The following is a 57,671-nucleotide window of genomic DNA, read 5'->3' as shown; positions in this document are numbered from 1 at the left end:
AAACCCACACTAGAAGAATATCTATCTAGTTTTAGTGGCACGCATAAAGGGCAATTTGAAATAATCGTTGTCCTGAATGGCTGCCATGATTCTACTAGAGAAGTAGTAGCCTCAATCCAAGGTAGCTCCCAAGAAGTTGTACTTATTGAGTTTGAAAATCCTCTTGGAAAAGGGGGTGCCATCATACAGGGAATGAATAGTGCACAAGGATCTTTGATTGCCTATGTCGATGCCGACAATATGGTGGGTGCCAAAGAAACTCAAAAACTCATAGCAGCGCTCAAAAAATCGGATATTGCCATCGCCGATCGATTCAATGGCAATCAGATAGGGAATACTCAGCCACTCATTAGGCGAGTAATAAGTGTCTGTTCAAGGATATGGATCAAGTCTTTTCTTGGACTGCCCTACTCAGATACACAATGTGGAGCCAAAGCATTCAAAGCGGTAGCTTGGAATAAAATCTCAGCTAAAGTTGCTGAAACAGGATGGGCGTTCGACCTAGAAGTTCTTGCAGTTGCCAAAAAATTCAATTTTTCTGTCGCAGAAATTCCTGTTGAATGGAAGCATGTTGCAGAAGGCTCAAAAGTTCGCGCATGGAAAGATGTTCCTTCGACTCTCTGGGCGACCTTAAGGATTAAAAAAAACATGCGCACTATCTAGCTGAGCGCAGGTTCGATTTCATTATTTGAAGGCACAATTTTACAAAAGCTAACACTTCACTCAAATTGGCTTTTGAGTTCCCTGATTTTCGTTCATGAAATGTAACTGCCCATTCATAGGTTTTCAAGTTTTTTTGAGTAGCTAACAACTCTAGCAGCCATTTAAAGCCAGAGGCAGAATAACGAGTAGGCATTTGAGTAATTTCCCTACGCCGGCACACTGCAAATCCTGTTAATAAATCTCGATAAGGTAATCGGAGTAATAAACGTGCACTCAAATTAAATATTTTACTAATTTGAATCCTCATCCATGGCTGATTTATAAAGGCAGATCCCTCAGTAAAACGCGAGCCAATAATTACATCAAACCCGCCCATTGCCTTGTTAATCATCCCTGGGATTTCATATGGATCATGTGAGAAATCAGAATCCATAATAACGACCCATTCTGCAACGGAAGCATCACAGCCTTCAAATACTGCACTAGATAGTCCATTTTTACCAGGGCGCTTAATAAGTTTTAAGAACGGATATGAGGGTTGCAAGCTTTCAACAATTTCTGCGGTACCATCTGGGCTAGCATCATCCACTACTATTACATCGCAGGAATATTCCTTAAGCACAGCGAAAATCAATGGAATCAAATCCTTGAGGTTCTCTCGCTCATTAAAGGTCGGTAAAATCACCGAAACTAAAGGATTTGCATTACTAGTCATTACTAAAATTTCTGCGACGAAACTGTAATTTCTCTAAAACTTGAGTCAAAGAGCTGCTATGCCAATCAAATGTAGAGGATGAAAGAAGACGTTTTGCTCCAGGAATCGACAATAGTCGATGTAATTGCTCGATCACTATATCAGGCAGTTGCTCAATCAACTCTCGCAACTTAACTCCTTGATTCAGCTCATGCTCGAGTACTGCATGCCATTGCTCTTGATAAGGCATCAAAGCTTGCGCTGAGAAATCTCCCTGAATTAGCGCATCACTGATAGTAGTACTAGCTAAATCAGCAGCCATCATTCCATAGTGAATCCCTCCACCACTAGTTGGCTTGGCTTGTGACACAATATCCCCCACAGCTAGTATTCCATCTATCACAGATTTGCGAGGGATTCCGACAGGAATAGCTCTCGTTCTATAGGTCTTGAGAATAGAACCTATTCTTCCTTGATCTTGCAATTTATTTATTAGTGCATGCATATACGAAACCGTGTGTTCTCTTGTTAGCAAACCAACCAATGCCTTATTTTCACGCCAAGGGACTATCCAGCCAAAACCACCTTTGCCTAATGAAGAACCGGTAAAAACTTCAACTTCATCTATTCCTTTTGCATCTACAATAACCTGAGATCCACTTACGTACGAATCAAATTGACTTAACCCAAGTTTTCTAGATAAAGGTGATCCGTAGCCAGTCGCAACAACCGCTATTTTTGACTGAATTTGGTACTCTTTTGATCCAATTTTGCAAGAGATTTGTGCTTTGCCATCTTCCCAAGAAACATCACGAACATCCATTTCGGTATATAGGCTTACACCTGAACGAACTGCGCGATTGACGAGCTCTTGATCCAACTCTACTCGATCGAGTACATACGCTTGCGTTTGCTTTCTTTTAATTTGAACGGCTCGGCCACTAGGAGAGCGAAGTACAAAGGAGTTAATTTTTCGAAGAATTAACTCTTCTGGTAGCTCGTAACGCTCGAAGCATTCGGTTGAAACAACTCCGGTGCAATGCACTGGCTCACCAATCACTTTTTCACGCTCTAATAGCAAAGCCTGATAGCCCATAGACGCCAAGCGTTCTGCAGTGCGAGCTCCTGCGGGACCAGCACCTATAACAACTACATCAGAACTAACAGGGATATCCATCATTCTCCGTCTCACATCTGCTTTAATTGAGTATAAAATGAATCGAGGATTTAGGCAGCAGTCCATAGATATTTACCCGAAGCAAAGTACATCATAGACTCGCATATTATGGTAATGGAAAAACCTACTACAGCATTAATTCTTGCAGGCGGAAAAGGTGAACGATTACGCCCGCTTACGGACAACAGGCCCAAGCCGATGGTTTTGGTCAATGGAAAGCCGATTATTCAGTATCAGCTCGAGTGGCTGCGTGATAACAGTATAAATAAAGCCTTTTTGCTGACTGGGTACCTCCATAATGTCATAAACGATTACTTTGCTTCCCAGCCAGTAAACGGCCTTGATGTACGGTGCATTAAAGAAAAGTCTCCTTTAGGGAGAGGGGGTGCCTTTAAGCATGGCTACTACGAAGCAGGGTTAAATGATTCTTTGGTATATGCAAGTAACGGTGATATTTACACTAATATTTCATTTGATGATCTCTGTGCTGTTCATAGCAACGAACAAGCAATGGCCACTATTGCACTAACTCCTATGGTCAGCCAGTACGGCGTCGTTGATACGAACGAGGATACAGTTACAGGATTTAGAGAAAAACCACTACTTCCTTACTGGATAAATAGTGGTGCCTATTTATTGAATAAAGAAACAATTGAGCTTTTCCCAGATATAGGTGATCACGAAACCAAAGTATTTCCCGATTTGGCACAGGAAGGGAAATTGGCAGCTCTGAAAAGCCATGCATTTTGGCGTTCATTAGAAACTATAAAAGACTTAGACATCATCGGAGAGTTCTTAAATACAAATCAAAATTGACGCAGAGATATTAACTTTAATTTTATGCCCCATACGTATGCTAGAATTCCCTCATTGCGAGTACAAGTACTCGGGGTGTGGCGCAGTCCGGTAGCGCGCTACGTTCGGGACGTAGAGGCCCCGGGTTCGAATCCCGGCACCCCGACCATAGCTCTTTCATCACTCTTATTCACGATATATCCTAGTGCCTACTACTACGGAATTCACAAGAGGGCAATGACCAATTTTGAGTGAATTTATTTACTTAGATAATGCTGCTACTACTCCCATGTCTGCTTTAGCCGTAGCAGCAATGAATCCATATCTTTATGAAGAGTACGGTAATCCTTCTAGCCTGTATTCGTTAGGCCAAAGCGCTAGGCGTGGACTTGATCAAGCAAGGAATAGGTGTGCCAGAGTATTAGGATCTCGTCCGAGTGAAATTGTTTTTACTAGTGGTGGGACTGAATCAGATAACGCAGCCACTATGGGTGTCGCGTTTGCCCAAAAAAAAATTGGCATGCACATTGTCACAACTGCAATAGAACACCATGCCCTCTTACATGCTACAAAGTTACTAGAGCTACTAGGCTATGAAGTCACTTACATAAAACCAGAAGCTAACGGGTTAATCTCACCAGATTCTGTATTAAGCGCAATACGTGAAGACACTGTTTTGGTAAGCGTAATGCTCGCAAATAATGAAATAGGAACTATTCAACCTATTAAGAAAATATCAGATGTAATTCGCCAAAAAGCAGATGAATTGCAGCATTCAATCTACTTCCACACAGATGCTGTGCAGGCACCGGGGGCACTATCCATTAATGTGGATGATCTCGGCGTAGACCTTATGAGCTTATCCGCTCATAAATTCCATGGTCCTAAAGGCGTAGGGCTGCTTTATATACGCCAAGGCACACCATTTGTACCAACACAGGCAGGTGGTGCACAAGAGCGTGAGAGGCGAGCAGGTACTGAAAATGTGGCAGGAATAGTAGCTATGAGCGTTGCACTTGAGGAAGCAGAATACCGCCGCGTGGAGAATTCTAAAAAATGTGTTGCACTGAGAGATAAATTATTTGCTAGTTTATGTGAAAGAATTGAAGGCGTACATATCAACGGTACTCTGGAGCACCGGCTACCCAATAACGTTAATATTTCTTTCGAAGGAATCGAATCAGAGCCTTTGTTAATGGCACTAGACCTTGAAGGTATTTATGCGTCTTCTGGTAGTGCGTGTAGTGCAGGATCACTAGAGCCTTCTCATGTTTTGCGAGCAATGAAAATTACTGATGAGCGTTCGCGAGCAAGTTTGCGACTCAGCCTAAGCCCCAATACTACTGAGGAAGAAATTGACAAAGTAGTAGGCGTATTATCTGATCAAGTAAAGCGCATCCGTAAATTGATGTAATACCTAGGGCCAAAACCTGTACTCTACAACTTAACTATATAGTGGTATGCTCCGCGCGAATTAGATATTCAATGTAGGAGGGTAAATATGCTAACCCAAGACATGAATGATCGTATTGCGCGTGTTGGCCCCGGAACACCCGGGGGGGAACTTTTCAGGCGCTACTGGCTCCCGTTTATGCCATCTGCCAAGCTGGATGAAGACCCTGTGCAACCAGTAAGGCTTCTCGGAGAAGATCTCACGTGCTACAAAGATAAATCAGGGAATGTAGGGCTTATCGGCCAAAGATGTCTACATAGGGCTGTAGATTTACGTTACGGTATTCCCGACGAAAATGGACTTCGGTGCCCTTACCACGGATGGCTTTATGACTCACAAGGTTCATGCATAGAAGCCCCATTAGAAGCACGACCCGATATGTTCAAAGACCGAATAAAGCTTTCAGGATATCCCGTTAAAGAAATGGGCGGCCTGCTATTTGCTTATATGGGGCCAAATCCAGCTCCATTGCTACCGCCTTGGGATTTATTTGTGTGGCCCAATTCTGTAAGACAAATTGGCTACGCCGTCTTAAACGCAAATTGGCTACAATGCCAAGAAAATACAGGTGATCCTGCACATGGGGTTTACTTGCATGGCCATTTATTCGAATACTCACTGCAAAAAATGGGTGATACTGATCGCTTAGAACGCATGAGTAAGAATTTTCACAATGCTGCGCATGGCATTAAAGATCTATACGTACATGAAACTGAGTACGGGATGGAAAAAGGAATACTCTACTCCAAAGAGCTAGGCGCTGCTGAAGATAAAAAAACTCGGCACTCTACGGTCATTTTCCCCTTCTATACTGAGCAAAATGCTGCAGGGGCTCCATGGAGTGAATTTCAAATCCGAGTACCTATTGATGATGAACACACATACCACATAAATTATAACTGCTACGCTGCTCCTCCTGGTGTTGAAGCACCAAAGCAAGATTTTGTTCCTTATTATGAAGTCCCCGTTTGGGATGAAGACGGAAAGCCAATTCTCGATTGTATCCTCAATCAAGATTTTGTTGGATGGTGGTCTCAAGGACCGCTGACTGATCGAACTGCAGAAAATCTTGGGAGGACTGATATCCCCGTAGTCTTTTTACGCAAACAAATTGACGAAAACATTAAGATTGTTGAAGACGGTGGAGATCCTATGAATGTTTTCAGGGATCCTACTCAAATGGGGGATATTTTGTACGGAGGAGGTGCACCAGCTGAAACGTGGACTGATCCCAATTGGGCTAAAAACAGCGTCGAGCTGAATCGCAACACGCGAGCCCAATATCACAAAGGCGGAGCTACGTGGGAATCAGATAGGTATGGACCAGCTATCCCTCTTGTGGGAGAACTCCATCGAAGAATGGAAGAGGCAGTAGAACAAGCTAAATCATAATTAATAAAGAGCCTTCAATATAAATTGAAGGCTCTTTATTAATAGTTATATTTCTGGAAATACTTCTAGCCGTTCAGCAATTTCGTCTAAGTGCATTACGTCCGCATATTTATGATGCATATCAAATAAATTAATTTTGTGTGAAAGCAGTCCTCGATCAAATACACATTCCTCAGCAATCACAACGTGCAAGCCGTTCGAATAAGCATCCGCTACTGAAGCTCTCACGCAACCACTTGTACTCTCACCGCAGACAATCACTGTATCAATGCCAGCTTGGGTTAAGTGAGCCATTAAAGGAGTGCCATAAAATCCGCTTGCTCTTTGCTTATAAATAATTGTGTCTTCTGGTTCAGGACTAAACGAGTCAAAAATTTCAAAAGGGTTTTCACTTGTATTTGTCGATTGCCGATTAGTAGCGCGTACTTTGTTTGGCCTAGATTCCTGGCGATCCTCTCCTGTAGTGTAAAAAACAGGAAGCCCTCGAGATCTCATCATTGAAAAAAGCTGTTTAGTAGGATCTATAGCATTCCAAGCAAAATCCCCGCATGCGCTGGGAAATTTCTCTGCAATTTCATGTATTGCACCCGCCCCTCCTTGATAGGCCATGTTGTAGAGATCTATCGCCAAAAGCGCAGGTCGTTCACCTATATACAAATCTCTCTCATAATGACGATATAAATATAAGTCTTCTGGGCTAATTACATCTTGCCAACAATGATCCTCAAAGCCGTATTTAGTCATTATTCCTCCTACTCAATTATTAAATAATTTCCTCAAAAATATGCTAATGTCTCCATATTCGACCATTTGAGGATGTCATGCTAACTCAAGAACAAAACGAATTACTAACTCAGGTTGGAAAAGGTACTCCAATGGGGGAGTTACTTCGGCGTTATTGGCATCCTATAGCTGCGGCAGCTGAATTGAATGAAAAACCAACTAAACCGGTTAGGCTACTTGGTGAGGACCTTGTTCTGTACAAAGACAAATCTGGGGAAATAGGGCTCATTGATAGGTTTTGTCCTCACCGGCGTGTAGATCTTTCTTATGGAATACCTGAAGAGAATGGCCTCCGATGTATGTATCACGGATGGATGTTAAACAAAGAGGGTCAATGCATTGAACAACCATTCGAAGAAACAGTAAGGCCTGACGGCAGATTTAAAGAAAAAGTCAATGTAGTTGCCTATCCGGTAGAAGAATTAGGTGGATTGCTATTTGCCTATTTAGGGCCTTCCCCAGCACCCCTTGTTCCCCGATGGGATCTTTTTGTTACAGAACATGCATGGCGGGATATAGGATTCACTATACTCCCATGCAATTGGGTTCAATGCCAAGAGAACTCTACCGACCCTGTTCATGCAGAATGGTTGCATGGCGTCTACGGTCTTTATTTAGCTCAAAAAACAGGGGCCGAAGTCCCCCCATGGAGAGTCGCAATGGCTCGTCCTCATCAAAAGATTGGTTTTGAGAAATTTGCCCATGGGGTATTCAAAAAACGTGTTGTTGAAGGCACATCTGAGGAAGATGATATTTGGAAAGTGGGGCATCCTTGGGTTTTTCCAAATATTTTGCGCTCCACTACAGGAACTACCAGCACAGAATTTCAGATTAGAGTTCCGATTGATGATTACAATACCCTCCATGTCGTGTATACACGATATCAATTCCCCTCTGAAGTGGATGTACCTCCCCAAGAAGTAGTTCCTTACTACGAAATTCCTTTATACATCAATGGAGAGCTCAATCTTGAGGTTCCGCTGCCTCAAGACTTCATGGCATGGGTGACACAGGGACCAGTGACAAATAGAACAATTGAAAGGCTGGGTGAATCAGATATAGGAGTAATACAGTTCCGGCAAATGCTATTTGAAGCGATTGACGTAGTAAAAGACGGGGGTGACCCCATGAATGTGTTTCGAATTCCAGAAGAAAACGAATGCATCATGATGACTCAAGAAAGCGTTTATTACACTCCAGATAGAAATCAAGCTAGGATGATTTACCATGGGCATCAAAGGTACAATCCTAAAATTGAAGAAATTATAGGAATGTTCCCTAAATAAAGCTCTCACAATATGCAAACGCATTACCAACAGGTGAGGCGAAAACATCAATATAATCAACGATATTAATAGCACTCCCCTCAGATACTGCAGCAACTGCAATCCATGCACATGTTTCACGGGTTCCAAATGCTGGTCCACCTAAAGAGGGCATACCAGTATTAACGCGAATCTGAGTTGAAATATCCTGACTCAAGTCATCTTCCGGAATAACGTAACTATCAAAATGTTCCGCCATTCCACGGGCGTCTCCTTTGGCTAACAAATCTAGCGTCTTATGATCAAATTCGGTGTTTAGCCAAGCATTGGGCATCCCAGGCGTATGCCATAACCCTCCTGAAGCGACTACTCCAATACGAATGTTTTGATCAAATTCGTCAATGACCTCACGAACAGCCTTGCCGAACAAATAACTCCGCATGCCTGTAACCTGCGGAGCAAAATATAAGTTCATCATTATGGGAACAATTGGCGTCGTAAAATTGGTAAGCTCTTCAGCAGATCTTATTATGCCTCCAGCAAGGCCCTTGTCTGGTTTAGGCATATTCATACTAAAAGCAGGATCAAAACCTCGAGACATTACACCTAATAATAATTCTGTAGCAAGCTTAGGGTGTCCTAAAAACTCGTACCCTGGGGGAGCATGGCGACCAATCAATGGAGATCTTATTATTCGTTGAGATTTACTAAATTTTTCACCAACGTATACAGCAAACGCTGGGTAATTATTAAAATCAAAACACTCAAGTTGGTCATCACTAAAGACGATAAGAACGTCCACTTTGAGCTCTTGTACTTTATCCCTTAGGGTCTGAAAACCCTTATGAACTCGCTCCGATTTTGCCGTATTCTTCGCAAGTGACTCATTGGGCACATCCGACCTTATCGGCCTGTTATTCCGGCGTTCAACCCAAAGCTCCGGGGGTAAAGATGTTGTCCCTCCGTGTGAATGGAAAAAAGTCCCTACAAGCTTCGCCATTTTAAAATCTCAAAATTAATGACAGGATATTTATAACAAGCACAGCTATTGGATTTTCTCCAAATACGGCTTCATTCGCGGGTAGGCTACCTGAACATTCTCTTCAAATAATTTCCGACGATCCGCTTCCGTTAGCCAATCGATGCCATCGATATAAGGTTTTGTATCATCGTACTGCCTTCCAGTATCTGGATCTTCAGCTTGGACTCCGCCAATCATTTCAGAAGCAAACAGCACATTGTCCACACCTACAGTTTTGATTAAAAATTCTGTGGCGGCCTGATTGTAAATTGCCGTATCAAAATACATTTTGCTTAATAGTTCATCGAAAGGCATTCTTTTACTCATTATGCTTAGACCTTTGAAACGGGCATATTGATAAGGGATTGCACCGCCGCCGTGAGGCATAATAAATTTGATCGTAGGAAAATCTTTATATATATCTGAATCCATTATTTGCACAAATCCAGTATTGTCCACATTCATATAATGTGAGCCCGTTGTCGTAAATGCGGGGTTACAAGTACCCGACCCATGGATCATTGCGGGGACATCTAATTCAACTAACTTCTCGTAAAGTGGGTACCAATAACGGTCTCCTAAAGGAGGATCAGACCAAAACCCCCCTGATGGGTCAGGGTTTAGATTGCATCCAACAAAGCCCATCTCGTTAACCACTCGCTCCAGTTCTTGTACGACCCCTTTTTCAGGCGGAACGCCGGGGGATTGAGGTAAGGATGCTACTGGTATAAATCGATCAGGGAATAAATCACAAACTCTCTTAATGATGTCATTATTAATTTCTGTCCAATATCTACTAATTAATTCTCCTCCAAAATGATGACCCATCCAAGACGCTCTTGGAGAAAAAAGCGCAATATCAGTACCTCTTTCATTCTGAAGCTTTAATTGACCCTTCTCGAGTGACGCACGAATTTCATCGTCCGAAACATTAACAGGATGCTTTACAGGGTTGCCCATAAATGTAATCTGTGTAGCTCGAAAAATCTGTACACCTGCAGGGGCCGTTGTGTAATGGCCATGGGAATCGATAATCATAATGCTCCTATATATGTCAGTGGGATCTCACCAAGTTCCGGAGTGTATCTTTGAAACGGCATCTGAAGCAATTTCGTAGATATATTTCGCAGCGCTGGGGGTCCCGTCGTTTTTATCAATAGAATCTGATCGGTATCCTGTTAATAAATAGCTTACATAAATTCTGCCATCCGCCTCAGGTCCCGATTGTCCCCCAATTACGGGAACCTTTATAGCGTTTGCAACCGCAGAGTAAATTTCATGGCTTACGTTAGTCAGGTCAATCATTACCGCACCTGCATCTTGAACTGCATTACACCATTTCATTACGTGGTCAAAATCTTTAGTAGAACCGTGTGATGGCTCCCAAACATCAAATCCAATTTGAGGATACACAGGGAATCCCGTACCTATGACGGCTAAAACATCATCAAAAAGTTCCTCTTCCTGTGTTCGAATATCCACTTTTGTCATATCAGCCAAAGTTTCAGATTTGATTCTTTTTGCAGCCTCCTCAACAGCTTTCGGCCCTGCATTACAAGTAACAGTAGGCATATCAACATTTACTACTGCTCTTTGGGCAACGCGAGCGACAGCTTTACCAAATAAAAGCATCGCATCTAAAGAAAATTCGGAATCATCTTCCATTCCAAGAAAAGTTCGACTGACGCTATCACCAACAGAAAGAAGATCAACGCCAGCACGTTCCCAAATTTTAGTCATTTGTACGTCGTAGCAAACACCAGCTGCTATCTTCTCGCCTTTATTTTTCATTAATTGCAAATCATTAATTGTTAATCGCGACAACTCTTCCTCCCAAGCCCTAATGCTGGCACATTCTAGTGCGCTCCACTTCACTTAATTCTTGATTTTGGTCAACTAACGCTTCTGCAAAACGTACTCTGTATACACTTCCATCATTAACAGCAGGCGGCTTATATCCTTTCGAATAATCCGAGGAAAGCTTCAGAAGCCTCCGCCTCATTGCAATAATTGCGGTGTCACTTGTACCCAAGTGCTCTTCATTCCGATCTACGATGGATCCCATGCTTTCTTGCACTGCCATGTCCTGAGCTTGGATACCCTCAATTCCAGTAAACGTATTCAGTATCTGATCCTCTCGATTAATCTGATAGTCATTATTTATATTCCTTACAGGTTCGAACGATCCTGTAATAACTGGGCCTGCGAAATCATCAGCTGAAGAAATATCTGCATCAGATAGTTCCCTTTGCTCATTCCACGTAATCACAATAGTCCAGCAATTGGTCTTATCAATCGGAATCCAAGCAATACCCTGACTATTCATCCCTGGTGCTTTATCTCCGTTCTTGAAAAGATTGTAAAAAGGCATCATCCAATGGGTGAAGCGCCAATAATATTTACCTTCACCAATATCCCGTCGTGCACCCACCCGCACTCCGTAGTTTGTATCCTCTGCGGTAAAAACAGGAGATCGATCCAATGCGTGATATTTTGCTCGTAAGTCGGATGCTTTTGCAGCTTTTTCTACCCATTCTTTAGTCATGCGAAATGATTCAAGGTTTGAATGCAAAAAATTAGAATGCGAGGAATCTATTCCTCCTTCGAGTCCTTGAATCCAGTTTGTACGTTCTAATCGCTTAGTTATATGAACCTGTTTAGAAGGTAAATTAATCCATGGGAATGCTGGGAATTCAGGCATTGACGTTTTTGAGCCTAAATAAGCCCAGATAAGGCCTCCTTTTTCTTCAGTGGCGAAAGCAGTCTGCTTAATTTTATGCCGAAAATTAGAAGCTACTGGTTCCGATGGCATATCAATACATTCGCCATTAACATCAAACTTCCAGCCGTGGTATGCGCACCTTATTCCCATTTCTTCATTGCGCCCAAAAAATAAACTAGCTCTTCTATGTGGACATTTCTCAAATAACAATCCGACCTTACCGGAGGAATCTCGAAATGCAATCAATTTTTCACCCAACAAAGTAACCCTAATCGGAGCGCAATCGGGTCCGGGTAATTCAGAAGACAGCAATGCTGGAACCCAAAATAGGCGAAGGAAATCGCCCATTGCAGAGCCTCGATCAACTTGAGTCATATAGATATTGTCATCAATACTTAGCACTCGTCCCTCCAGAAAAGGTTCTATTCGCGTTACCTTGAGAACAGGACAATAACTTCAGTGAATATATAGTAATTCGGAATATAATGGCGCGCTAGGTGGGACTCGAACCCACGGCCTCATCCTCCGCAGGGATGCGCTCTATCCACTGAGCTACTAGCGCAGAATATATATTTGGTGCCGAGGGCGAGATTTGAACTCGCACGCCCTAAGGACACTGCGCCCTGAACACAGCGCGTCTGCCGTTCCGCCACCTCGGCTATCTACTGGTGGGCGATACAGGATTCGAACCTGTGACCTCTAGCGTGTGAAGCTAGCGCTCTAACCAACTGAGCTAACCGCCCCGCTCTCCCTCATTCTAATGGAAGAAGCGGAAGCTAATCCATAATCTTTCCAAATTGTACATCAGTACAACACATTACGAATCCATACCCTCATATAGATTTTAATTGGTTCAATATTCAGAGTGTCTTAAAAACTAAATTTGCTAAAATCAATGTACAATTATTGAGCTTTAATCTAAAAAGAATGTGTAGATTTGGATGCATATTTTAGGAATAATCCCCGCCAGAGGCGGTTCAAAAGGAATCCCTCGTAAGAATATAAAACTATTAGCTGGCCTACCTTTGATCGCCCACAGTGTAATAGCGGCTCAAAACTCAAATTTAATTACGAGGCTAGTACTTTCAACCGAAGACACTGAAATCGCAGAATGTGCGGCAACATACAACTGTGAGGTACCTTTTATTCGCCCCGCGCACCTTGCAGATGACTCTTCAAGAGATTTAGAAGTATTTCTACATTGCCTATCTTGGCTAAAAGACAATGAATCTTATTCTCCCGATATTGTGGTTCATTTAAGACCCACTGCACCCCTTCGAACAGCAGCGCATATAGATAAAGCTATCAATTTATTCCTAGAAACCCCGAAAGTCGATTGTGTGCGGACAGTTACATCTTCTCCGCAACATCCTCTAAAAACCTGGAAAATAGAAAACGGATTCCTTGAACCTTTCGTGCCAACTAGTACCACTGGATTCAAGGAGCCTTATAATATGCCAAGGCAAGAATTGGGTGATGCATATATACAGAATGGTTCAGTAGATGTAGTTCGCACGGAAGTAATTACAACTGGCAATTCAATGAGTGGGGCAAACATCAAAGCTATGATTATGAGCGCTGAAGATTCCGTAAATATTGATAACCCTATTGATTGGGCACTTGCAGAGATCTTGATGAATAAACGTACTTAGCAGGGAAATGGCTTTGAGAATAATTGTCGTTGGTTGCGGTTCAATTGGTAAAAGGCACCTCGGAAACCTAAAGGCACTTGGCGTCGAGAATCTCGTGGCCGTAGATACTCGTAAGGATAGGCTTCAAGAAGTAACAGAACGAATAGGAAGTGAGATCCTTTGCTCGGATAATTTATCCGAGCAATTAAAGAGCAAGTGCGATGGGGTTGTAGTTTGTGTGCCTACTTCAATACACCTAGACGTAGCCAAAGAAGCCATCAAATCTGGTGCTAGTGTCCTTATAGAAAAACCCTTATCCAACACGAGCGAAGGCGTCCCTGAACTCTTATCTTTAGCAAAAGAATCCAGCCTAGTAGTTGCCGTAGGCTATACCTATAGATTCTGGCCTGCTCTCCAAAAAATTAAATACTTTTTGGAGAATGATCAAATTGGACAAATTTATTCAGCGAATATCATTTTCTCTGAGTATTTACCTGATTGGCATCCTTGGGAAGACTATCGGTCATGGTTCATGGCTAAAAAAGAACTAGGTGGAGGAGCATTATTAGATGAGAGCCATGCAATAGATATCATGAGGTGGCTTTTTGGCGAAGCTAGGACCATATATGGGGTTAATGGTACTTTCAGTAAGCTCGAAATTGATTCAGATGATCTAGCAGAAATCATAGTGCGCTTCCACTCTGGGGTCATAGGATCTATACATATGGATATATATGGACGGCACCATCGTAAGGAACTGTCCATTCAGGGGGAATTGGGTAATATTTACTGGGATTTTTATAAGAACACGGTCGCTTTATATCAAGCGAATTTAGAAAAATGGGAAGTAATTCAATTTGAGGATGATCGAAATGATATGTTCTTAAATGAGGTTCGACATTGGCTGAATGCAATTCAAGGCGGCCCTAAAGTCCCGGTCGATGGATATGACGCCCTAAAAACTCTATCTTTTGCCCTAGCCGCGATTGAATCTTCAATGAATGATAAAGTTGTAGAACCTTTTGGAGCTATAGATAAATAATGATTTTCCTTGAAGCTGGCAATAATCTGCATTTACGCCCAGCACATTTGCTATTAATGATATACAGATATGCATCTGGCATATATCAAACTGGTGAAATCTCAGCCCTTTCTTACACCAAGGGTTATCTAGATCACCAGGGAGCATCAAATTCTCCATGCCGAGTACTAACCGTCTCAAGCCATGGTATAGGTGAAGCTGAAACATGGATGGTAGAGCGATTAGAAGATGCTATTGTAGAGACAGTGAGCTTTAAGCTCATTAACACTCAATTGTTTCAATTCTTAAGGCATGCTGATAACGAAGACATCGCAGAAATCATAAATAATTTCTGCGAAATAGTTGCCCCTTATCGAATTCTCTCTAATCTTGCAAATGATCCTGGCCTAGTAGCATATTGGCAATTACAGGCATCGAAAATAAAAGAAATATATGGGGAAAAACAACTAACTGTATATAGCAATACTCCTGACAAAATCCCCTTTAGTCGCTCCTACGACGTAATTTATGTCACTCATAGTGAACCTATTCTCCCCAAAGGTACTGTTGAATACCTTAGAAGCTTGTTAGCAGTTGAAGGACTGATGGCGATTTTGGTGCCCGACCGTAGCAAAAGCTCAAACGCTTCTGAACCATTCGCTATCTCCACACCTGTCAAAGCAGCCATTTCTGATTTGCGCGCAACACACGAGCAATATGGGTATCACCATGTATACCAACGTTCCGGAGACGAAAAGCAACTTTCCAAAGGTGCATTCAGGGCAGAATCAATAAGTTTTGTAGTACCTTCATCCACGCGGGTAGCATTAATAGGTGAATTACTTTTGGAGTCTCTATATGACCACATTCCTGATAATGTGAGATTAGCAGCGCTTGAGCACACTGCTTCGCAATTAGAGAATGAGGATGCAATAGTTACCGAGCGACTTAAATTATTCTTCCATGGCAACGCGGAGGTATGGTCATGACTACAAATACTACATTTGATTTTGGGTCAAGCTTGAAGCCGCTTTTCTGCCTTGAAATGGCCAATAATCATTCCGGGAGCACCGAGCATGGAATTAGAATTGTTGAAGCGGCGGCAGCAATAGCGAATCGCACTAATGCACGTGTCTGGTTAAAACTACAATTTCGAGAACTTAGTACTTTTTTACACCCTGCCGACAGAGGGCAGGATTTATCTGATCCAGTAACTAAACAAGCTATTCGATTTAGAGAAACCGAACTACATAACTCTGATTTTGATGTACTTATTAAATCAGCTAGAGATGCAGGGATAGGGATCTACTCAACTCCCTTCGATGAACCTTCTGTAGATAGATGTGTCGCAGCTGGCTTTGAAGCAATAAAAATAGGAAGCCCTTCAGCGTACGATTGGCCGCTATTACGAAAAATTGCTAAAACCGGCCTACCAGTGATTGCCTCTGTTGGAGGTCTTAGTATCAACGAAATTGACGATGTCGTTGATTTATTTAGAAATTCCGGAAATCCCTTAGCGTTAATGCACTGCGTTTCTGTGTACCCTACCGCTACAGAAGATCTCCAAATAGATGTAGTGCGGCAATACACCGAAAGGTATCCTGATATAACAATTGGATACTCAGGGCATGAAGATCCTCAACGTCCAGAGTTTGGAGGACTAGCATTAGCCAAAGGTGCAGTATTATTTGAAAGGCATTTTGGAGTCCCTAGTGATTCGGTCAAGTTAAATGCTTACAGTCTAAGCCCTGAGCAGGCAGAAGAATGGATTGCCACTACGGTGAGAGCGGGTGCTGCGTGTGGAGGTGTTGGGAATGAACGTCGTGCGGTAGAAGGTGAATTTGATGCATTGCAATCATTACGCCGTGGTATTTACGCTAAACATTCGATCCCCGCAGGTAAAACAGTTACAGCTGATGACATCTTCCTATCTGCCCCATGTTTTGAAGGACAATTTCATGCTGGCAAATATTATGAAATAGTGGATACTTTCACCCCAATGGCAGATATTCACCCCAATTTGCCCATTGGATTAGATGTCACTAAAAAACTCCCCAAATCTCTCATCATTTCCAGCATCATAGCGCGGGTGGAAGAGGCTTTACGGAGTGCTCAAATAACAGTGGAGAGCGAAACCGAGCTGGAAATTTCTCACCAATATGGAATTGAGCATTTCTATGAGCAGGGTGCCGTTATTGTAAATATCATTAATAGGGACTATGCCAAGAAAATATTAATTCAATTCCCTGGTCAAAATCATCCAGGGCATCACCATATCCAAAAAGAGGAAACGTTTCAGGTACTTCACGGGGCAGTCGATCTAGTTGTAGATGGTCAAAACAACCACTTAGGGCCCGGACAAACAAAGCTTATAGAGCCGGGACATATCCACAGCTTTTCCTCGCAAACAGGCGTAATTATTGAAGAAGTCTCAACGACTCACGTTCCTGGAGATTCGGTATACGTAGATTCCTCTATCCCTAGCGACCCTACAACAAGAAAGACTGTCTTACTAACTTCGTGAATTCGCTAGAACAAAACAGTCTATGCATTGACTTAGATGGGACGTTAGCTGAAATAACTGATGATTACTCGTCAGCACCTCCAATGCCGGGTGCAGCGGACGCCTTACGTACACTCAGATTTAATGGCTGGAAAATTATAATATTTACGGCTCGGCATTTTAATCATTGGGAAATTACAACTCGCTGGCTAAACGATAACCATTTCGAATATGACCAACTAGTTTTTGGAAAGCCAACCGCGCGTTTTTATATAGACGACCGAGGAATTAATTTCAATGGAGACTGGGATAGTACTGTTACAAAATTGATAAACACCTCCCAATAATTTCCTTTGAAAGTTTGTATTTTCATTAGAGGGGAATTTATCCAGTTGGCTTCCCAATGCCTGCATATTTGAAGCCTGCAGATTCTATTGTCTTCCTGCTCATTAAATTCACTCCGTCCATAATAGAAGGAGCTTTTTTCATTACCTTTGATAATTGAGCAAGATCTAAATCTTTATACTCAGGCCAAGCAGTCAAAAATAGAATTAAATCTGCATCTTTAAAAACAGCTTCCGGGTCTTCTTCATAACGTGCTGATGTAACTATTTCTTTCGCGTCAGGAATCGCCATGGGATCAGAGGCTACGACATGAGCGCCCATTTCCAACAATGAAGTCATTACTCTAAGTGATAAAGAGGATCGTGCATCATTAGTTCCAGGTTTGAATGCTAATCCAAGAACACCGATTCGTTTCCCCATAATTTGGTTATCCAATAGACCTGAAATTTTTCGAATAATTACTCTTATTTGTTCGTCATTACGATCAAGAACAGCCTTCAATAATTGAGGCGTGTGCCCTTCTAAGCCCGAAAAATTAATTAGAGCAACCAAGTCTTTCTCAAGGCAAGGCCCACCAAATCCAATTCCAGCTTGAAGATAACGATGCCCAATACGAGGATCATACCCTAGCCCTTCTGCCACCTTGCCAATATCTGCGCCCACCTGCTCACATATTGCAGCTACTTCATTAATAAATGAAACTCTTGTTGCTAGAAAAGCGTTGGAAGCGTATTTAATCAACTGTGCATCTACCGGGTCTGTCTCAATGTAAGGAACATTTCGAGACATCAAAATATCAGTAGTAATTGATCCGCCATCGGTAAATGGAGCAAAAATTTCTCTAAGTATTTTAGCTCCTCTACTTGATTCAGTGCCCACAACGATTCGCGAAGGGAAAAAGAAATCATTTAATCCATTGCCTTCGCTAAGGAATTCAGGGTTAATAACAAAATCGATTTTATTGGTACCACCAGCTTCAGCGAGTAGTCCTTTGATAACATTTAGTGTCCCAGCAGGCAAAGTAGATTTAATTACTAGGACAGTATCTGGAGTAAGAGCTTTTGCCATAGAAGTCACTGCAGTTCTGAGCTGGTTTAAATCAGTGCTTCCATCGTGCCTAGGAGGTGTCCCAACTGCAAGGAAAACCACGTTCGAGTTTTTAACTGCTAATTCTGTGTCTGTCGTAAAATTCAGAGTTCCTAATGACTGTGTTTCGGCCAAGGCTTCTTCTATACCTGGCTCATGAATTGGTGAAATAGACTTGCGCAACATTTCAATTCGGGCACTGTTGATATCTGTACCAATCACGTTATGCCCTAGCTTAGCTAATCCAACCGCAGTTATTAGCCCGACGTACCCCGCTCCACCAATGACAGCAATATCCAACTTACACCCCTTAACTACTGTTTAGACATTATCACTTGTCAAATAAGATTCTCACAGTTATTTATACAGTAATAGGCAACAATGATTAACAAACATGCATTGATGAGTGATGATCTGCTAGTTACGATTAACAAAGTATATGAAAAATAAACAAAGAAACCATAATAACCTTGGTCCTAAAGCAGGCTCTCTAGAGTGGCTGCTCCTATTTATTGTCCCTGGGATTGGAGTTAAACGCTGGGTAGTACTCGGTTCATTTGGCGTTTTCATTTTTGCATGTGGAATCGCATTCATTTTATCGATAGGTATTAGTCAACCTTTACTTCAATTTGTCAGGTTCATTACATTTGGCAATGTTCTTAGCCCTATTTGGAGAGGCAGTGTTGTAGGTGTAGTAGGGTTAAGTCTGAGTATTTACGCAGGGTGGATGCTATACGAGAGGCTCACATTCGGTGCGCGATACTCCAAAGGTAATAGAGGAATCATAGAAAGCCTCGCTTCACATAGAATACGAAGTTCCGGTCCGCATATTGTAGCCATAGGCGGAGGAACCGGTCTTTCTGCATTACTTCGAGGTCTTAAAAATTATACTGACAATTTGACTGCTCTAGTGACACCAGCCGACGACGGTGGTAGTACTGGCCGACTTCGAGAGCTATTCGGGGTACCATCTTTGGGAGACGCAAGGCAATGCTTAATCGCGCTGTCTGATGCAGAACCGTTGATGGAACGTGTATTTTCTTATCGCTTTGATGAAGGGGAAGGGCTAGAAGGACATAGCCTGGGGAATCTCTTACTTTCAGGCATGATCAAATCAGAAGGGGGATTCTCAAACGGCCTCCACGCAGCACATAACCTACTCGCAGTTCGAGGCCAAGTTTTGCCTTCCTCGGATCAAAATGGAGTTACGCTAGAGGCGCAAACTGTTTCCGGCAAGCACCTTATCGGGGAGTCTTCCATAGGAAAGGCAGGAGAAGAAATAACTTCTATATGGCTAACACCTAAAGAAGTGGAGGCGAATTTAGAGGCAATCAATGCCATTAACAACGCAGATGCCATTGTTATTGGGCCTGGCAGTTTATTTACAAGTATCTTACCTAACCTATTAATCCCGCGTATTACTACCGCCCTAAAAGAAGCTCAATGCCCTAAAATTCTAGTCTGTAATATAGCTACCCAGTACTTAGAAACTGACTCATTTACTGCAGCCGATCATTTAACTGCAATTATCAAACATGGGAATTTCTATCCTTCACATTTTGTAATGAATTCCAGACCAATCAAAATTGAACCGTCCCATCACCAAGAACCAATCATGCCCGAAACTAATTTCTCCAACAGTGATGTTATTGCTGTCCTTAAGGACATTGTTGATGAATCAAGGGTGAGCAGGCATGATCCCGAAAAACTTGCAAAAGCATTACTAGAAATTGTACAAAATTATAAATAGCTATCCCGCACATTCCGGTAACTTCGTCATGTATCCTTAAGTAATAAACTTCCATTCACGGAGCAACAATGACTATTCTTCCCGAACCCCACGGTGGAGCATTAATTAACCTCATGGCCGAAGCAGAACAAGTCGATAGGCTTAAGTCCGATATAAAGGATATGCAATCTTGGGATTTAAGCCCAAGGCAAATTTGCGACCTCGAGCTTCTGCTAATAGGAGGATTCTCACCTTTAAGTGGATTCATGAGTGAATCGGAATATTTGAGTGTGTGTAATGAGATGCGCCTATCAAACGGATTGTTATGGCCAATGCCCATCAATTTAGACGTCAATAGGGAATTCGCTGAAAATTTGTCATCAGGGGAAAAAATCGCTTTACGAAACCCCGAAGGAATCCCACTAGCCATAATGGAAGTAACTGACAAATGGGAACCTGACCGTAACCTAGAGGCACTGAAAATTTTTAATACAAATGACTTAGCTCACCCAGGGGTGAAAACTCTCCTAGATGAATGTAACCCTATTTATCTTGGCGGTGGCATACAGGGACTTCAGTTGCCGCCCCATCATGATTTTGATGAGATACGCCATACTCCATTCACATTACGCCAACGTTTTGAATCCAAGGGATGGACGAAAATAGTAGCCTTCCAAACAAGGAATCCCATGCACCGGGCGCACGTAGAACTAACTAAAAGAGCAAGTGAAGAAACTGGAGCCAAATTACTTATTCATCCGGTTGTCGGATTAACAAAACCAGGTGATGTTGATTATTTCGTAAGAGTTCGCGCTTATCGTGCAATGCTTTCCCATTATGAAAATGATTCTGCAGAACTCAGTCTCTTACCATTAGCGATGCGTATGGGAGGACCACGTGAAGCAATATGGCATGCAATCATCAGAAAAAACTATGGATGCACGCATTTCATCGTAGGGAGGGACCATGCTGGACCGGGAAACGATTCTGAAGGCAATCCTTTTTATGGTGCATATGAAGCCCAAGACTTACTTCGGAAGCATTCTAATGAATTAGGAATAGATGTAGCAGAGTTTAAAGAAATGGTCTACGTCTACGAAGATAATGCTTACCTACCTGTTTCGGAAGTGGATCAGGCAAAAACTACTCTAAATCTTTCCGGTACAGAATTGAGGCAAAAATTGATGGATGGAACGGAAATACCTGAATGGTTCTCCTTTCCGGAAGTGGTAGGTATTCTACGCGACGCATACCCTCCAAAAAATAAACAAGGATTCACAATATTTTTTACCGGCCTGCCTAGCTCCGGGAAATCTACTCTTGCAAACGTACTAATGTCGAGGCTCATGGAGATTACTTCTAGGCCCGTTACTCTACTTGACGGTGATCTAGTGCGAAAAAATTTATCCAGTGAACTAGGGTTTTCCAAAGAGCATAGAGATCTTAATATTAAACGAATAGGGTATGTTGCGAGTGAAATAACAAAGCATCGAGGCATTGCCATCTGTGCGCCGATTGCACCTTATTCCGAAACACGCGAGGAAATACGCTCAATAATAGAGCAATACGGTAAATTCATATTAATTCATGTTGCTACCCCTTTAGAAATTTGTGAATTACGAGACCTAAAAGGGCTTTATGCTAAAGCAAGGGCAGGTCAAATTACCGGTTTCACTGGAATCGATGACCCTTATGAGTCACCCGAATCACCTGAATTACGAATAGACACGAGTATGCTTGATCCAAAAGATGCAATTGAAAATGTCATGAAATACCTAGAAGGACAAGGTCTTTTAGATATTCGAAATGACTGCTAGTCTTAGGCAAGAACCCTCAAAATCAATTCAAGTTGAGTGAAAAAGGGATTATAAATAGTCTTTGAGACCACCGATGCAAGCGTCAGAATTTTTATATACATCGCCTGCCAACCGTCGTATCCAGCGTGCATTTGAAGCTGGGTGGATTCTAGCTGTAGTTCTAGTTCCTTTAGCAAGCTGGCCAGAATCCGAAATGCTAGGTTTCATACAAATACCCAAAGTGTTTCTTATGCGTACAATCGCTATGTATTTCTTAGCGCTATTGGCCTTGGAGTGGGCAATATCCAACAGAAATGATTCGTCCAGCAATAAATTCACTTCTAACAGGATCCGCCATTACCTCCAAGCTCACCCATCACGCCTATTACTTCTAGCTGCAGGGCTAGTTTTCCTTGCAAACATATTCTCTGTTGCAAATTCGCCTATCCCTGCTATTGGAATTTTAGGAATCGATGTTGGATGGGATACCTACGGGATAGCAAACACTACGGGCTTCATAATTTTTTTCTACACAATAGCAACTCATTTGAAAACGACTGCTCAAGTGCAACATTTAATTTGGGCTCTGACTTTAGCGGGGGCAATTGTAGGGCTTGTAGCAATCGGGCAGCATTTCGGTATTGATATTTTCCGCAACGCTCCATTCGTACTCACCAGAGCACACTCCACCTTAGGCAACTCAATCTTTGCTGGGTCATTCCTGATTATGACGATACCTCTAACTTTATTAGTATTTCTTGAGTATCGATCCAAAATGAGTTACTTCGCCCATGTTTCAATGGGAGGCGGTTTAGTTGCACTGCAAATGACAGGGCTTCTTTTTGCACTAAGCCGAGGACCCATGGTTGGCATGATTTCAATAATAGTAACCTTGTTAGCACTTCTACTATGGCTTAAAAAATCTGACCTTGCTGTGCGAGTTATTGCGATGTTTGCCATTGCGCTTCTGTTTGCACTAATTTTGACGACTCTTCCAACACCAGACAGACAAAATTTTGGAGGAAACGATTTAGTAGATCGAGTATCTTCCATCGGACCAGGTATTGGTGGTGGCTTAAGTAACCGCTATACCATTTGGACCACTGCAATTAATGCCTGGGGTAATGTTCCTTGGGTTGATACAGAAGAATTCCCGGAGCTTCCAGACATTGGATTGAGCATCACGAAGCCAATTTTTGGCTACGGTCCAGACATGTTCCAGCATGCTTACCCTCTTGTTGGAGAATCTACATATACGTTCGAGCTAGCAAGCCATGGGCATTCCTTCTTAATTCATGCCCTTTTAGAAATAGGTCTTTTTGGCATGCTTGCCTATATCTCACTTGCACTAAGTGCTGGGTTCATACTACTCAAGATCATTAATAAATCTCGAAAATCAGAAGAATTAAGCTTTACTGCATTAGCCAGTATCGGGCTTTTCGCAATACTAATTGGACGAGTGATAGAGCAAATACCAGGTAAAGCTCAAGTCTCTGACTTACTAATAATGTGGACCCTTTTAGCTGTAATTGCTGCATTACCTTTAATTGAACATTCCCGAACTGAAGCCAGTACACCAATAGATAATAGTTCGTCACAGCGGAAAAGAACTACTCGTCGAAGTAAGCAAACTACTAGCTATCAATATCGATTGGTAGTCCCCGCAATTTTGACGGTCATTCTTATAATAATTTGGTATAACTTTGTACTTGCTCAGCCACTTAGTGCAATGACCGCAAAAGATGCTGAGCAAGCAGCCGAATCAGGTCAAATCCAAAAATCACTAGACCTTTATCGAGATGCCCAATCAGCTAGCCCCAACTCAGCTATTTATTACCTTAAATACGCTGAAATCTTATTCGAGCTATCAAAAGTTGCACCTACAACTGCTGAAAAAAACCGCCTCACGGAACGTGCGATCATTGAAGTATCAGAAATTATTAAGCGGAACCCAATGGACAATAGAGCTTGGTCACGTATAGCTGAAATGGAGAAATCCTTAGCAAAAGATAACCCTGAAAAAAAGAGGGATGCATTTCATTCGAACATGCTAATTAAAGAACTCATGCCCGGATTTTGGCAACCTAGTGCGGCGCTCGCATGGACATATGCTGAGCTAGGAGAATATGAAAGGGCATTAGATGAGGTTGAGAATGCTGCAGCACTTAGTGCTAATGCAAATGCTTCAGCAGCGTCGCAGGCTACTTTTATTCCGTTTGTTGAAGCTTTTGCACTCGATGGGTTGGGGCGAACCGCTGAGGCCATTGATGCAGTAAATAGATCATTGGAAATGCGAAGAACTCAACCAGCAGAAGAGCTACTCAAAAGACTCCTCTCAAAATAAGAATATGTTTTTTTATCGTCAAAATCTTGCTAGATAATGTCATCGTTATTATTGGTAGTAAGCAATAAATTAAATTAGGAAATCATGATTATAGTTACTGGATGCTCAGGGTTCATTGCTTCACGCGTTTGCACAATGTTGTTAGATGCAGGCGAAGAGGTCTATGGCGTTGACAATATGAACGATGCATATGCGCCCGAACTTAAAAAATGGCGGCTCGAGCAATTAATCGATCGACCTCAGTTTAAATTTCTCGAAGCAGATATAAGTAAACCAGAAATACAAGATATTGAATTTAATGAAACGCCAAAAGCTCTACTCAATCTTGCAGCTCGAGCAGGAGTAAGGCAAAGCGTAGAAAACCCGTGGGTTTTCTACGAATCAAATTGTATAGGCACTTTGAATATGCTGGAGCTTTGCCGGAAATTAAGTATTCCTAAATTCGTGCTGTCCTCAACTTCTAGTCTGTATGGTGCACACAAAATAAGTCCATTCTCTGAAGATCTATCAACAGACAAGCCTTTGTCCCCTTATGCAGCGTCAAAAAAAGCTGCTGAATCTTTATCATTCTCATACCATCATCTCTATGACATTGATATAACTATCTTGCGATACTTCACTGTTTATGGGCCGGCAGGCCGGCCTGATATGAGCATTTTTCGATTCGCCCGTTGGATAACTGAAGGCCATTCATTAAGTGTCACTGGAGACGGCAATCAGGAAAGAGATTTTACTTATGTTGATGATGTCGCAGAGGGAACAATATTAGCAATGAAACCTCTGGGCTATGAAATCATTAATCTAGGTTCAGACAATCCAATTTCAATCAATCAGGCGATCTCTAAATTAGAGAATACCATTGGGAAAAAAGCAGATATTGTATTTGAGCCAACTCATCCAGCAGATATTTTTGCAACTTGGGCTGATATAGATAAAGCTAGGAAAATTCTTGGATGGCAACCCTCTACCAGCTTTGATTCTGGGATTGAAAATGTAGTGAATTGGTACAACTCACAGCGTTCTTGGGCTAGCACCATTGAATTAGGAAACTAATGCCGAAACTTTTATACATCGCCCCAAGAGATTTCCCTCGTCGTGTTGCTAACCGAGTTCAAACCATCAAAATGGCAGAAGCCTTTTCTCAATATGCCGAAGTAACCCTTGTAGTCTCAAAATTACATTCATCTATAGACGAGCTTTGGGAATACTACGATGTCAAAACACCATTTAATATTAAGGTTATTGGGGAGCCTATTTGGGGCCCCCAAAGTGTCTACTCTCTGATCCCTTCCATAATTCAAATCTTAAAACTAAAACCTGACATCCTGTATTTTCGCGAAGAATTAATTGGATGGTTAATTAGTTGGTTCAAGCGTGACTACATATATGAAATGTTAGACCTACTCCCTAGGTATCAACGCTACTACCCCCGGCTAGTTCAAAAAAGCAAGCATACTATCGTTATTTCACAAGGTCTTAAAAATACAGCAATCAATGCAGGATTAAATGATGGGAAAATTCAAATTCGACCAGATGCCGTAGATTTAAATGCTTTTGATATAGAACTACGAAGCTCAGATGCTAGATCTTCCTTAGGGTTAGATCCACAAAGTAAGTTAGTCGTTTATTCTGGGCGATTTTCAAGTTGGAAGGGAACTGACACTTTAATTGAATCAGCAAAGCATTTACCAGATGATGTCAATATTCTACTGATTGGTGGGTTCGAAGGAGAGCCAGAGAAAATGAGAACTAAAATATCTGAATGCGGAGTTTCTAACAAAGTTTCAGTAATTGAATTCCAACCCCATTCTGAAATTCCCAAGTATTTGAAAGCAGCTGATGCTCTTGTCATTCCTAATAAAGCAGAGAACCAATTGTCAGTGCTGCACACGTCTCCTTTGAAATTATTTGAATACATGGCTTCCAAACGACCGATTATTGCATCTGATTTACCGTCAATACGCGAAATATTGGACGAATCATCTGCAACTTTTGTACAGCCTGATAGCCCGGAAGATCTAGCAATAGGTATCATAAATACTCTGAAAGCTGACAATACCTTAAAAGTTGAGAATGCTTTTAAAATTGCTCAAGAAAATACATGGGAAGAACGAGCAAGATTGATCATAGAATCGGCTCTAAATAGCTGAAATGCATATTTGTTTTATAGGCCGGCACTCAATGAACCCTCAATTTGAAGAAAATTCATTGGATGCACCCATCTTTAAAGCATTCGCAAAAGAATTTGATCACGTCTCCTTAATATATAGAGCCCCAGATAACAAATCGTCGGTTACTCAATATGGCAACATCTCTCTACATTTAGTTGAAGGGAAAGGTATGTTAGGGTTTTTCGGTTTTGTTCGTAATGCACTAAAGCGTACTAAAGATATTAATGATCAATTACCCATTGATGTCATTAGTACCAGCGATGCGTTAGGAGCAGGAATGACTGGTGTCTTTGCAAAAAAAGCAATAAAAATCCCTTTAATTGTTCAAATCCAAGGGCAAACTTTAAAATTACCTTCTGAAAGTTATGTCTGGATCAGAAGGTATATAACCAGAGGGCTAGCTCGTTACGTGGCAGGTCATGCAGATCGTGTGCGAGTTGTATCAAACGAAATAAAATCCCAAGCAATTGCATCGGGAATCAAAGAACAAAAAATAGCCTTAATCTATAACAGGTGTGATACGCAATTATTTGACCCTGTCAGCAAAGCAATATATGGCAAGCAAATCAGAGCAGAGTTGGGTATTGATAATGAAAGTACTGTAATTTCATTTATCGGTAGGTTGGAATCGCACAAAGGTATATATGAATTGGTAGAAGGCATATCAAATCTCCCTGGGATTAAACCTCATTTGTTATTAATTGGCGATTCTCCAGAGGACGCAAAGATTGAGGCTGCTATCAACAAGGCGGGGTTAATTAAATCTACGCACTTTGTAGGGAAAGTAGCGTTTAACCTAATTCCTAATTATTTAGCTGCAACTGACATTTTTGTTCTACCAAGCAAACATGAAGGAACACCGAGAGTGATTCTCGAAGCTATGGCTATGGAAGTACCTGTAATTGCAACTAAGGTCGGAGGCATACCTGAGGTCATTGAAAATGGCAAAACAGGCATTTTACTTGAAAGTAATAATTCTGAATCAATTACAAACGTGTTAAAACCTTTAATAAAAAAGAACAATGAAAGAAGGCGAATCGGTAAAGCAGCGCGCGATCATATCGTGGTTAATCACAATTTCAATGAGCTAGCAGCGTCTCTGGTAGATTTACATGTATCAGCGGTAACTGAAAAATGAAACTTAAACACATCATTCGAGATAGTGGAATTCGATTATTCGATAAAAGTGGGCTGTCGGCAGGCAGGCGCGCATATTTGCAAAAAATTAATGAAGGACTATCTAGGGTCGTTTGCTTTCATGAAATCACTGATGCAAATTCTTTTGAAAACAAAATCCGGCTATTGATTCAAAATTTTCACATTGTTCCTTTAGATCTGGTAGTCAAAAATATCGGGCTACATAAAAAAATTACCAATGTTGCTATCACTTTTGATGACGGGTTTTCAGAGCAAATCGATATAGCTGCCCCAATATTAAAAAAATACGAAATCCCGGCTACTTTTTTTATTCTCTCAGGGTCTGTGGGGCTAACAGGGGAGGAGGCTTCAAATTATTATCGCAACCAAGTAGGGATTAATTATGCGGTTGGCCCAACGGCAACACAAATTTCTGATCTAGCTAATGAACCACTATTTCAAGTTGGCTGTCATACCCATAATCATTTAGATTTAGGGGAAATATCTGATCCCCAAAAAATTCACACTGAGCTAATTCTTTCAAAACAAAAATTAGAAGAAATCACAAAAACTGAAATCCTCCATTTGGCTTATCCTTTTGGAGCGATAGGCAATTTTTCAGAGATTGCAGAGGCTGAAGTTTTAAAGGCAGGCTTTGAAAGCGCATCGACCATCATTCCTGGGTATAACCTGAAAAATACACCTAGGACCAGCCTCCATCGGGATAGTCTCTCACCTGAAATGGAAGATTCTCTATTTCTGGCATGGCTGAGGGGGTCATACGATACAATCAAAATGATCTCTGATCGCATAAAAACTATAAGGTAAAGATTGTTGTTTTAATGAAACGAATGGAACGAGATCTCCCAGATTTTTGCATAGAACGAAATAGTATCGTAAAAACGAAGATTCTCTCGCGCCTGTGGAATTTGGGTCAATCGAGTACTATCAACGTTCTTGATGTAGGTTGTGGTAATGCTGATTGGCTACGTCCTCTTTTAAATAACATGCCCTCTATAAATTATTTTGGAATTGAACCTAGCAATTCTTTAGTATTAAACGCTCAAGCAAATTTACCAAAACATGCCCATCAGATTTTTCAAGGTCGTGGAGAGGATCTAAGCTCCATGTTCGATTTTCAATTTGATGTCGTAGTAACACGTGCGGTTTTCGAACATGTATATAAGAGGGCCAAATTCATCCATTCGTTATCAAAAGTTCTTCTACCACAAGGCACCTTATTATTTTCTTATGGTACAAATCATTTCAAAGAAGGTTCAATTACAGACGCTAGGAATTTTATGTCAAAAATCTTAGCAATCCTTGGTTATGATCGCTACTACGCATTTCCTGTAAACAAGTCTCAATTAAAAAACTCATTGGTAGCTAATGGTTTTAATATTCTTGATGAGAAAAATTACTCTTTGGACGACATAAAAATGGCCCATAAGCTTATTTCAGATGACCAAATAAGCAAGGACTTACTACTTAATTGGTTAAGTTTAGAAGACGAAATCAATATAAATTCCTCAGATAGTCAAATGCTAGAGAAACTAACTAATGAAATGTTTTTTGAAGCCCAGAAATTGGAGTATTAGGCGAAGTGAATTCAAATTACAAAGTCGCTGTTGTAGGGGGAGGAATTTTTGGAGCTGCTGCAGCGATTGAAATTGCTACCTTAAATGTTGACGTCACTATCTTTGAACGAGAACACGATTTATTACAAGCAGCTTCAGGTATTAACCAATACAGATTACATCGCGGTTATCACTACCCAAGAAGCACGGAAACCGCACTTTCATCTAAAGAAGCAGAACCTGAATTTGCATCTCGATTCTCGCCCGCAATTGTCCAAGGTGCAGAGCATTACTACTCCATAGCGGCTGAAAACAGCAAAGTATCGCCCGAGCAGTACATTAAATTCTGCCAAGAAACCAACCTCTATCACCAAGAAGTTGAGCTTCCGCTTGTATCTCCCAAAGTCGCGGTCACCTTAAGGGCTGAAGAATATCTATTCGATCCTGGCACGCTTCGTCAGCTTGTCCATAAGGAATTGGATAACGCAGGGGTAAAAATAAAACTACAGACAAATGCAACGAAGTCTATATTAAATAAATTTGACTTCGTCGTTATTGCTACTTATGCATCCAGTAATGAATTAGTATCTCAGCTCGAACTTCCCGTGCAGGAATATCAATATGAAGTATGTGAAAAACCTATTGTAAGAATGCCAAAATCATTCGGGAGAGTAAGCATTGTTGTAATGGATGGACCCTTCATGTGTATTGACCCTTATGGCCACTCTGATCTCTTTGTTCTAGGTAACGTGGTACACGCCATACATTCAGTAAATGATGGGCATGAACCTCAGGTCAGTCCCACCATAGCGCCCATGTTAAATCGTGGAATCATCACAAATCCGTCCGTATCAAACTTCAATCACTTTATCGAATCTGGCCAAGCATTCATCCCTGCTCTATCTGAGGCCGAATTTGTAGGTTCAATGTTTACAGTGAGAACCGTTCTCCCAAGAAGGGACCTAACCGATGAACGACCTACTGAAGTTGCTCAATTATCACCTAGTGTTATAAGGCTTTTTTCTGGGAAAATAGGGACAAGTATCCATGCAGCTAAATCTGCAGCGGCAATCGTGAGGCAACAGATTGCATAATCGACTTCTTCAAACGAGCTCTTCTCTCAATGCGTATTTGTAGAATAACTAAACGCTACCCTCCTCTTATAGGCGGATTAGAGAATCACGTCCGTTCATTGAGCATACAACAGGCAAAAAACGACAATCATGTGGATGTTTTCATTATGTTTGGAAAAGCAGAGCAAGCAGACCATCCAAATTTAAGGGTCATCCAAGTTCCAGGTAGTCGCCTCGCTAAGTTATTCAAAAGTGAAAGCGCCATATCGATTTTCAGCGCAATATGTTTCTTTTGGAAAGTTAGTCGTTTTCACAAAGTGCATCACTACGACATTATTCATATACATGGCGATTGGGTAGAGGCGAATTTGGCTCGGGTGCTCTCTTGGATCCTAAAGGTTCCTGCAGTTATTCATGTTCATTCGGGATTAAATCAAAGTAAGCTGTATAAATTCTTTGCAAGAAGGTCATTCCCTCATGCTGGAGGCGTAATTGTTCAATCCTCTGATTTGCTCAAGGAAATGGGTTCATTTGGAGTTCCTAATTCAAAAATTCAGCAATTACACAGCGGAATTTGGTACGAGCAGTTTAAGCTCAGTAAAAATCCGACCAATGAGCTACCATTACGATTAATTGCAATTGGTCGCTTACATAAAATGAAAGGTTTCGGTTACCTAATTACTGCTGTATCTCAATTTGCTAATACTGACGTAACTCTTGATATAGCCGGCGAAGGCCCCGAACGAGCTAATCTCCAAAAAGCAGCTGATGAGTCAAATACAACTATTACTTTTTTAGGCGTCGTAAAGCACGATCAAATTCCAAATCTCTTGTCTAGGTACGATGCAATAGTTGTTCCATCTGTTGTACTAACCGGGCAGACAGAAACTACGCCCACAGTAATATTAGAAGCAATGGCAACGGGGCTACCCGTAATCGGAAGTGAAATAGCTGGGATAAAAGACATAATCAAGCAAAATATAAATGGCTATCTAGTACCAGAACGGGACTCAGATAAATTAGCGCAGGCGATCAACACGATGATATCTAGCCCTGATTTAACAAAAAAGATTCGGCAAAATAATAGGAAAATTTCCAGGAATTTTGATTGGTCTATCATCGCAAAAAAGGTAGATATGGCTTACATTTCTTCTGGTGCCAATCATAACTAATATATGAATATTCTTTTTGTGACACCTCATATGATTACAGGCGGAACAGAAAGGATGATTGCTGACCTTGGGAAAGGCCTGCTAAGCAATGGTCACAACGTAGGAATTGCCACGTCAGGCGGGCATCTGCTTAACGAAATGGCTGCAGCTGGAGCAAAAGTGCATGTCAAACCTTCATTGGCAAAAAGAAAACCTCACAATCTATTCATAAACGGGCTTTGGCTATCCAAAGTTGTAAGAGAAAACCAATACAATTTAATCAATTCTCATTCATTATTAACTACTTGGGTATCAAAAATTGGAGCCGCTGTAAGCATGCGATCTCCACGCAAAATTTACACAATGCATTTGATTGAGAATCCCAAAGCATTCAAATACATACGAATTATGACAAATCTAACAAGCGACTCAATTATTACTGTCTCAGAAAGTAATAAATCCAGGTTGATTGAAACAGGTATTAAAGCAAGTAAAATTAATGTTATCCACAATGGGATTAATCTCGATAAATTCCCATATTTCCAACGAAAACCTACCAACGAGCCAACTATTGGGATAGTTGCAAGAATGATTCCAAGAAAAGGACATGAAATCCTTCTGCGCGCAATTTCCAATCTTAGTCGCAAATTCAATGGGGACTGGGCGAAGCTAATGATTATTGGCTGGGGCCCGTTAGAGGAACAATTAAAGTCGCTTTGCTATGAATTGAAAATCGAGCATATCGTTCAATTTTTAGGTGACAGGCATGACGTGCCTGAACTTTTACAAAAAATGGATATCCTCGTTTTACCATCCTTTTACGAAGGTTTTCCGATATCAATCATCGAAGGTATGGCTACAGGCCTTCCTGTAATAGCTACAAATATCGATGGGATTCCCGAAATTATAAACCCGGGAGCTAATGGTCTCCTTGTAGCACCGGGAGAGGTTGAGGACCTAGAAATAGCCTTAGCAAATATGCTTGGGAATTACGATTTAAGGGTTGAATTAGGCAACGAAGCATCAACTATCGCTCGAAAACATTTCTCAATAAGCAGGATGACTGAAGAAACCGAGCGTGTCTTCATGGCGGCTTTGAAATGAATAGATAATTTAGTAGATTCCCAATGCCAAGCAATGGAAGCATGAAAGATCCAATGAATGAGTAAAGTCTTAATTTTAATTAGATATGGGATGACTGCAAGAACGTTTCTACGAACAAGGTTCTTGGAGTCACTCCTTGAAGCCAATATCAAAGTAGTAGTGGCTTGTCCCGCATATGATGATCCAAAATTCCTCAAGGAAATGACTGAAAAAGGAGTGGAATTACATCCAGAGCCTATTCTTAAAAAGAGATTTCCGGAGCGAGTGTACAGCTCATTAGCCAACTCTCTAAGCTTCGAGCATCCAGGAACCACAAAAACCCTGACTACAAAATGGCTTCATGAAGGGCTAATAAAGCCCGAAAGTGGCTATACATCCCGATTATTTGATTTCATTATTCGCGGGCTTTCAGGGCTGCTCAATCTTCACCGCTCGCGCAAATTTAGACGAATACTTTTAAAAATGGACCCCATTTTTTGCAAGCACCCAGAAATTGAAGATTTATTCAATCGAGTTCAACCTGATTTATTCATATCAGCATACCCATTTGAACCAGATTCCCATTATATTGCCGAAGCAAAAAAACGAGGAATTCCGACTATTGGAGCTGTGAAAAGCTGGGATAATTTGACCAGTAAAACAAGGGTAGCAAGCGAGCCAAACCATTGGATTACTTGGTCTCCACAAATGAAGCATGAAGCCATCAAGTACCATTACGTAGATCCTGTAAAAATAGAAATAACGGGTACCCCGCAATTTGACTTCTTTTTTCAAGAACATAAATTCCCTTCACGCGCTGCATTTATGAAGAGGATAGGAGTCAACCCTAAGAAAAAGCTTATCGTTTACTCTCCAGGTACTTCTTGGACATTTTCCGATGATGCCAATCTACGAAAAATACATAAAGTTATTAACGATAAGAATTTCCCTTTTGACTGCCATCTACATATCAGAAAATACCCGAAATCAAACGCTGAATACTCGAAAATTGAGAAGGAATTAGGTTTAACTGTTGAGGATGCTGGCTCAGTGGTGCCTAAATGGGCAGACCGATTCGATCAATCTCCAGAGGAGTTAATTCATTTACGTGAACTGATGCATTTTTCGGACGTAGTAATACAAGTGAGTTCTTCCATTGCTGTAGATGCGGCTTGTGAAGACACCCCATGTATAGCATTCCATTTAGATAAATATGACAAAAATGTTCCATGGGCTCATCGTGCGAAACGCTGCTATTCTGCTGAGCACAATATGCAACTGATTGAATCGAAGGGTATGCGAGTAGTTGAAACCCAAGAAAGCTTAAAAGATTGGCTCATTCAATACCTGACTCATCCAGAGACCGATAAGGAAGGTCGGCAATCTATTGTAACTAATATCTTGTGGAAACCAGACGGACTCGCAGGGAATAGGCTCGCAAAAGTAGTAATGGATTGGTTACCATAAGCCTGCAATTATTAAATCTTTTGGAACATGAAAAATTACCTATCACGACCAAAATATAACGATCATCGGCCAAGGATATGTTGGCCTTCAACTTGCAGTAGCTTTCTCTAAAGAAATAACAGTAATTGGGTATGACCTTGATATAAGTAGGATCACCGAATTACAAAGAAATTATGATCGTTACGAGGAAGTACCTGAGCAAATCTTAAAATCTTGCAAAGTAGAATTTACTACAGATCCTTCGAGTCTAAATAATGCCGATGCCATAATTGTGGCAGTACCAACCCCTGTTGATAAAGACAATACACCCGATTTAAGACCATTAGAGAATGCGTGTATTTCTATAGGGCATGCATTACGGGTTAGGGCAAGTAGCTCTAAGCCTCTGATTGTGTTTGAATCGACAGTCTATCCCGGATGTACTGAAGATTACTGTGTACCGATAATTGAAAATGAATCAGGCCTAACATCCTCCAAAGACTTCACTGTCGGCTACTCACCTGAAAGAGTTAACCCTGGAGACACAGAACACACCTTGTCTAACGTCATTAAAATCGTATCCGGACAAGATCATATCACGTGCGAACGCTTAGCTAGTTTGTATTCACATGTTGCCAAATCAGGAGTGCACAAAGCCTCCAGTATTAAAACTGCAGAGGCCGCAAAGGTAATTGAAAATATTCAGCGTGATTTGAATATTGCGTTAATGAACGAGCTTGCATTTTTATTCAATGAGCTAGGAATAGAAACTTCTTCCGTTTTAGAAGCGGCTTCTACTAAATGGAATTTTTTGCAATTCAAACCTGGCATAGTGGGCGGGCATTGCATTCCCGTTGATCCATACTATTTAACCTATATCGCAAAACAAATTGGCTTTAATCCAGAAGTAATACTAGCTGGTCGCCATACGAACAACACCATGCCTGAAAAGCTCGCAATACAAATTAAAAAACTCTACAGTAATGCGGCAAAGGATGTTAAGGGATCTCACATTCTGATACTTGGTGCAACCTACAAAGAAAACGTGAAGGATTTCCGCAATACCCCCGTAGTAGAGCTAAACAACAAACTTATCACCTATGGAGCCAACGTAGTGGTCTATGATCCCCTTGCGTCTTCGGAAGATCTAGAGCACCTAGGACTCAAACCTGCGCCTTCTGATGTTCTAGGTTACGAAAATAGTTTTGATTGTTTAATTTTAGCAGTCCCACACAAAGATTTAGCGCAAATGACCTATAAGCAATACGTAAGCTTGCTCAACACACATAATGCTGCTGGGATAATTCTTGACATAAAAGGTGTGCTAAAACCAGATTCGCGCGATGATATTATCTACTGGAGACTGTAACCATAGAGGTGCCGGTTTCCCCGAGGCACAATGACCACGAAGTTACTTTTAAAACGAATTTTTGATCTCCTTATACTCCTCTTTGCGCATGTGCTACTTGCACCCATTTGGGTTTTGATTTGGATTGGAATCCCCGTATTGATTTATGCTGACTCAGGATCACCTATTTTTTACAGGCAACAAAGAGCTGGAAAAGATGGAAAAACTTTCACTGTATTGAAATTTCGCACTATGGTAAAAAACGCCGACGATTTAGGTCCCGCATGGACTACCGCGAGTGACCCACGAATTACAAAAATTGGTCGTATCTTAAGACCAACAGCATTAGATGAATTGCCGCAAATAATTAATATCTTCAAGGGTGAAATGAGTTTCGTTGGTCCTCGAGCTCTTGCTCAAAAAGAATTGGACGAATTAGCTCCTAAATCCTACAACCTGTCTAAGAGGTTTTTAGTACCAGCAGGATTAACAGGATTGGCGCAAATAAATGCAAGAAGAGATGACATTGAAGCAAAAATTCGCAACGATATCGAATATGTTGAAAAATTATCAATATGGCTTGATATCACTATCATTCTCCGCTCCGTCTATCGAACAATCCGAGGGAAATGGGACGATAATGCAAAGCTCCCATTAGATAGTGATTAAAAATGCGACTAGCCATGATAATTACAAAAGTAGACTCCGCTGATTCAGTGTATGGCTCAAATATTGCGTGGATCCGATCACTAGCTCAACGAGTTGAGCACCTCACAGTCATTGGAATGTCTGTTGGAGATTATCAACTTCCAAACAATGTCTCCGTATTTTCCATGGCCAAAGAAAAAGGTGCCTCTAAACTCATACGGTTTCTCAATCTTCAACGAGTAATGCTTCCATTGTTATTACTTAGGAAAGTTGATGGGGTTTTTATCCACCAGGGGCAGATATGGGGCTTACTTATATTCTACGCAAAAGTACGCCGTATTCCTGTCATCCTATTCAAGGCGCATGGCTCAATGCCTCCAACTGTAAAGCATTATTTGCCCTTTTTTACAGCAATCACTACTACTACTGATGATACGTTTCCGATCGACACAGATAAAAAAATTGCGGTGGGTCAAGGAATCGACACTGGAAAATTTGTAAAGCTTTCTAGTCCTGCTGAGCCCAGGCTTATAGTCTCTGCTGGACGAATATCCAAAGTGAAAGGCTATGAAGTTCTTATCGAGGCCCTTGGAATTCTGAATAAGGGAAATAATGATCCAATTTATTTGAAGATTTACGGGGAAGCCTATTCGAATTACGACCTGTCTCTGCTCGTTAAACTAAAGCGCAAAATATCTGACCTAAATTTGGCACATACTGTCAGTTTAGAAGGTGTAATAGCTAATGACAGGATGCCAGAAATGCTGAACTCCGCAGCTTTATACGTCAACGCTAGTACTGGGCCTAGTGCGCTAGACAAATCAGTTCTCGAAGCTATGGCGTGCGAATTACCTGTAATTTCGTGCAATCCAAAATTCCGCCCATTATTTAAAGACTACGACTCTTTACTTTACTGCCCTCCCAATGAAGCCCATTTACTTGCAGAAAAAATTGAAAAGTTTTTCACATTAAGTGTTACAGAGCGAAACCAAATAGGAAATGATCTTAGATCAGTTGTGGTAGCAGATCATGACGTGAATAGGCTGATGGATCGAGTAATCGAAATTTTCAAAAATTTTTCAATTGCGCAAAGCTAGGTGATGCATTTATGAAACCAAAGTTTCTTGGGATCGGTGGACAGAGATGTGGAACTGCATGGATTTACAATTGCCTTGATGAACATCCGAGCCTATGCCTTCCACAAAAAGAATTGAACTTCTTCGTTCATGATGAAAAATATGATCAAGGTACTACTTGGTATGAAAATCATTTTAATTCTTGCGGTAGTGCAACTTATGCTGGGGAAATGTCGTCACTTTACTTATATGACAAAAGAGCGCCGCAACGCATTTATGACTTCGATCCCAATTTGAAATTAATTGCCTCTATACGCAACCCTTCAGATCGCACTTACTCAGCATATTTAAACGGAATAGCGTCCGGGGAAATACCAAGAACAAAAGCTTTTGAGGACGCATTAAATGATTTCCCTGATCTTTTAGAAAAAAGCGCTTACTCTGAGGGGCTTGAGAGATTCAAAGGCATCTTTAACGAAAATTTGCTTATATTGGTATATGAAGAAATAGTAGCTAATCCCGAAAAATGGTTCTCTGCTATTTATGAATTCTTGGAAGTTGATCCAAATTTCAGCCCGACAATGGCAAGAGTCGAAGTAAACGTGGGTCGGAAACCTAAGTCAACCTGGGTTGATCAACAATTTAACAATGCAGGTGACCTAGCCAGAGCACTTAACTTGCGTAAATTACTACGATGGGCAAAAAAAGTTGGGATTGTCTCAAAGCTACGAAATTTGAATACCCAAGCAGATAACCAATCAATACCGACAGAAGTTTATAAAAAACTCAACGATTATTTTGCAAAAGACATAGAAAATACTTCACAAATTTCAGGGAAACCATTAACCAAAATTTGGCTTAGTTAAGTGCAATTTCAGAAAGAATTTTCCTGAAACCAAAATAATCCAAAAGGGTTGGAGAGAACCACTGCCTACTTTCAAGATCATCTCTACGAAATGACGGAAGCCTACCATTTAATCCATCATCAATAGCTTTTGACATTAAAGGTATGCCGATTTTGTACTGCTTTGCTGCAAGTGTTCGATGAGTCTCAAACTTCTTAGTAAAAGACACCTCTTCCTGATAAACAATATCGCCTGTATCTATACCTTGGTCAACTTTATGGATGGTAACTCCTACGTTTTTGAAATCCTGTTCTTTAATCGCCCAGAACCCTCCATGAACTCCTCTGTATGCAGGAGTAATTCCGCAATGAATATTGAGGAACAAGGAGCATTTATCCAGCACTACTGGCTTAATGATAGAAGTTCCTGTAATAACGCAAATTTGCGGCTGATGCAGTTCAAGTAATTCTAAAGTTCGATCGCTATTAACGCTTTTAACGGTATATGTCGGGATGCTAGTTGGAATCGGCCCAAATGAACCTAAGGAATCCTGAATTGCGCTTAGCGATCTTTTGGACAAAAACATTTTTTCATAAACAAGAAGCAGTAATTGGCCTATTACTTTTTTGTAACCCAAGCGTCTTATTCGAAATTTAAGAGTCTTTAACATAGAACCCTTGGGTTTTTTTTCAAAAATAATCGCAGAAATACTATGGTCCTTAGCGATGCCCGCTATCATTGCTCTAGATTGAGGATCATCGTTTGCTAATATGCAGACGCTCAAAAAGCACCTTCTAATCGCTCATCTGCCACTTGCTCCATAGTCATCGTTCTAAGAGCATTATTTGTACGAAAATTAGAAACTTTTTCCAATATTCTTTCTAGCCAGTCTTCAATAATTGGTGTTCCTCCAGCATTCCAAGGATGAAACCAAAGGTGAAAAATAGCATCGCTATTGACGGCTTTTACTAATCCTTTTTCTGCTTGACGGACTCGAAATGAGCCTGGCAAGAATTTGCGGACACCGTCCGGCGGCATCAGGTACATTGAAGCCGGAATATTCACCGCACCATTGCGTATATGTAATTTATTTCGAGGATATACCGTAGGTGTCAGGCAAAGAATTCGATCGCCAAGCGATACGGCTCTACGCAAATGTAGAGGGAATTTGGCGTACCAATTTTCTTGAATCCCCCGGTAAGAAATAAAACCGTTTTCTCCCAATAAATCCTCATGCCGAATTCGATTTCTCGGAAAAACAAAAGACCGTAATTTAACATTTGCTACTGACGCTACCTGGTGGCATTTGCTCAGTTGAGATGCGACCGTGGTCGCATCAACATCAGGATGATCAAACGGCAAATGGCTAAATGTATGGCATCCTATTTCATGTCTCGGTTTCGCTTCTAGGATCATTTTCAGAATGTCATCCCCGTACCAGAATGGATCCGTAATTCTATTAGTTCCAGGATCTGCCGAATGCCAAGGTAAGCCATTGCTTAATTTGCGCCCCGTTTCGACATCAGGGTGCGAGTCCATGCCATCAGTATGATCACACTCATTTAAAAAAAGATGCCCAACCATTGCCCATGTAACCGGAATTTCATAGGTAGCAAATAATCCTAGAAGGCGACTTATAGCATCGCGCGTACCTTCTAAATGGCGAAGGTACTTTGAAGGGTTGTATTTATCAACAGTACCCCAGCCTAATTCAGTATCTAGAGAAAGAACAAATGTGCCTGCCATAGATGCAAATTGTACCATTGCAGGAAATGACGGTACGCAAATTCGGTATGTGAACGTAAAACAGGGTTCAATACTGATTTTGACACGTATAATCAAGCTAATGTGCGGTATATGCGGGTTTATTGATTTACATGGTGAGCCTTCGCAACCTGAAGTTGCGAGCCAGATGATCACGCTGCTAAAGCATCGCGGCCCTGAAGGAACAGGCAGCATCACCAAACATGGAGAGAATCGCCCCACGGTTTTCTTAGGTCACACGCGGCTAAGGGTTATAGATCTGAGCGAAAATGGTGACCAACCCATGCCAAATCAAAATTCCACCATTTGGGTTTCATTAAATGGAGAGATATACAATTACCGCGAATTACGGCTAGATCTTGAACTCAAAGGCTATAAGTTTCGATCTCAGTCAGACACCGAAGTACTTGTACATGCCTACGAACAATTCGGCGATGGGGTAGTCAATTATTTGGATGGAATGTTCGCTTTTTCAATTTGGGACGAAAATAAAGAAAAGCTTCTTCTCGCAAGGGACCGTTCTGGAAAGAAGCCCCTTTATTACAATTTCAACAACAGATATTTAACTTTTGGTTCCGAAATCAAAACGTTGCTGGCGTGTCCATGGGTTACTCAGCAAATAGCCTTTCAGAATATACCTGACCTATTGCTGCACGGGTTCGTCCCTTGGCCGGAGACTATGTATGAGGGTATTTTACAAGTCCCTCCAGGATCCTTCATGGTCTTTGACAAGGATGGTATCCATGAACCTGAAAATTACTGGACCCCCACGTTCGGAGCACCTTTAGATGCAGTCGATTCATTCAAGCAAGCACAGGAAAAAACTTACCATTTATTAAATAAAGCCGTAGCTAAAAGGTTAGTCAGTGATGCACCATTGGGCGCGTTACTCAGCGGAGGATTAGATTCTGCAATCATAGTCGCTCTTGCTTCACAATCGTTGGATACGCCCTTAAAAACGTTCACCGTCGGATTCAATGAAGCTGATTTTGATGAACGATCTGCGGCAAAAATGACCGTCGAAATGTACGGAACTTCACATACTGAAATCTCCGTTGATTCAAATGTAGAAAAACTCATAGAAACAATCCTGTGGCATCATGATCAGCCGTATGGGGACGAATCTGCAATTCCAAGTTATCTTGTGTCGCAAGCAGCAAAAGAGCATGTCACCGTTGTATTGAATGGAGACGGAGGCGATGAAAGCTTCGCAGGTTACAACCGTTTTGCAGGTTCGTTATACCAACTTCCGATACCCAAATTACTTAATTGGGTACCAAGTGCTTTATCAAAAATATATCCATCGAATACAAAATTTCAGAATTTGAAAAAATTCATGGAAAATTCAAGCTATGACGCGTGGCAACGCTATCTTAATTTTTCTAGCATATTCTCAGTACATGAAATTGAAGAACTGGTATCCAAAGAACTGCGTGCCTACTCTAGCGAAGAATCATTATTCACATCGGAGACAGAGGCTAGAAAACGAGCCGCTCGCAATTCTCCCCTTCACGAAATTATGCAAGCCCATTATGAAACAGTGCTTCCTGACGCACTTCTAGTCAAAGCAGATCGCATGAGTATGGCAGTTGGCTTGGAAGCAAGGTCCCCATTCCTAGATACAGCATTAGTTGAATATGTCGCCACTCTACCTGAGAGCTATAAGCTAAAGGGTAGAAAAACTAAAATTTTGCTGCGTGAAACATTCAAAGATTTGTTGCCGAGTAAATTGATGCAAATGCCTAAAAAAGGATTTGACCCACCCATAGATAAATGGTTTCGAAACGAACTATCTTCAATCATTCAGGATACTTTGTTAGCTCAAGATTCACGCGCATCTCAATTTCTGAGCTCCCAAAAAATAACTCAACTTTATCGAGATCATCAAAAAGGGAAACCAATGGGGCGAAAGCTCTGGGTTTTGATGAACCTGGAATTATGGTTACGAGCAATCGAATCAAACTCTTTCGCTTCAATGCCACTACAAGAATCTCAGGTTCAGCCTAATGCCTAAAATAATGCTGGTAACTAATGAAGACACTGGGCATTACTTACACAGGCTCCCTCTGGCACGAGCGTTGCAAAAAGACGGCCATGAGGTCGTGTTGGTTTCTCCATTTACTAAATACGCAGATCAACTTATAAACGAAGGCTTTCGCTGCATAAATTGGAATCTATCAAGAAGAAGCCTCAATCCATTCAGTGAATTAAAAGCGATTTTGAGTCTCGCTGGAATTTACCGCAGGGAGAAGCCCGACATAGTCCAACATTTCACAATAAAACCAATCCTGTATGGGCCCATAGCAGCCCGCTTATCAAATCATCCGAAATACATAAGTACTTTTACCGGTGTTTCCTTTCCGTTTACAGATACTCGGCTTTCAAAACAATTTCGACCATTTCTTTCACTGGTACTGGGGCGCTTCTTAAAAAATAAAAACTCTCACACAATTTTTCATAACCCTGATGATCAGGAGCACCTCATCAAATTAAACCTTACTGACCAAAAGAGTTCTTCAGTGATCCTCGGCGGTGGTGTCAACACTGAAAAATTCCAGCCGGGGCCACCAGCTAAAGAATCAAAAAACCTCGTTGTGCTCATGGCTTCCAGGCTTATACAAGAGAAGGGAATCTATGAATATGCTGAAGCTGGCAAAATCTTACAAGCGAAAGGCAAAAAGGCCGAATTCTGGCATATTGGGGGAGAAGATGAAGGAAGCCTCGTTCCCATATCGCAACAAGAAAAATCTACTTACGAGCATTCTATAAATTTCAAAGGCCATATCGATGATATGCCCAGTATTTTGAGTCAAGTGGATATCGTGGTATTACCGAGTTACCACGAAGGGCTCCCACGTTTTTTGCTTGAGAGTGCAAGCGCCGGCTTACCCATTGTCACTACCAACGTCGGCGGGTGTAAGTACGTAACAAAGGACGGAATAAATGGATTCCTAGTCCCGGTCAAAGATATAAACCTCTTGGCATCAAGTATTGAGACTTTGATTGACGACGCGGCATTACGTAAAAAAATGGGTCAGGAAAGCAGGCGGATAGCCATAGAAGAGTTTGAGGAAACTTTCATTACCGGCCAGTACCTGAAGGTTTTTGAAAATCTACTTGCTTGATTCCTCTTCAAACATAGACGCTAATTCTTGGAATAAATCGCTATTTTTTACAAGATCCTTGTAGCTACCATGATCGACTAGTGAGCCGGAGTCAAAAACATAGATTTCCTCACTGCTCATCACCGTGGACAATCTATGCGCAACTACAATTATTGTCATATCTCCTCTAAGCTGCTCTATAGCATCCATAACTGCACGCTCGGTAATTGAATCTAACGAGCTCGTAGCTTCATCCAAAATTAAGATGGATGGCGAAGAATAAATTGCACGTGCTATGCCAACCCTCTGGCGCTGCCCGCCACTTAAACGTACCCCTCGCTCGCCGATCAATGTGTTAAATCCATCAGGCAGCTGATCTAGAAATTCCTCAACCTGGGCAATAGACGCAGCACGTTTTACTTTTTCTAAATCTATTAAATTCTGCGAAATACCGAGAGCAATATTCGAGGCCAATGTGTCATCTGATAAGAAAATCTGTTGAGGCACATAACCTACCTGCCGTCTCCACGAAGGTGCGCTGGACTGATCAATTTTCACCTCGTCCACTAAAAATTGACCTGAGCTAGGCTCCAACAACCCAAGCATCAAATCAACCAATGTAGTTTTGCCTGAACCTGTTCTGCCTACTACAGCTACAAAAGAACCTTTCTTTATTTCCAAAGTGACATTCTGAAGTGCCTCAGAATTTCTCTCGCTATAGGAAAAACTTACGCCCTTCAGAGCTATAGCATCATCAAGCTTAACCTCAACGTTACTATTCGAAGAGAAAGCAATACTGGACTTATCTTTATCAAGATCGCCAATCAAGGTCTCTGCAACTATTTCAGTGAATTTTAGCTTTGCGGAAGCACGATATATTTGCTGTAGCGCAGGTAATGTTCGATAACCAGCAAAAGCAAAAATACTTGCCAGTATCACAATTTCTTTAAACGCTGCTCCAGTAAGTAGCAGATATAGAACCATTACCAATATTCCACCAAAGGCAATCGTTTCAATCAAAAATCGAGGTAATTGGGCAGATACTGACTCTACAACCAGTGCGTTAGTGAATTCACGCGAGCTGCCCCTAAACCTACGCTCATACTCATCCTGCCGACCGAGCACTTTCAAATCTTTAATCCCCGCAAACGCCTCATTAGCAGAGCGGAATCTAGCCGCATTCGCCTCGAAGCGCTTCTTTCCAAAAATTGACATCAAACGACTCACTATTAGGTACACAATAAAATATGAAGCTCCCATTGCAATTACCACTATCAGAGTCATCAATGGATTAAGCCATATCAAAAAACTCAAAATGAAAAATGAAATGATAATTCCGGTCATCACTTGAATAGTAGGTATGACCACACCTTCAACAAGAATACCTGTCTCAATCAATACATTCCGCGAAAGATCACTAGAGTTACCCGACAGGAAAAAAGAGTAGGGCCTTGAAAGATAGCCTTCGAACAACCTTGCAGACAATTTATGCTGCATCGAGCGAGCGTATTTTTCTGTTACATACAACCCGAATGCAGTGACCACATTGGTAATTACTAGGGCAAGAAGTGCAACTCCTCCTACAAAAACCAAAAAAGAACGTGAACTCTCAAACCCAAAAGCGTCATATGCTCGGGAAAGTAAACCATTCTGCTGCAGCTGATCAGGATCTGCCAAAAGAGTTATGAAAGGAAATAATGCACCAATCCCGACAAGCTGAGTAACGCCCATAAGCAGCATAACTGCTACTACAAACGCAAAAATCCTACGTTCACGCTTTTCCAGTATTCTGAATAACTTCAACATTTTTATGTCTGCTCAGCGACTGACTTTCCACCTTTTAGTAATCGTAACGCCAGTTCCAGGGCTTTTATACCAACTGCTTGCAATGTTGCAATTACAATCAAAGTAGCTTTTTCTGGCAATGTTAGAGAACGTTTCCTAGAGGGGAAAGGGAGGTCTTTATCTGGCTTTTTTGCTCGAACTAGCCACTGCGTTGCGATAGCTTTCGGGACCCGCCTTTCCAGTACGCGGTCCAATTTATAGAAAAATCCACTTAGTTTGCTATGGAGATAGAAATGGTACGGGGCATACATTTTTTCTATACCCAGTCCCGCATCTGCTAACCAGTGTTGCATGCCCCAGGCATCTATAGTGCGCCAGTGAACAACGCGATCGTTCCTACGCAGGTAATACCCCCAAAATTTCCACCAGCCGTATCGATTGGACTGTAAAATAAATACACGCCCCCCAGGTATCAAAATTCTGGCAACTTCGCTCATCATCCTATCCAAGTGCTCAACATGAGCCATAACGTGCGAAAGCACTGCAAAGCCCACCGAATTGTCCGCAAAAGGTAATGATTCCCCGTCCCCTAGTACAAATTCACCATCACCTGGTCTGTTTTCTATATCTACCCGTGTGCATCGAACGTTATGAGCCTTCAGCATTTGCCCAAGGTCATCATATTTCGACCCAATATCTACTCCAGTGACCCAGTCACCTTCAGGCAATGCATCCAAGATATCCCGAACTAAAACCAGCTGCCTGAGAGCTGCTGGCTTTGAAGCAAAATGAACTCCATGGTATTGAAGTCCCTCATCTAAAATCTCATCAATATTTATAGACATTTTGTACCGATACAAGCGTATCGTACCACCTGAAGAAAATAGATACTTATAGTAAGAATTATTACATGTGTTTTGCGAGGAATATATGTCGAAAACATTTGAACAATTATCACATTTTATTTCTACAACGATGCGAATGTCGCATATATATCAACCCGTGATGCTTATTGAATTACTTCGCAAAAATGGAGAAGCAACCGTTTCAGAAATCGCACAGGCGATTCTATTGATGGACCCTTCTCAAGCTGATTATTACGAGCAAATCACACTGAAAATGCCGGGGAAGGTACTCACTACTAATCACAAAATTACAAGCAAAACTAAGAATACGTACACTCTACCGGGTTTTAATCAGCTCACATCAGGAGAAGTTACTGAATTGATAAAGCTTTGCAATGACCGAATAAACACATACCAGGCGGCGCGGTCTGATCCATGGTCACACAGGCGTAAATCGACAGGATATGTATCAGGCTCATTGAAGTACGAGGTCCTTAAACGAGCTCATGGGCGATGTGAGCTTTGTGGCGTATCTAAAGACAAAAAGGCATTAGAAGTAGATCACATAGTGCCTCGAAGCCTGCAGGGAACTGATGATTTAAGTAACCTTCAAGCACTTTGCTATTCATGCAACGCAATGAAGCAAAACAGAGACGATACTGATTTTCGAAGTATCAATGAAGTTTATGAAATTAGAGACAGCGAATGCGTTTTTTGCCAACCTTCCCATACCAATACCATTGAACAAGAGCAAAACGAATTATGCTATGCGCTAAATGACGCTTTCCCAGTAACTCCTCTACACACACTTGTAATACCTAACCGACACGTAAGTGACTTTTTTGATCTGTTTCAACCTGAGTTAAACGCTATTAACGCTCTTTTATTCAGTGCCAAATCTAGAATTAAAAAAAATGACCCCACCGTAACAGGTTTCAACATAGGCATTAATGCCGGCCATGATGCCGGCCAGACCATTTTTCATTGCCATGTCCATTTAATCCCACGGCGCCCAGGTGATGTAAATAACCCCAGAGGTGGAGTTCGTGGCGTCCTCCCCTTAAAACAGCAATATTAAAGTAAGAGCATGCTAAGCAACCAATGTATCTTTCAGCTCACGGTCCCCATCTCTAGTGCGCTTCCCATTGAGCAATCTCCCTATCCATGTATAACGCACGGCAAATCGGTACATCACATACAACATCCCCACCGCAAGCAGGCACTGTAATAGAAATTTTGCAATTAATGGTACGGGGATAGGAATAACGATCGCCTGCATGAAAACAAGTACTGGGAGGTGCATGAGGTACATAAAAAACGAAGCATCTGACCAGTAGCGAATCCAATACTTCCCTTCAGAAAAGTACCTGTTAAACAAGCCAATAAACCCAAAGCAAAAGCACCAGCAAGCAGATATATGTACCACGCAATAAACAAACCACCACACTGAAGACTTTGTGAAATCTGTTAGCGCGAAGCTAAACATCAGCAAGGTTAATGCAACAGATAAGAGGAATTTCCATTTATTGCCTATCCACTCAATAAGAGGCTGCCCTGATTTGGTATTTTGCCCAAACAGCAATGCCCCGAAAAGGAAATACCCGAAATAGTAGGTAAACATTCTCCAGTTCAGGAGACTATACGTATCCACCTCAGGAGTGCCGTCTCGGGGCATAAAAAGATAAGGGATAAGCAGCAGTAAAGGTATGGTAAGCATCAACACTTTGCGTAAGGTGAACTGCAGTGCTTCAGGTATTCTTATCGATTGCAGAAATTTCATCATCAATGCAAATGTCCCGACAAACAGAGAGAGATACCAGAGGAACCAAAGGTGCATAAGGTCAAATCCTCCGGATTCCTCACCGTCTTCCATTTTTGCCTCAAGTTCTTTCCCCAGATCAGGATCTCCAATTACAATCGCTATAAAGCCGGCAATATAAGCTCCAATCATTGATATCAAAATAACTGGATAGCCTACAGCGAAAGGTAAAGCAACACGGCGCAATCGATGCCGAACAAATCCTGTAATTCCTCTGCGATTAAGGAGCATCAGCGCAAAGAATCCGCTAAGTAAAAAAAACAGTGGCATCCGGAATGAATGAATCGAACCCATAAGGATATCTATGGACAATGCCTGAGCCGACTCATCTCCAGACCAAGACCGCCAAGGGTACAAAGGCATGCCAGCGTGGAGAACGATTCCCAGCAACATAGCGAATGCTCTCAATGCATCTAGGTAATAGAGTCGTTGCTGGTTCATCTCAATCCATTAATTACTATAATTAAAAATAATATCTATTTCTGTCCTTATGCCGCAATATTACCCAAACGCACTCTGGAAATAAAATTGGTACTTAATTTCGCGAGAAAAACACGTGATTGGATCATACTTAGTTACTATAGGTTACTTACTCCAAAGTCGGTACGGCAGTTATACAACATTTTTTCTAATCACCCCCAAGGGGCAATGATCATAAGTGAATTAGACGCATACCGTCTCTATCGACATGTTCGAGTGAATCGCTTCTCTAAATGCCTAGAGTTTGGGACGGGAATTGGGACTTCATCAGCGTTTATCGCGGCTGCTATGCAGCATAATGCAAAAGGTTCAATAGTCTCGTTGGAGCAATTACCTGAAATGGTAAAAACTGCAGAGACACTTATCCCAGAGCCTTACAAATCAAGAATTCAGATCATCCATAGCGACGTTCAACTGGAAACTTACTTTGAGCGACAGTGGTCCTGTTATCTCCAATTATCTCCAAAATGACGTTGGCGAAGGATTTGATTTTGTCATAGTAGACGGGCCGATGTTTAGTAATAAGGAAAAAATAATTTATCCCAACGGGGATTTAATCAAGCTCCTACCTAATCTAAAAACCGGGTGCTCTATCTACATAGATGGACGTGTCGAAACCAGGAATCTCCTTATAAGCAATTTCCCAGGTGTTCTTGAAATAAAAGGCGGATGGAGGGGAAGGCCGTTACTCACGAAAATTCAACAGGCAACTTGAGCTGTTATCTATGATTCGCCAATTCCTTGTAAATCTTCTCGGCAGTAACGGGCGCATCTGAAATTCGTACGCCACACGCATCATGCACTGCATTAGCTACCGCAGCAGCAATCCCCTCAATTGCATACTCACCGATACCCTTTGTCTTGTAGGGGCCACTACCTTCGTCTGAAGAAACAAGCGCTGTAATAAGTTGAGGCATATCAGTAATTGCAGGTAATTTGTAATCTGCAAAACTCAATGTTTGCACATATCCCTGATCAACTATAAGTTCCTCCGACATTGCCTGGCCAAGACCCTGAGCTACACCCCCATTAATCTGACCTTGGTGACCTGTTGGGTTGATTACAACTCCTACATCATGCGCAGAAGTTAATTTCAATAAAGTCGCCTTTCCAGTTTCTTTATCGACCTGAACCTCAGCTATTTGAACCATCGCAGAACCTATCGGGGATCTTTCATGCTCTTCATTGGTATATCTACCCGTAACTGGTGATGATCCTAGTAATTTCGTCCTTTCAATTTGATCATCATGGCCAATCCTCTTAATAAACTCCCCTTCTAAATGAAGTTCTTCAGGGGTGCATTCCATCTCTATTGCTGCCCGATCAAGTAATTCAGACAATGCCAGCTTGGCAGCCTCATACGCTGAGGGACCAGAAACTCTTGTTACACGACTTGCACCTACGCCGCTATCAAAAGGTCCATCATCAGTATCCCAAGGAATTACCGTAATTGAGTGAGATTCAATGCCAAGCGCCTCCGCAACTATCTGGCTTAACGCAGTGTATGTACCGGTACCTTGCTCAAACACTGAAGTATTCAGAACAATCGAACCATCTGCATAAAAAGTAACAGCAGATGAAGATATGCCTTCGCCTTGATCCTTGAAGCAAACCGCTATCCCTCTTCCAATTCCATCTTCTTTCGGATGTAAATAGCCTGACGCCTCAATAGCTGCATCTAAAGTTCGTTCGGGTTCCATGGAAATACCGGGGTACCCATTTGGTAATCCCTCGCCGTTTGTGACCATGTTCTTACGTCGCAGCTCTAAAGGATCCATCCCGATCTTTTGAGCAATGACATCCATGTGCGATTCGATCCCAAATGTTGCTTGCACAGCACCGGGGCCTCGAAAAAATCCGCCAGGTATGGTGTTGGTATAAACAATCGTTGCTTCAATTCTGGCGTGAGGGAATCTGTACATACCTGCAGCATGGGCTGCGCCGGGTAAGTTAACTCCTGGCACAGGCTTAAATCCTCCGTACGCACCACTGTTAAACAGGATTTTTGCCTCATGCGCTGTAAAGGTTCCATCTTTTTTGAGACCCGTCCTCATCCGTATGGAGCTTGGATGACGAGGGTTCGCTGCGGATAATTCCTCTGCATAAGTGAGTACTGTTTTAACAGGTCTTCCAGTTTTAACTGCAAGGAAATAGGCAACCGGTATGTCCATCGGGGAACCTTTTCCACCAAAATCAGCGCCTATTGTTGAGTGATGAACCACGATTTGATCTAGTTCCAGGCCAATTGCATCTGACAGATTAAGTTTGAGTCGATGAGGAGCTTTATTAGGAGCCCAAACTTGGACTCTGCCATCATTGTCGATCCAAACAATTCCTGCATGTGGCTCAAGATATGCTTGATGGGTACGTTGCGTCGAATACACGCCTTCTACGATGATTTCTGCTTCACTGAAACCTTGCTCAACTGACCCTCTGCCCCATACGTCTTTCACGAATCCGTTAGTAGGATTTTCTAAAACTTTGGGAAGACCAACATAGTTTTGTATATCCGGGTGTATAAGTGGAGCATCCGGTTTCAGTGCCTCTTCTGGTTCAAAAACAGCAGGTAATTCTTCATAGTCAATTTCTATAAGCTCTACAGCACGCTGTGCTATCTCAGTGTCATCTGCAGCAACAGCAGCGACTCGTTCACCTACAAAACGCACTACCTCATCCGCTAAAACTGGAACATCACGCATACGGCGACCATACAAAATGCCTTGTACATCTTTTCCCGTCAGCACTGCATGAACCCCTGGAAGGGCCATGGCCTTTGTTACGTCAATCCGAACAATACGTGCATGCGGATAGGGACTCCTCAAACATTTTGCCCAAAGAATTCCTGGGAGCGATTTATCAGATGTGTAATCTGCCCGGCCCGTTACTTTAGTGAAACCGTCTACCCTAGGAGAAGCGTGTCCAAGCGCATAATGTGAGGTCATAGCATCTCCATAAAATTTAGCTGAAATTAGGTAGAGAGGAAGAAGTTATCTCCCACCAGTTTTTATCGGGGTCAGACAATAAAAACCAAGGCTCTTTATCGTCATCAGATAATTCACTTAATTGTGAAATACCTTTTGGGTCAGCCGATAGTTGATTATATGCCTCAATTACTTCTACCCGGCTCCCTAATTTAATTACGTATCTATTTGTTGGTCGTAAATGCACTCTCAAAGTAGCTGGTAAAACCACTATGTACCAAGGCTGGGACGACAATCCTATATAGGTCGAAATATTGCCCCCTCCAACCACTTCAAGCCCTAAAACTTCTGTATAGAATTTATTACTGATTTCAGGGTTATCGCACTCAAGTGTTCCGTGTGACATTGCTTGTGGCATGAATCCCTTAGACGAAAAATCAGGGTCCGATAAAAGATTGTTCCAATGCCCGGAAGCAATCCTTCTGCCGTGTGTTGCAGCATTGGGATTATAGTACTCAAGTTCAAGGGTATTTCCCCCTGGTTCCTCTAAATACACTGAGTATGCAAAGTGGCTAGCCTGAGGCCCAACTATGCTCTTTAGGCGATATTTTCCCTTGTTTTCGGATAAGTATTTTGCAGCTGCCTCAATCTCCTTGTGATGGGCGACCCGAAATCCATAGTGATTGGCATGTGGCTTATCTGGTATTGACTCATTTAGCTCATGAACTATCAAAGAAGTAGATGTATTAGGGTGTTTTACCTGCGCATTCTTTTCCTGCCGATCAATTATCTCGCATGCAAAAAGATCTGAAAGCACAGCGAGGCTTTCATCCAAGTTACGACATTCATAGTGCCCAAATGTTATTCCTCGAGGATTAATGAAAGGCATTGGTAATCTTATTCCCACCTAAAGCATTTCGCCGGATTGTCCCAAAGCAATTTCCTTTTCAAATCATCAGGAAGCTTGTTCCAGCCAAGGAATTCGTCGACCGAGTCTGGGAAGCGTGATTCTGCATGAGGAAAGTCAGAGCCAAACATGAGTACATGATCCCCCATGAAATCGCTCACCATTTTGACCATCTCTTGGCCTTCATGCAGGACAACTGCGGCAAAAAAACGGCCTCCCGTCATGTATTCTTCCATAGTGCTCTTCAGATGCTCCGAAACGTAACCCATGTAATGAACTTGATCTTCCATTCGCTTCATCCAAAATGGTAACCATCCAAACCCAGATTCCAAAATAGCCAAATTGATATTGGGATACAAATCCATTAACCCAGATCCCATGAACGCTGCAACCATTCTCATTGCACCCCAGGGGTGCGAGGCAGTGCGTCCAATAAAAGGGCTTTCCCATAAATCCCTGTACCCTGGGTAACCTGAAGCAAAACTATGGTGTACTACGACAAGGCCCAATTCATCGGCTAGCTTCCAAATTGGATGTAAATCTGGATGATCAATTGGGTAGTCCACGGGCAAATCCATTATTACCCCGCGCGCCCAGCGTGCCTTTCCCCATCTCTTAATTTCATTTACAGCCGCATCCACGTCACGAGCGCTCGCAGTGATCATTGATGTAAGCCTATCGGGATAACGAGAACAAACGTCGTCTAAAAATCGATGGAGCGTCTCGATCATGGCTATGTCTACCGACACATCTTTGGAGCCCGTGAACGAGCCAGGGACAAGAAGCTCTACATCCACTCCTTCTTCGTCCATTTCTGCTATCCGCTGCTCGATATTCCAATCTTCAGAATACCTAGAAGGGTACTTTGATCCCATGAAATTCTGAAAATGCCGTTCCTCTTTCTCACGAGGACCAGACTCCCCAAGATGGCGAGGTTTGCCTGCGCCCCATCCCCCTACGTTCTCAAATCGGTACCAATGATTAAAAGGAGGGTCAAGAACTTGACCTGCACGACCCGTTTTAACTTCTCTTAAAAATGGCTCAAGCTCTGATTTTCTATTAAGTAATGCTTTACCCATATACTGAGTCAGAGTTTCAACCGACGGCTGAAGATGAGTATCTGCATCAAAAACTTGAAACCCATTACGCATATAGTCCTCTTTTAATTTAACCTGTTCTTTTACTCTTAATTTCCTTGAAAATAATTCCGAAAATTAATCTATATCCATATAATTAACACAGCGACACAATCGCAACAAATATCCAGGGAAATTTAGGTTTACATAATGCAATCTCTATTATTCAGCTCGTCCAGTATCAGAGGCGCTGGTGTAGCTATATTACTATGGCTTCTAATTATTGGAGGAGGTTTCTCAATTGCTCCTGCTCTATCAGAAGTAACAAGTGGTGAGCAAAGCGAATTCCTGCCTCCAAAAGCTGAATCAGTCACTGCCTTAGCTCTAAAATCTACGAAATTCCCATCAGATGATGGAGTGCCAGCCCTGGTGGTATTTAGCTCTGGCCAGGAAACTGCAGGACTGCAGGAAGCTATCTCGACGTTCACTAACGCAATTAAAACTACTGCTGCGCCTGAAAGAATTGCATCAGTATTCTCTCCTACTGACTCTCCAGCAGCAGCAGCAACGCTAATTTCACCCTCTGGTACTACGGGCATGGTAGTGGTTGGGATCGGTGGTGCTCCTTCAAATGATGATTTCCAAGAAGCCGTTGATTGGCTAGTCACTGAATCTCGAAAAGCAAGCGATATGTTCAATATTCAATCTGCGGTTACAGGACCTGCGGGTATCACTAATGACGCAGTAAAAGTCTTTAGGTCAATTGATATAAAAGTAACTTTGTTTACTGTAGTTCTAGTTCTTGTACTTCTCCTACTAATCTACCGCTCGCCTCTCTTGGCAATTGTGCCATTAATTGTCACGGGAACATCTCTAATGCTGGCGCAAAGCATATCTGCCATCCTTGCTAAAGAATTTGGATTAGCCTTAAACCAGCAAGTAACCTCCATAATGTCTATTCTGGTTTTTGGTGCGGGCACTAACTACGCAATGTTTATTGTTTCTCGTTATAAAGAAGAGCTCACCCGAGAACCAAACAGATGGTCTGCAATGCATGCAGCCATGTCCAGTGTCGGGCCTTCAATCGCAGGGTCAGCAGGTACAACAGTAGTTGCTATGTCCGCACTCAGCTTTGCATCTTTTGGATCCTTTAAATCGCTTGGCCCTATGCTCGCTATGGCAATTGTCGTCGTGCTAATTTCAGGGTTATTTGTTATTCCAGCTGTAATCGCCCTCATAGGAAGATGGGCATTTTGGCCAAACAACAACCTGATCCCAGAAGACGGCGCTGGAAAAGTAATTGCTTTAATACTAAGCATCATATTTTTACCTCTTCTGGTAGCGTCCATAATTATTTCGCTAGTTTTAAGGACCGTAGGGAAAGTATTTCGTAAAAATGATGGCTCCCAAAATACAAACAACGGTGTATGGGATAAGGCGGGTAGGTTAGTTAGCTCGAAGCCACGTGTGATTTTTACTATTACTATGGTTGGAATTGTTCTTGCCACTCTCCCAGCATGGTCAATGAAACCTAGCTACAATTTTCTTGATGGGTTTCCTGACGATACTGAATCCAAGGTAGGCTACGCTCTTCTATCAAGCGCATTCCCGCCAGGGCAGTTAGCCCCAAGTGAAATGCTTGTAGAGAGCAAAAAGGGCAACATAATGGAGTCCTACCAAAACTTAGAAAATTTGGCCAATCAAGTTGCGCTCATTGACGGGGTCTCCACCGTCACTGGTCCTACGCGGCCAATAGGTATCCCTGTGACCATGCCTGAGGCTTTAGCACAAGGTGCTGGAAGGTTTATTTCGCCTGATGGTTCAACAGCCCGTCTAGAAATATCTCTAGCTGATGACCCCTACTCTTCAAGAGCACTTGAGCTTATCAACACCGTACGTACTGCTGCCGCTGCTTCATCAATAGGGATGGACAACAATTATCAAGTGCTTGTAGGTGGAGCCACAGCATTACAAACTGATACCAAAGCATCAATTGACAGTGACATAAGCTGGCTAGCGCCAGTTTCTCTATTAGCAATCTTCTTAGTACTTGTACTTCTATTAAAATCCCTTGTTGCCCCCCTATATCTGGTATTTAGCGTGATAGTAAGCTTCGGGGCAACTTTTGGAATTGCAATCTTTATTTTCCAAAATGTGTTCTCCCATACAGGGGTTGCTTACTCCAATGGTGTCTGGATGTTTATTTTCTTAGTCGCATTAGGTGCTGACTACAATATTTTCGTAATGTCCAGGATTCGTGAAGCTGTCAAAGCGGAAGGCATGCAGGCGGGTATAGCCACTGCAGTTGGAAGAACTGGAGGTGTTATTACCTCTGCTGGGATAATTCTTGCTGGTACTTTTGCCGTTCTGACTACGCTGCCTCTTAGGGATCTGTTTCAGCTCGGCTTCGCAGTAATGCTTGGGGTCTTAATAGATACTTTTATCGTCAGAGCATTTCTAGTCCCCAGCATGACAGCCATACTTGGGAAATGGAGTTGGTGGCCAAGGAGGGAAGAAACCGCAATTAAATAGCACTCTATTGGCCTAACCCATCGAATTATTAATACGAAATCAGTTTACAAACCGAAATCCATATGGGATATGTAGATGACTCTAATTAATAGAGTCAATTTATAAGGGAGTATAGTAATGATTTCAAAGAAACTTACTGGATACTTATTGACAATAGCTCCAATACTTATGATGGCAGTATGGATGGGACTGTGGCCTAGTCCAGATGGAGCAAATCCGACTTATGTTGAGGAAATAGCGGCCATCCAAGCAGATGACCTTGCTCCTTACGTCATGCTTCTCGGCATGACGTCATGGATCACAATGCTAATTGCACTGGTATTCCTGAATCGATCAATGAACACTGGAGGCAGCGTAGCATCAGATATAGCAGGTCTTGGAGCTATAGTAGCGCTTCTTGCAGCTGCAGCTAGCGCGGCAAATCTAGGAGTCGGAATTGTCTCAACGGACACAGATTTCCGTGGTTCACAAGAACTTATAGCTGCTGTAAATGATGCTGGTTCTTATGCATTTCCTGTACTTCTAGGAGCAACGGGAATCTTCACAGGGCTAGCTATTTATTTATCCAAGAGTCTAAATATCATTATTGGAATAATCAGCATTATTCTTGGAGTGGTCCTAGTAGGAAGCGCAGTAATATCTTACCCTGAGCTTGCCGATGACTTTTACCTTAATGACGTGGCATTCATGCTCTTTACCCTTACAGTGGTAATTATGGGAGTTCTAACCCTTAGATCCAAAGACGAAGCTTAGTAAGTAGCTACTTTCATAAAACAGGCCTTCGGTACGTACTGAAGGCCTGTTTTATTAGAGCAAATCTTTGATTTTGAGGAGAACGATGAAAGTAACATTCATTGGAATTGGGCTAATGGGTAAGCCAATAGCTATCAACCTTATTAAAGCTGGAGTCGATGTCACGGTTGTTAACCGTAGTCAAGGAAAAATTCAAGAACTCGTTGCCTTAGGTGCGCGAAACGGAGGAACCCCGTCTGAAGGATCTGCTACTGCTGACGTAGTGATACTTTGCCTTCAGGGCGAAGATATCGTTGAGCTTGTTCTTAACGGTGACAATGGAGTGCTCTCAAGCATTAAACCTGGTGTCATAATTGTTGACCACAGCACTATTCACCCAGAATCAGCCAAGCGATTTGCAGCATTATGTGAAACCCATCAAGCCACCTACATTGATGCTCCTGTTTCCGGTACAGGGAAGGTCGCATGGGACGGGAAATTAACAATCATGGCGGGAGGGGATCCTGTTGCTTTTGAAAAAATAAAACCCATTCTTGCTCATGTAAGCATCGCTGCGCACTTAATGGGCCCCGTTGGCAGTGGAAATATAACCAAATTACTCAATAATCTCATTGGTGATGTTAACCAAATCATAATTATGGAAACATTTGCTCTCGCCGCATCATTAAACCTTGATATGAACCTGCTATTAGAAGTATTACGCTCTGCATCTGCTAATAGTCGCCAGCTTGAACGCATTGGTCCAAAATTACTAGCACGTGATTTTGGTAATCAGACGTCTCATCTCTACGGTCACCATGTAAACCAGCTACGCACTCGCTGGCTTAGTGAACAAGTCGGCTTGCAATTGCCGCTACGTGAATTAGCTGAGGTATATTGGGAACAAGCGATTGAAGCAGGGTTCAGCGCAAGCGATCCTCTAGAGTCCATAAAGATGATCGAGGCTCAAAACGGAGTGATCGTCAGCGGAGAAACTTCCAACTAAGGAAGTTCTTCTGGTGCCCAAAGTTCAAATGATGTACCATTAATATATGCACATGATGATGTTCAATTGTTGTTGTTGTTGTAGCGAAGAGGGGGGAGCAAACCCTTTTTCCTCTAGCTGCATGCATTACGGTGTGCGCTGAGAAAGTTTTAAAAAACCTAGGAAAAATGCTTACCCCCTTGAAAACAAGGGGGTTTTTTTTGGAGTTAAAAAATGAGCTCATACAATATGATCCCTATATTCTTATTCGTAGCAATTACTGCTTTCCTGCTATTCTGGTCATTCTTTAACAGGGCTAGGATGCGAAATTCCGGCTTTGGGATTGAATCATTTGGTACTTTTACTAAAGAAGCCCAGCGGAAAGTTAGCGCTCGTATAGTTAAACTACCTCGCTGGTCTTTAGGGTGGGACGAGGGGATCATTAGAGATATCCCTTTCACCCTTATCGAAGTAGAGCACGAAGCAAATATCTCGCAGCAACTCGAATTCAGCAAGGGCAAATTTCTCCCTTCAAATGGTCACACATTTGAAGGGATCAGCGATTCTATGAAGCATTTTAATACCGCAAATTTAAAAAATATTTCAGGAACCATCAGACTTGAGCCCAAGCTGATTCGATTATTTGAGGAAGGTGACTTACTTGATCCGGCTTACATGCGAAAGGCAGGGAATGCTTTGGTGGAGCTTGCAGAGCAGGCAGAATTGACCTATCCCGCTGAAAAACA

General features: G+C 41.9%; 50 protein-coding genes and 4 tRNA genes (1 of these 54 running past the window's edge). 35 read left to right on the top strand and 19 right to left on the bottom strand.

The annotated features are described in order from the left end of the window. On the top strand, window positions 1-663 hold the 3' portion of the coding sequence (locus tag MK127_01180; protein ID MCH2531413.1) for a glycosyltransferase. 57 nt of this gene lie to the left of the window's left edge; the window shows 663 of its 720 coding nt (coding positions 58-720); its start codon lies beyond the left edge, outside the window; its stop codon occupies window positions 661-663. On the opposite strand, the gene MK127_01175 is transcribed toward MK127_01180, so the two are convergent. Continuing rightward, complete coding sequence (locus tag MK127_01175) at window positions 656-1,378, bottom strand: polyprenol monophosphomannose synthase (GenBank protein ID MCH2531412.1); 723 nt, start codon at window positions 1,376-1,378, stop codon at window positions 656-658. The two genes, MK127_01180 and MK127_01175, sit on opposite strands and share 8 nt — an antisense overlap. Beyond that, window positions 1,371-2,537, bottom strand: coding sequence for an NAD(P)/FAD-dependent oxidoreductase (locus MK127_01170; protein ID MCH2531411.1), 1,167 nt, complete (start codon window positions 2,535-2,537; stop codon window positions 1,371-1,373). The genes MK127_01175 and MK127_01170 overlap by 8 nt, the downstream gene beginning before the upstream one ends. Window positions 2,538-2,648: 111 nt before the next feature. Between MK127_01170 and MK127_01165 the strand changes: the two genes are divergently transcribed. From MK127_01165 to MK127_01150, 4 genes are all read left to right on the top strand, one after another. Then, window positions 2,649-3,350 (top strand): nucleotidyltransferase family protein, encoded by a 702-nt coding sequence (locus MK127_01165; GenBank protein ID MCH2531410.1) that lies wholly within the window; start codon window positions 2,649-2,651, stop codon window positions 3,348-3,350. Window positions 3,351-3,421: 71 nt separating this feature from the next. Beyond that, window positions 3,422-3,498 (top strand) — tRNA-Pro (locus MK127_01160). Between the two features lie 75 nt (window positions 3,499-3,573). Then, a complete protein-coding gene (locus MK127_01155) occupies window positions 3,574-4,743 on the top strand; it encodes a cysteine desulfurase (protein MCH2531409.1) in 1,170 nt (389 codons plus the stop codon). Between the two features lie 87 nt (window positions 4,744-4,830). Further along, window positions 4,831-6,174 carry a Rieske 2Fe-2S domain-containing protein gene (locus MK127_01150; protein ID MCH2531408.1) on the top strand — a complete coding sequence of 448 codons (1,344 nt, stop codon included), beginning with the start codon at window positions 4,831-4,833 and terminating at the stop codon, window positions 6,172-6,174. Between the two features lie 45 nt (window positions 6,175-6,219). Here MK127_01150 and MK127_01145 read toward each other — a convergent pair whose 3' ends face one another. Beyond that, window positions 6,220-6,918: an isochorismatase family protein gene (locus MK127_01145; protein MCH2531407.1), complete on the bottom strand. Its 699-nt coding sequence runs from the start codon at window positions 6,916-6,918 to the stop codon at window positions 6,220-6,222. Between the two features lie 77 nt (window positions 6,919-6,995). Here MK127_01145 and MK127_01140 point away from each other — a divergent pair, with 77 nt between their 5' ends. Beyond that, window positions 6,996-8,243 carry a Rieske 2Fe-2S domain-containing protein gene (locus tag MK127_01140; protein MCH2531406.1) on the top strand — a complete coding sequence of 416 codons (1,248 nt, stop codon included), beginning with the start codon at window positions 6,996-6,998 and terminating at the stop codon, window positions 8,241-8,243. Here MK127_01140 and MK127_01135 read toward each other — a convergent pair. From MK127_01135 to MK127_01105, 7 genes are all read right to left on the bottom strand, one after another. Further along, a complete protein-coding gene (locus MK127_01135; GenBank protein ID MCH2531405.1) occupies window positions 8,236-9,222 on the bottom strand; it encodes a hypothetical protein in 987 nt (328 codons plus the stop codon). The genes MK127_01140 and MK127_01135 overlap by 8 nt on opposite strands. Window positions 9,223-9,267: 45 nt before the next feature. Further along, window positions 9,268-10,281, bottom strand: a complete 1,014-nt coding sequence (locus tag MK127_01130) for an amidohydrolase (protein MCH2531404.1) — start codon at window positions 10,279-10,281, stop codon at window positions 9,268-9,270. Window positions 10,282-10,308: 27 nt separating this feature from the next. Further along, on the bottom strand, window positions 10,309-11,067 hold the full coding sequence (locus MK127_01125) for a 3-methyl-2-oxobutanoate hydroxymethyltransferase (GenBank protein ID MCH2531403.1): 759 nt from the start codon (window positions 11,065-11,067) through the stop codon (window positions 10,309-10,311). A gap of 16 nt (window positions 11,068-11,083) precedes the next feature. Continuing rightward, a complete protein-coding gene (locus tag MK127_01120; GenBank protein ID MCH2531402.1) occupies window positions 11,084-12,367 on the bottom strand; it encodes a Rieske 2Fe-2S domain-containing protein in 1,284 nt (427 codons plus the stop codon). 84 nt (window positions 12,368-12,451) lie between these two features. Then, window positions 12,452-12,527: transfer RNA gene (locus tag MK127_01115), tRNA-Arg, on the bottom strand. A gap of 12 nt (window positions 12,528-12,539) precedes the next feature. Continuing rightward, window positions 12,540-12,624: transfer RNA gene (locus tag MK127_01110), tRNA-Leu, on the bottom strand. 7 nt (window positions 12,625-12,631) lie between these two features. Further along, a tRNA-Val gene (locus tag MK127_01105) sits at window positions 12,632-12,708 on the bottom strand. Window positions 12,709-12,906: 198 nt separating this feature from the next. Here MK127_01105 and MK127_01100 point away from each other — a divergent pair. The 5 genes from MK127_01100 to MK127_01080 are packed head-to-tail and all read left to right on the top strand — an operon-like array spanning window position 12,907 to window position 17,467. After that, window positions 12,907-13,617 carry an acylneuraminate cytidylyltransferase family protein gene (locus MK127_01100; protein MCH2531401.1) on the top strand — a complete coding sequence of 237 codons (711 nt, stop codon included), beginning with the start codon at window positions 12,907-12,909 and terminating at the stop codon, window positions 13,615-13,617. A 7-nt stretch (window positions 13,618-13,624) separates the two neighbouring features. Further along, the gene (locus MK127_01095; protein ID MCH2531400.1) at window positions 13,625-14,638 is read left to right on the top strand and encodes a Gfo/Idh/MocA family oxidoreductase; all 1,014 of its coding nucleotides are present in this window, start codon (window positions 13,625-13,627) and stop codon (window positions 14,636-14,638) included. Further along, window positions 14,638-15,606: a hypothetical protein gene (locus MK127_01090; protein ID MCH2531399.1), complete on the top strand. Its 969-nt coding sequence runs from the start codon at window positions 14,638-14,640 to the stop codon at window positions 15,604-15,606. The genes MK127_01095 and MK127_01090 overlap by 1 nt, the downstream gene beginning before the upstream one ends. Further along, entirely contained in the window at window positions 15,603-17,141 is a 1,539-nt protein-coding gene (locus MK127_01085; GenBank protein ID MCH2531398.1) for an N-acetylneuraminate synthase family protein, read from the top strand. Before MK127_01090 ends, MK127_01085 begins: the two co-directional genes overlap by 4 nt. Next, a complete protein-coding gene (locus MK127_01080; GenBank protein MCH2531397.1) occupies window positions 17,138-17,467 on the top strand; it encodes a hypothetical protein in 330 nt (109 codons plus the stop codon). The genes MK127_01085 and MK127_01080 overlap by 4 nt, the downstream gene beginning before the upstream one ends. A 37-nt stretch (window positions 17,468-17,504) precedes the next feature. Here the strand turns inward: MK127_01080 and MK127_01075 are convergent, their stop codons facing one another. After that, the gene (locus MK127_01075) at window positions 17,505-18,851 is read right to left on the bottom strand and encodes a UDP-glucose/GDP-mannose dehydrogenase family protein (GenBank protein MCH2531396.1); all 1,347 of its coding nucleotides are present in this window, start codon (window positions 18,849-18,851) and stop codon (window positions 17,505-17,507) included. Between the two features lie 139 nt (window positions 18,852-18,990). Between MK127_01075 and MK127_01070 the strand changes: the two genes are divergently transcribed. From MK127_01070 to MK127_00995, 16 genes are all read left to right on the top strand, one after another. Continuing rightward, window positions 18,991-20,301: a YvcK family protein gene (locus MK127_01070; protein ID MCH2531395.1), complete on the top strand. Its 1,311-nt coding sequence runs from the start codon at window positions 18,991-18,993 to the stop codon at window positions 20,299-20,301. Between the two features lie 68 nt (window positions 20,302-20,369). Continuing rightward, window positions 20,370-22,097 (top strand): bifunctional sulfate adenylyltransferase/adenylylsulfate kinase, encoded by a 1,728-nt coding sequence (locus MK127_01065; GenBank protein ID MCH2531394.1) that lies wholly within the window; start codon window positions 20,370-20,372, stop codon window positions 22,095-22,097. A gap of 73 nt (window positions 22,098-22,170) precedes the next feature. Continuing rightward, window positions 22,171-24,420, top strand: coding sequence for a hypothetical protein (locus MK127_01060; GenBank protein ID MCH2531393.1), 2,250 nt, complete (start codon window positions 22,171-22,173; stop codon window positions 24,418-24,420). Between the two features lie 84 nt (window positions 24,421-24,504). Next, on the top strand, window positions 24,505-25,473 hold the full coding sequence (locus MK127_01055; GenBank protein ID MCH2531392.1) for a GDP-mannose 4,6-dehydratase: 969 nt from the start codon (window positions 24,505-24,507) through the stop codon (window positions 25,471-25,473). Further along, entirely contained in the window at window positions 25,473-26,570 is a 1,098-nt protein-coding gene (locus MK127_01050) for a glycosyltransferase (protein MCH2531391.1), read from the top strand. Before MK127_01055 ends, MK127_01050 begins: the two co-directional genes overlap by 1 nt. 31 nt (window positions 26,571-26,601) lie before the next feature. Further along, window positions 26,602-27,729 (top strand): glycosyltransferase family 4 protein, encoded by a 1,128-nt coding sequence (locus MK127_01045; protein ID MCH2531390.1) that lies wholly within the window; start codon window positions 26,602-26,604, stop codon window positions 27,727-27,729. Beyond that, window positions 27,726-28,556 (top strand): polysaccharide deacetylase family protein, encoded by an 831-nt coding sequence (locus tag MK127_01040; protein MCH2531389.1) that lies wholly within the window; start codon window positions 27,726-27,728, stop codon window positions 28,554-28,556. Before MK127_01045 ends, MK127_01040 begins: the two co-directional genes overlap by 4 nt. A gap of 23 nt (window positions 28,557-28,579) precedes the next feature. After that, a complete protein-coding gene (locus tag MK127_01035; GenBank protein MCH2531388.1) occupies window positions 28,580-29,326 on the top strand; it encodes a class I SAM-dependent methyltransferase in 747 nt (248 codons plus the stop codon). Window positions 29,327-29,331: 5 nt separating this feature from the next. Beyond that, window positions 29,332-30,399 carry an FAD-dependent oxidoreductase gene (locus tag MK127_01030; protein MCH2531387.1) on the top strand — a complete coding sequence of 356 codons (1,068 nt, stop codon included), beginning with the start codon at window positions 29,332-29,334 and terminating at the stop codon, window positions 30,397-30,399. A 29-nt stretch (window positions 30,400-30,428) separates the two neighbouring features. Next, window positions 30,429-31,550: a glycosyltransferase family 4 protein gene (locus MK127_01025; protein ID MCH2531386.1), complete on the top strand. Its 1,122-nt coding sequence runs from the start codon at window positions 30,429-30,431 to the stop codon at window positions 31,548-31,550. Between the two features lie 3 nt (window positions 31,551-31,553). Continuing rightward, window positions 31,554-32,633 (top strand): glycosyltransferase, encoded by a 1,080-nt coding sequence (locus MK127_01020; GenBank protein ID MCH2531385.1) that lies wholly within the window; start codon window positions 31,554-31,556, stop codon window positions 32,631-32,633. A gap of 57 nt (window positions 32,634-32,690) precedes the next feature. Beyond that, on the top strand, window positions 32,691-34,079 hold the full coding sequence (locus tag MK127_01015; GenBank protein ID MCH2531384.1) for a CDP-glycerol glycerophosphotransferase family protein: 1,389 nt from the start codon (window positions 32,691-32,693) through the stop codon (window positions 34,077-34,079). 34 nt (window positions 34,080-34,113) lie between these two features. Next, window positions 34,114-35,427 carry a nucleotide sugar dehydrogenase gene (locus tag MK127_01010; protein ID MCH2531383.1) on the top strand — a complete coding sequence of 438 codons (1,314 nt, stop codon included), beginning with the start codon at window positions 34,114-34,116 and terminating at the stop codon, window positions 35,425-35,427. 30 nt (window positions 35,428-35,457) lie between these two features. Continuing rightward, window positions 35,458-36,075: a sugar transferase gene (locus MK127_01005; GenBank protein ID MCH2531382.1), complete on the top strand. Its 618-nt coding sequence runs from the start codon at window positions 35,458-35,460 to the stop codon at window positions 36,073-36,075. Between the two features lie 2 nt (window positions 36,076-36,077). Next, window positions 36,078-37,151, top strand: a complete 1,074-nt coding sequence (locus tag MK127_01000) for a glycosyltransferase family 4 protein (GenBank protein MCH2531381.1) — start codon at window positions 36,078-36,080, stop codon at window positions 37,149-37,151. Window positions 37,152-37,162: 11 nt separating this feature from the next. Next, a complete protein-coding gene (locus tag MK127_00995; GenBank protein ID MCH2531380.1) occupies window positions 37,163-37,996 on the top strand; it encodes a sulfotransferase in 834 nt (277 codons plus the stop codon). Here MK127_00995 and MK127_00990 read toward each other — a convergent pair. Together MK127_00990 and MK127_00985 are read right to left on the bottom strand one after the other, a co-directional pair. Beyond that, window positions 37,989-38,759, bottom strand: coding sequence for a formyl transferase (locus MK127_00990; protein ID MCH2531379.1), 771 nt, complete (start codon window positions 38,757-38,759; stop codon window positions 37,989-37,991). The two genes, MK127_00995 and MK127_00990, sit on opposite strands and share 8 nt — an antisense overlap. After that, window positions 38,756-39,721, bottom strand: a complete 966-nt coding sequence (locus MK127_00985) for a polysaccharide deacetylase family protein (protein ID MCH2531378.1) — start codon at window positions 39,719-39,721, stop codon at window positions 38,756-38,758. The genes MK127_00990 and MK127_00985 overlap by 4 nt, the downstream gene beginning before the upstream one ends. Window positions 39,722-39,821: 100 nt before the next feature. Here MK127_00985 and asnB point away from each other — a divergent pair, with 100 nt between their 5' ends. Both asnB and MK127_00975 read left to right on the top strand, forming a co-directional pair. Further along, window positions 39,822-41,753 (top strand): asparagine synthase (glutamine-hydrolyzing), encoded by a 1,932-nt coding sequence (gene asnB / locus MK127_00980; GenBank protein ID MCH2531377.1) that lies wholly within the window; start codon window positions 39,822-39,824, stop codon window positions 41,751-41,753. Further along, window positions 41,746-42,864, top strand: coding sequence for a glycosyltransferase family 4 protein (locus MK127_00975; GenBank protein MCH2531376.1), 1,119 nt, complete (start codon window positions 41,746-41,748; stop codon window positions 42,862-42,864). Before asnB ends, MK127_00975 begins: the two co-directional genes overlap by 8 nt. On the opposite strand, the gene MK127_00970 is transcribed toward MK127_00975, so the two are convergent. Continuing rightward, window positions 42,853-44,649: an ABC transporter ATP-binding protein/permease gene (locus MK127_00970; GenBank protein ID MCH2531375.1), complete on the bottom strand. Its 1,797-nt coding sequence runs from the start codon at window positions 44,647-44,649 to the stop codon at window positions 42,853-42,855. The genes MK127_00975 and MK127_00970 overlap by 12 nt on opposite strands. A gap of 2 nt (window positions 44,650-44,651) precedes the next feature. Beyond that, the gene (locus MK127_00965) at window positions 44,652-45,473 is read right to left on the bottom strand and encodes a class I SAM-dependent methyltransferase (GenBank protein ID MCH2531374.1); all 822 of its coding nucleotides are present in this window, start codon (window positions 45,471-45,473) and stop codon (window positions 44,652-44,654) included. A gap of 85 nt (window positions 45,474-45,558) precedes the next feature. Between MK127_00965 and MK127_00960 the strand changes: the two genes are divergently transcribed. Further along, window positions 45,559-46,551, top strand: a complete 993-nt coding sequence (locus tag MK127_00960) for an HIT domain-containing protein (GenBank protein MCH2531373.1) — start codon at window positions 45,559-45,561, stop codon at window positions 46,549-46,551. 12 nt (window positions 46,552-46,563) lie between these two features. On the opposite strand, the gene MK127_00955 is transcribed toward MK127_00960, so the two are convergent. Further along, on the bottom strand, window positions 46,564-47,733 hold the full coding sequence (locus MK127_00955) for an acyltransferase family protein (protein MCH2531372.1): 1,170 nt from the start codon (window positions 47,731-47,733) through the stop codon (window positions 46,564-46,566). A gap of 87 nt (window positions 47,734-47,820) precedes the next feature. Between MK127_00955 and MK127_00950 the strand changes: the two genes are divergently transcribed. Then, entirely contained in the window at window positions 47,821-48,243 is a 423-nt protein-coding gene (locus MK127_00950; protein ID MCH2531371.1) for a hypothetical protein, read from the top strand. A gap of 248 nt (window positions 48,244-48,491) precedes the next feature. Here the strand turns inward: MK127_00950 and MK127_00945 are convergent, their stop codons facing one another. From MK127_00945 to MK127_00935, 3 genes are read right to left on the bottom strand one after another with little or no spacing between them, the layout of a single operon-like run. Continuing rightward, window positions 48,492-50,714 (bottom strand): xanthine dehydrogenase family protein molybdopterin-binding subunit, encoded by a 2,223-nt coding sequence (locus tag MK127_00945; GenBank protein MCH2531370.1) that lies wholly within the window; start codon window positions 50,712-50,714, stop codon window positions 48,492-48,494. 16 nt (window positions 50,715-50,730) lie between these two features. Continuing rightward, window positions 50,731-51,582 (bottom strand): VOC family protein, encoded by an 852-nt coding sequence (locus MK127_00940; GenBank protein ID MCH2531369.1) that lies wholly within the window; start codon window positions 51,580-51,582, stop codon window positions 50,731-50,733. Window positions 51,583-51,590: 8 nt separating this feature from the next. After that, the gene (locus MK127_00935; GenBank protein ID MCH2531368.1) at window positions 51,591-52,751 is read right to left on the bottom strand and encodes an amidohydrolase; all 1,161 of its coding nucleotides are present in this window, start codon (window positions 52,749-52,751) and stop codon (window positions 51,591-51,593) included. A 135-nt stretch (window positions 52,752-52,886) separates the two neighbouring features. Between MK127_00935 and MK127_00930 the strand changes: the two genes are divergently transcribed. From MK127_00930 to MK127_00915, 4 genes are all read left to right on the top strand, one after another. Continuing rightward, a complete protein-coding gene (locus tag MK127_00930) occupies window positions 52,887-55,208 on the top strand; it encodes an MMPL family transporter (GenBank protein ID MCH2531367.1) in 2,322 nt (773 codons plus the stop codon). 117 nt (window positions 55,209-55,325) lie between these two features. Then, the gene (locus tag MK127_00925; protein ID MCH2531366.1) at window positions 55,326-55,961 is read left to right on the top strand and encodes a hypothetical protein; all 636 of its coding nucleotides are present in this window, start codon (window positions 55,326-55,328) and stop codon (window positions 55,959-55,961) included. A gap of 85 nt (window positions 55,962-56,046) precedes the next feature. Next, a complete protein-coding gene (locus MK127_00920; GenBank protein MCH2531365.1) occupies window positions 56,047-56,946 on the top strand; it encodes an NAD(P)-dependent oxidoreductase in 900 nt (299 codons plus the stop codon). Between the two features lie 213 nt (window positions 56,947-57,159). Beyond that, window positions 57,160-57,671, top strand: a 512-nt coding sequence (locus MK127_00915; GenBank protein MCH2531364.1) for a hypothetical protein, incomplete at its 3' end; no start/stop codon positions are given.

This window comes from Dehalococcoidia bacterium, assembly GCA_022449765.1.
GTDB lineage: Bacteria > Chloroflexota > Dehalococcoidia > Lucifugimonadales > Australimonadaceae > UBA2963.
This window is presented reverse-complemented; position numbering and strand designations above follow the sequence as displayed.

Coding starts and splice junctions, on each gene's coding strand:
- MK127_01175 (MCH2531412.1), bottom strand. CDS start 1,378: ATGACTAGTAATGCAAATCCTTTAGTTTCGGTGATTTTACCGACCTTT.
- MK127_01170 (MCH2531411.1), bottom strand. CDS start 2,537: ATGATGGATATCCCTGTTAGTTCTGATGTAGTTGTTATAGGTGCTGGT.
- MK127_01165 (MCH2531410.1), top strand. CDS start 2,649: ATGGAAAAACCTACTACAGCATTAATTCTTGCAGGCGGAAAAGGTGAA.
- MK127_01150 (MCH2531408.1), top strand. CDS start 4,831: ATGCTAACCCAAGACATGAATGATCGTATTGCGCGTGTTGGCCCCGGA.
- MK127_01145 (MCH2531407.1), bottom strand. CDS start 6,918: ATGACTAAATACGGCTTTGAGGATCATTGTTGGCAAGATGTAATTAGC.
- MK127_01140 (MCH2531406.1), top strand. CDS start 6,996: ATGCTAACTCAAGAACAAAACGAATTACTAACTCAGGTTGGAAAAGGT.
- MK127_01135 (MCH2531405.1), bottom strand. CDS start 9,222: ATGGCGAAGCTTGTAGGGACTTTTTTCCATTCACACGGAGGGACAACA.
- MK127_01130 (MCH2531404.1), bottom strand. CDS start 10,281: ATGATTATCGATTCCCATGGCCATTACACAACGGCCCCTGCAGGTGTA.
- MK127_01100 (MCH2531401.1), top strand. CDS start 12,907: ATGCATATTTTAGGAATAATCCCCGCCAGAGGCGGTTCAAAAGGAATC.
- MK127_01095 (MCH2531400.1), top strand. CDS start 13,625: ATGGCTTTGAGAATAATTGTCGTTGGTTGCGGTTCAATTGGTAAAAGG.
- MK127_01090 (MCH2531399.1), top strand. CDS start 14,638: ATGATTTTCCTTGAAGCTGGCAATAATCTGCATTTACGCCCAGCACAT.
- MK127_01085 (MCH2531398.1), top strand. CDS start 15,603: ATGACTACAAATACTACATTTGATTTTGGGTCAAGCTTGAAGCCGCTT.
- MK127_01070 (MCH2531395.1), top strand. CDS start 18,991: ATGAAAAATAAACAAAGAAACCATAATAACCTTGGTCCTAAAGCAGGC.
- MK127_01065 (MCH2531394.1), top strand. CDS start 20,370: ATGACTATTCTTCCCGAACCCCACGGTGGAGCATTAATTAACCTCATG.
- MK127_01060 (MCH2531393.1), top strand. CDS start 22,171: ATGCAAGCGTCAGAATTTTTATATACATCGCCTGCCAACCGTCGTATC.
- MK127_01055 (MCH2531392.1), top strand. CDS start 24,505: ATGATTATAGTTACTGGATGCTCAGGGTTCATTGCTTCACGCGTTTGC.
- MK127_01050 (MCH2531391.1), top strand. CDS start 25,473: ATGCCGAAACTTTTATACATCGCCCCAAGAGATTTCCCTCGTCGTGTT.
- MK127_01045 (MCH2531390.1), top strand. CDS start 26,602: ATGAACCCTCAATTTGAAGAAAATTCATTGGATGCACCCATCTTTAAA.
- MK127_01040 (MCH2531389.1), top strand. CDS start 27,726: ATGAAACTTAAACACATCATTCGAGATAGTGGAATTCGATTATTCGAT.
- MK127_01035 (MCH2531388.1), top strand. CDS start 28,580: ATGGAACGAGATCTCCCAGATTTTTGCATAGAACGAAATAGTATCGTA.
- MK127_01025 (MCH2531386.1), top strand. CDS start 30,429: ATGCGTATTTGTAGAATAACTAAACGCTACCCTCCTCTTATAGGCGGA.
- MK127_01020 (MCH2531385.1), top strand. CDS start 31,554: ATGAATATTCTTTTTGTGACACCTCATATGATTACAGGCGGAACAGAA.
- MK127_01015 (MCH2531384.1), top strand. CDS start 32,691: ATGAGTAAAGTCTTAATTTTAATTAGATATGGGATGACTGCAAGAACG.
- MK127_01005 (MCH2531382.1), top strand. CDS start 35,458: ATGACCACGAAGTTACTTTTAAAACGAATTTTTGATCTCCTTATACTC.
- MK127_01000 (MCH2531381.1), top strand. CDS start 36,078: ATGCGACTAGCCATGATAATTACAAAAGTAGACTCCGCTGATTCAGTG.
- MK127_00995 (MCH2531380.1), top strand. CDS start 37,163: ATGAAACCAAAGTTTCTTGGGATCGGTGGACAGAGATGTGGAACTGCA.
- MK127_00985 (MCH2531378.1), bottom strand. CDS start 39,721: ATGGCAGGCACATTTGTTCTTTCTCTAGATACTGAATTAGGCTGGGGT.
- asnB (MCH2531377.1), top strand. CDS start 39,822: ATGTGCGGTATATGCGGGTTTATTGATTTACATGGTGAGCCTTCGCAA.
- MK127_00975 (MCH2531376.1), top strand. CDS start 41,746: ATGCCTAAAATAATGCTGGTAACTAATGAAGACACTGGGCATTACTTA.
- MK127_00970 (MCH2531375.1), bottom strand. CDS start 44,649: ATGTTGAAGTTATTCAGAATACTGGAAAAGCGTGAACGTAGGATTTTT.
- MK127_00965 (MCH2531374.1), bottom strand. CDS start 45,473: ATGTCTATAAATATTGATGAGATTTTAGATGAGGGACTTCAATACCAT.
- MK127_00960 (MCH2531373.1), top strand. CDS start 45,559: ATGTCGAAAACATTTGAACAATTATCACATTTTATTTCTACAACGATG.
- MK127_00955 (MCH2531372.1), bottom strand. CDS start 47,733: ATGAACCAGCAACGACTCTATTACCTAGATGCATTGAGAGCATTCGCT.
- MK127_00945 (MCH2531370.1), bottom strand. CDS start 50,714: ATGACCTCACATTATGCGCTTGGACACGCTTCTCCTAGGGTAGACGGT.
- MK127_00940 (MCH2531369.1), bottom strand. CDS start 51,582: ATGCCTTTCATTAATCCTCGAGGAATAACATTTGGGCACTATGAATGT.
- MK127_00935 (MCH2531368.1), bottom strand. CDS start 52,751: ATGCGTAATGGGTTTCAAGTTTTTGATGCAGATACTCATCTTCAGCCG.
- MK127_00930 (MCH2531367.1), top strand. CDS start 52,887: ATGCAATCTCTATTATTCAGCTCGTCCAGTATCAGAGGCGCTGGTGTA.
- MK127_00925 (MCH2531366.1), top strand. CDS start 55,326: ATGATTTCAAAGAAACTTACTGGATACTTATTGACAATAGCTCCAATA.
- MK127_00920 (MCH2531365.1), top strand. CDS start 56,047: ATGAAAGTAACATTCATTGGAATTGGGCTAATGGGTAAGCCAATAGCT.